Below are 54,507 nucleotides of genomic sequence, written 5' to 3'. Positions count from 1 at the left end.
GCGGCGCATGGCGGCGGCGACCTCGGGTGCGTACTCGACCCGTGTCGGCTGCGCCGAGAAGATCTCGATACCGACCGGGGCGCACTCCGCCACCAGGGCCTTCGTGAGCGTGTCGCCGACGGCTTCGGTGTTGCGCAGCGTGGGCGCGCCGCCGTCCCGTGCGGCGCTCTGGGCCCCGATGACCGGCGCGATGTCGGCGGGGAGCCGGGAGAACACCCGGGCCATCGCCGACTCGACCTGCTCCCTGAGATAGCTCTCGTGGTCCGCCAGGGACAGTGTCGCGCGCGCCGTGTCCTCGACCCGCCACACCACCAGGACCACGGCCTGGAGCGGGATGCCGCCCGCGTCCACCACATGCATCGGCTCACTGCGCCAGTGCCGCAGCCGCACATCCACCCGGCGGCGCAGCAGCAGCGGGCTCACCCACATCAGCCCGCAACGGCGCACGCTCCCGCGGTACTCGCCGAACAGCGTGAGGACCCAGGCATGACCCGCACGGCCGCGACCGAGGCCGCCGAGCGTGAACGCGGCGACGAGCAGGCAGATGCCGAGCACCATCCACTCGCCCATGCCGATACCCCGGTACGGGTGCGCGCTCAGCCCGAGAAGGGCGGCCAGCCGGTCGGGACAGGCACCCGCCCGGTAGAGCACGTTCGCCGCCACGGCGAGCACACCGCAGCCGATGAACAGGCTGATCCAGCCCGGCAGCACGGGCCCCGGACGCTCGCGCAGCCTCGGGTCCAGGGGCGGCGCGGGCCGGGGACGCGACTGAGACTGCACGGACACCACCCCGCCCGCCTCGGCCTTGCGGCCCGCGGGCAGCACGACGGGCATGGCCACCGTGTCGGGCCCGCCGTCGTCGTCATCGGGACGGACCGGCTTGGCGCTGGTGGTGTCGTCGTCCCGGAAGAGAGGCCGGAGCGGCAGCCGCCCGGTGGTCTCGGTCCCGATCCGGCTCGTCAGCGGGTCACCGGATCCGGTTTCGGTGCCGGCACGGGTCTCGGTCCCGATGCCGCTTTCCGTACCGCCGCCGGCACGGGTCTCGGTCCCGATGCCGTTTTCCATACCGCCGCCGGCATGGGTCTCGGCTTCCGTCGGCATGGGGGTGCCGGGCCCGGAGTGGATCTCGCTGCGGGTTCCGGTGTGGGTTCCGGACTCCTGGAGCGCCGCGACGGACCCGCCGTCGTCCGGGCGCCGGACTCCTTCCGCACGGCTGCCGGGCAGCGTGTCCGGCTGGCCGGCCAGAAGCCCGGCAGCCGCGGCGGGTGCGGCCGCCTCCGCCGCACCACCGGCTCCGGGTGAGCCCTGCGGGAGGTGTCCGCCTCCCGGGTGACGTACATCCACGGCACCGGCGAGGCCATCACCCGAAACCGCGTCAGGCAGCTGCGGCGGCAGTCCCTCCATGGTCCCTGCGGAGCCGGGCACCGCCCGGTGCCGGGCGGTCGGCGGTTCCACGGCCGGGGCGCCCGGGACCTCGGCCCGGGCGGGAACGGAGAGTGCGGACAGACGGGGAAGTCGTGGCGGCAGCGGGGCCGCGGGGTCTTCGGGGTACGGGGTCATGGTGGTCACCGGGGCCGCTCCTCGGGCTTGGCGTGGTCTGGGGCGGCGGCTCAGGAGAAGAGCCGCAGCCAGGTCTCGGGGCCGGGGTAGCCGTCCGCCGCGCCGTCGCGCCAGCCCTGTGCGCGCTGGAACGCCCGGACGTTGCGACGGTCCGCCTCGGTCCACTGCCGACCGGGCCCCGCCGATGTGTCCTGTTCGCCGAAGCCCCGCTGCGCCAGCCGACGGCGGAGCTCCTCGACGTGTGGGTTGGTCTGGCCGGGCCGGAAGCTCGCCGGCCCCGGATACCCCGGCGCCCGCGCGGCCCGCACGGCGCGTTTCCGAGGGGCCGCTTGGCCGGTGCGGGTCTGCGGGGCGGCCGGGGTATCCGGGACAGCCCGACCGGCACCGCCCTGCGGCCTCCCGGTCCCGGGGTCACTTCCGGCAGCGCCGCCCGGCGCGGCCACCTGACCGCCGCCGCCCGGCAAGGACACCTGGCCGTCACCGCCCTGCGGCGCAGCCCGGCTCGCCGCACCGCCCGGCAGGGCGGCCCGAGCGGCACCGCCCTCGGCGACGCCGCCCTGCGGGGGCCCTTGGCCGTCACCGCCCTGCGGCGCGCCCTGGCTCGCCGCACCGCCCGGCAAGGCGGCACGAGCGGCACCGACCGGCACCGGCGCGCTCGCTGCGCTGCCCTCACTGACGCCGCTCTGCGAAGCACCCCCGACCCCCGTACCCTGCGGCGCACCCGCTGCCTGCCCGCTGGTGCCTGCCGCTGCGTCGCCACCCGTCCCCGCAACGGCACCGCCGCGCGTGGCCTCGCCGGCACCGTGCTGCGGGATGTCCTTACCCCTGCCGCTCGCCAGGAGGCTCCAGGTCCCCGGCCCCGGCACCCCGTCCGCCTGGGTCCCGGCCCAGCCCTGGGCCTTCTGGAAGGCCAGCGTCGCCTGCCGATACGCCTCGCTCCAGTGCGCCCCGGGGGCCTGGCCGAGAAGCGCCTCTGCGCCGCGCTCTCTCAGCAACTTGCCGAGTTCGGCGATGTGGTCGCCTCCGGCGCCCGGCCGGAAGAGCGCGGCACCGGGGTAGGGGGCGACGACGCCCGGGGGTTTGCGCGGCCGGGAAGAGGCGCTCGCGCCGATGACGCCCTTGTAGCGGTACGCCACATAGGAGGCGGAGTTGCTCCAGTAGGCCATGGGGGTGGCCTGCTTGCGGGTGTGCGGCTTGGCTTGTTCGTAGGCGATGTAGTGGGTGTGCGTGTAGTCGGTCCAGCCGCCGAAGATCGTGACGTGCGAGCCCTTGTTCGGGTCGGCCGCGTCGTGGAACAGCAGGATGTCGCCCGGTTGCAGCGCTTCGCGGTCCAGCCGGGTCCCGAACTGCGCCAGGCTCCCGGTCCACTCGTTGCCCGGCAGGTTCCAGGCCATGGAGACATAGCCCGAGCAGTCCTGGCGATAGCCGTCCGACCAGAAGTCGGTCATCGAGTACGGCACCTTCGCGTCCACCCAGCGCTTGGCCCGGTTGATGATGTCCGCCCGGGTCGTCAGGCGCAGCACCGGCGCCTGGGCTCCCACGGAGCCGGGCGCCGGGCCCCCGTGCAGCGGCCCCTGGCCGCCCTGCGGGGTCTCCGGTTCGGGGTCCCTGAGCTGCGCAGGCCGCTTCGCCTGCGGCCAGGCGGTCGCGGCCAGGGCTCCCGCTCCCCCGCCCCCGTACAGCACCACCCCCGCCGCCGCGGCAAGGAGCAGCGCGCACCGGACTCCGTGCGCCGTACGCGCACCTCCCGCGCGTGCCCGTGGGGGGTGTGCGCGGGCCGGTGCGCGCCGCCGCTGCGCGCACCCGGCGCAGCCGCAGTCAGCCACGGGCTCGTACTCCTCGAAGGCCGGAACGGTCATTACGGTGCCCCTCGCACTGTCGTAATTTTCCTGATACGTCCCTGATGCGTTCGCATTCTGACGGACCAAAGGGAAAAAACGACCATCCGACAGGCCGAAAACGTCCGAGAACATCCGCGAACATCCGCGAACCTCAGGCACCCGGGGCAGTCGGGTAAATGGTCGGAGCGCACCCGGACGTCAGGTAGAGTTCTCCGGGTCAGCAGGCGCCGCTAGCTCAGTTGGTTAGAGCAGCTGACTCTTAATCAGCGGGTCCGGGGTTCGAGTCCCTGGCGGCGCACGCGATACCGGAGCCCCTCGCCATCGGCGAGGGGCTCCGGTGTTTTCGCGTACACAAGTACGAGTACAACCGGCTACACATACCGCTTACAGACCGCTCACCGAGGCCGCCTTGCGATCAAGGCGTTGGTCGTACAACCTGTGTGGAACCAGTGACTCCAATAGGACCACTGGGTCGAGTAGTTGGGGGCGGTTTGCGGAGGGATGCCCGGGTTGCACCGCAACCGTGGGTAAGGGGACCCCGTTCGCGAAGCGGTGCCCGTGCCGGGCATCATGCAACCGGAGGGCCGTCTTCTCATGTCTACGAGGCGTACGAGGCCACGGCCTGACCATTGACGCGTCCGGATCATCCGGTTTAGGGGAACCGAGGTCCGGGCGCCGCACCAGCGAACGATCACGCAGCCAGCAGGCGTGCGGGGGGGATGACTCATGACGTCGACGCCGAACGGCGCCCGGCAGCAGGACAACGACCCTTCCCGGACCACGCAGCTTCGGGTTCCCCCGCAGCTCCGAACGGCCGGAGCCCGGCAGCACCCCAAGAAGGCGCTGCCGCGGTACGACTACGAGCACTACAGCCGGCTCGCCGGTCCCCTCACCCAGCCGGACCCATCGCGGCCGTACCGGGTGCAGTACCGCTCACTGATCTCACAGGAGCCCCACCGGATACGCGCCGCGCTGCTCCTCGGAGCCGCGCCGCTCGTCTCGCTCGGTCTGTTCATCTGGCTGATGCAGCCCCAGCACTGGACCGAGCGGGATCCCAACCTCAAGAACGACCTGCTGCTGTGGCTCGATGTCGTGATGCTGGTCTCGATCGGCCTGATCGAGCTCTTCCGCACCATGAACGTGCTGTCGAACGCACATGCGACCCTGGTCGCACGCGACCCGATCCCCGTCGTGCCGGAGTCCGGCACCCGGGTCGCGTTCCTCACCTCCTTCGTTCCGGGCAAGGAACCCCTGGAGATGGTGACGAAGACCCTCGAGGCGGCAGTCAGGATCCGCCACCGTGGCCTGATGCACGTCTGGCTGCTCGACGAGGGCAACGACCCCGACGTCAAGAAGGTCTGTGAGCGCCTCGGCGTGCACCACTTCTCCCGCAAGGGCATAGCCAAGTGGAACCAGCCCACCGGCGCCCACCGGGCCAAGACCAAGCACGGCAACTACAACGCCTGGCTGGAAGCCCACGGCGGCAACTACGACTTCTTCGCCTCGGTGGACACCGACCATGTCCCGCTGCCGAACTACCTGGAGCGGATGCTCGGCTACTTCCGCGACCCTGACGTCGGCTTCGTGATCGGGCCCCAGGTCTACGGCAACTACGACACCTTCGTCACCAAGGCGGCCGAGTCCCAGCAGTTCCTGTTCCACGCCCTGATCCAGCGCGCGGGCAACCGCTACGGCGCCCCCATGTTCGTCGGCACATCCAACGCCGTACGAATCAAGGCGCTCAAGCAGATCGGCGGACTGTACGACTCGATCACCGAGGACATGGCGACGGGCTTCGAGATGCACCGCGCCAGCAACCCCGAGAGCGGCAACAAGTGGCGCTCGGTCTACACCCCGGACGTACTGGCCGTCGGTGAGGGCCCGTCCGCCTGGACCGACTTCTTCACCCAGCAGCTGCGCTGGTCCCGCGGCACCTACGAGACGATCCTCAAGCAGTACTGGAGGGGCTTCGGATCACTGCCGGCCGGCAAGCTCTTCAACTACACGATGATGATCATCTTCTATCCGATGTCGGCCCTCAACTGGATCCTGGCCGCGCTCAGCTGCGCCCTGTTCCTGGGCATGGGCGCCTCGGGCGTGCAGATCGACCCGGTGATCTGGATGATGCTGTACGGCAACGCCTCGGCGCTCCAGATCGGCCTCTACATCTGGAACCGCCGCCACAACGTCTCACCGCACGAGCCCGAGGGCTCAGGCGGTCTCGCCGGCATGGTGATGTCCGCACTGTCCGCGCCGATCTACGCACGCTCCCTGATGGACGCCGTGCTGCGCCGCAAGAGCAAGTTCGTCGTGACCCCCAAGGGCGACTCGTCCAGCCCGGACACCCTCTTCGGCACCTTCCGGATCCATCTGTTCTTCATCCTGGTCTTCGGCGGTTCGCTGGCCTCGTCGTTCTTCCTCGGCCATGACCACCCCGCGATGATCACCTGGGCCTCGCTGGCCCTGCTGATCACGGCTTCGCCCATCTTCGCCTGGCGGCACCAGATGCGTCAGGAGAAGAAGAACCGCAGGAGGCGGAAGAACCGCCGCGGCGGTGCCGCACCGGGCACGGCGCCCGAGCCCGGCGGTGAGTCGCCGGAGTCGCAGGAGCGGCCCGACCGGGCCCCCGACCAGACCATGCAGATCGCCCTTGGGGGACGTAAGAAATGAGCACCCTTCCCGTCCGGCCGAACTACCGCAAGAACCGGGCCCGGCGGATATTCATCGGTGTGGCGGTGGTGGCCGTGGTCGCCGGGTTCAACGGTCCGGCGCTCTACCGGTACGGCTCGGCGGAGTACCACGAGTACAAGATCAACAAGCCTGAGTACAAGGCCGCCAACGGCCACTGGGACTACCTGGACGTCCCCTCCGAGTACCGGATCAACTCGATCCACGCCGCCCTGCTCCACACCGGCAAGGTCCTGCTGATCGCCGGGTCCGGCAACAACCAGAAGAACTTCGACGCGAAGAAGTTCGAGTCGGTGCTGTGGGACCCGGCGACGAACACCTTCAAGAAGATCCCGACCCCCAAGGACATGTTCTGCTCCGGGCACACCCAGCTGCCCGACGGAAAGCTCCTGGTCGCGGGGGGCACCAAGCGGTACGAGAAGCTCAAGGGCGATGTCACCAAGGCCGGCGGCCTGATGATCGTCCACAACGAGGACCCGGACAAGCCGATCACGCTGCCGGCCGGGACCAAGTTCACCGGCAAGTCCAACGGCAAGACCTTCGTGTCCAGGGACCCGGTGCTGGTCCAGCGGGCGAAGAAGGTCTTCGACCCGGTGACGGGCGAGTTCCAGCGCACCGAGGCGGGGCTCGGCCGTATCTACGTGGAGGCCGAGGAGTCCGGCAAGTCGCACGAGACGGGCACCGAGGACAACTTCCGGGTGCACGGGCTCACCGGCTCCGACACCCGCAACGTCTACGGCATCGCGCAGAAGCTCGCCCTCGACAAGAAGGACTTCCAGGGCATCAGGGAGGCCTACGAGTTCGATCCGGTCGCCGAGAAGTACATCAAGGTCGACCCGATGAACGAGGCCCGCTGGTACCCGACGCTGACCACGCTCAAGGACGGCAAGGTGCTGTCCCTCTCGGGCCTCGACGAGATCGGGCAGATCGTGCCCGGCAAGGACGAGATCTACGACCCGAAGACCAAGAAGTGGGAGTACACCGGTTTCGAGCGGCGCTTCCCGACGTACCCGGCGATCTTCCTGATGGACAACGGGAAGCTCTTCTACTCCGGTTCCAACGCCGGTTACGGACCGGCCGACGTGGGCCGCGAGCCGGGTGTCTGGGACCTGGACGACAATTCGTTCGAGAAGATCCCGGGCATGAGCGACCCCGACAAGCTGGAGACCTCCGCGACGGTCATGCTGCCGCCCGCCCAGGACCAGAAGTTCATGGTCATCGGGGGCGGAGGGGTCGGCGAGTCCGAGAAGTCGAGCAAGAACTCCCGGCTCGTCGACCTCAAGAAGGACCAGCCCCGCTTCACGGACGGCGCCACCCTCGACAAGGGCACCCGCTACCCGAGCGCCTCGCTGCTGCCGGACGACACCGTGCTGGTCACCGGCGGCTCCGAGGACTACCGCGGTCGGGGCGGCTCCAACGTCCTCGAGGCGCGTACGTACAACCCTAAGAGCGGCGCGTACACGCGTGTGGCGGACCCGCAGGTGGGACGCAACTACCACTCCGGCTCGGTGCTGCTGCCCGACGGCAGGGTGATGATCTTCGGCTCCGACTCCCTCTTCGCCGACGCCGCGAACACCAAGCCCGGCGTCTTCGAGCAGCGGATCGAGATCTACACCCCGCCGTACCTCTACCGGGACTCCCGCCCGGCGATCGGCGGCGGCCCCAAGAGCATCAAGCGCGGGGCGTCCGGCACCTTCAAGAGCCCGCAGGCGGCGAAGATCAGGACGGCGAAGCTGATGCGGCCGAGCGCGGTCACGCATGTGACCGACGTCGACCAGCGTTCCATCGCGCTGAAGATGGAGAAGACGGCGGCCGGGTTCAAGGTCAGCGTGCCGAAGAACCGATCCCTCGTGCCGTCCGGCTGGTACATGCTCTTCGTGACCGACGACAAGGGCACGCCGTCCGAAGGCGTCTGGGTCGAGGTCCCGTAAGACCTCCCCGCAGGACCTCCCGCCGGGAAGAACACGAGACAACGGGGTGCCCCCGCAGCGATCGCTGCGGGGGCACCCCGTTTTTGTCTCCGTGGTTCTGTTCCACGCGGCTCTTCGCTACTTGGTGTTGCGGGCCAGTTCGAGGGCGTACTCCGGGTACCAGTCCCCGGCCTTCGGGCCGCCCTTGCAGTCGCCGTCCGACTCCCCCGGCCGCTTGACCCAGAGATAGGCGGCGACGAGTGGATCGTCCGTCTTCGTCGTCGGCGGCTCACCGAGCGCACGGCCCGGCGGGTTGCACCAGTTCTCCTTGGGATCGCCCTGGGTGTAGGGGCCGTTGCCGTTGCGGCTGGTGTCGATCACGAAGGGCTTGTTGCCGACCTTCACGGACAGCTTCTTGCCGAAGTCCTTGCTGGCGGCGGTGGTCTGGAAGTTGGAGACATTCACCGCAAAGCCGTCGGCCTGGGCGATCCCCGCCCACTGGAGCGGCTCGAAGAGCGAGTCCGGATGCGACCAGCCGGCATTGCCCGCGTCCAGGTAGACCTTGGTGGCGGGCTGCTTCTTGAGCCGGGCGATGGCGCCCTTCAGCAGGTCGTAGCGCTCTTCGTGATACGTGTCCGGGGTGCAGCCGTCCACGAGGTGCAGCACCGCGTCCGGCTCGAGCACCACCGTGGCCGGCCGGTCGCCGATGCCCTTGGCGACCTTGTCGACCCACTCGCGATAGGCGTTCCCGTCAGCGGCGCCGCCCTTGGAGAACTGGTCGCAGTCGCGGTGCGGGATGTTGTAGAGCACCAGCAGGGCCTCACGGTCGACCTTCTGCGCGGCTTCGGTGAACCCCTTGGCCTCGGCCTCCGGATTGTCCGGCCCGATCCACTCGCCGACCGGCTGTCCTGCGATCTTCCCGATCAGGGCGGCTTCCTTCTTGTCGCCGCCCTCGCTGTACTCGGCGACCTGCCGGGCCGCTTTGCCGTCCGGATTGACCCAGTACGGGTCCATGGCCTTGGGCTGCTGTGCGATGGGCGGCCGGTCGTCCCCGCCGTCATCGGACGAACATCCCGACAGAAGCAGCGCGAGGCCGACCGCTCCCACGGCCCCCGCGGTTCGGATGGTGACCGCTGCCGCTCGCGTCCCCGCTCCCCGGCGGGCCCGCCCGGCGAAACTGCCGTACATCCACTCCCCCTTGGTGCATCGTGCATGGCGGCCGGGCCACATCCGGCATTCCGCCCGGACAAAGACCGACCGGAACGCATCCTGTCAGATCCCGCGGGCGTCCGTCAGATAGGCCGAGACCACCACGTTCGCCGTGTAGGACTGTGTGGCGCGGTCGAACGTTCCCCCGCAGGTGATCAGCCTCAGTTCGGCCCTGCCCGGTTGCCTGGCCCCGTACACCTTGCGGGCGTCGAACCGGTCCCTGCTGACGACCTGGACGTCATCGATGGTGAATTCGGCGACCGAGCCATCGGTCCGGGTGACACGGATCTTCTGCCCGGCGCGGGCCGCACTGAGGTCGTAGAAGACCGCCCGCTCGGAATCGGTGTCCACATGCCCCACGAACAGCGCGGCACCCTCAGCGCCGGGCTGAGTGCCGGATCCGAACCAGCCCACGGACCCCGCCTCGGCGTACGGCGGCGGGTCGATCCCGCCCGCCGCGTCCAGTCCGCGCATCACGACCGGGGCCTTCACTCCGATCGAGGGGATCTCCACCCTGCTGGGCCCCACGGGTTTCAGCGGATCGCGCGCGGGCGGCAGCGGCACACCGGGCGGCCTGCCCACCGCGGCCACATCACCGGTCCTGGGAGCCGCACCGGCCGCCCCGTCTACGGCGCCGCGCCCCCACAGCCAGAGGCCGAGCAGCAGGACCACCCAGGCCACACCCGTCAGCAGCCGGCCGCTGCCCCCTCGCGCGGGGGCAGCGGCGTCGCCGGACGACGATGCCACGGCCGTCAGTCCTTGTCCGTCGCGTCCGCGCGCCGGCGCCGTGCACCGCGGAACGCGATGGTCACGGCCGCCACAGCGGCCAGGACCAGCCCGACCACGGTGTGGGTGGTGCCGGGTCCCCGCTGGTCGCCGGTCCGGGAGCCGTCGGCGGCGAAGGACGTGGCGGTACCGCCGCCACCGGCTCGTACCGGGGCGTAGGGGGTCTCGTCCGAGCCGGGCTCGCTCCCGGAGTCATCGTCCCCGTCGTCCCCCTCGCCGCCGCCGTCGTCCCGCTTGTCCCGCCCCTCGTCCTTCTTCTTCTCGTCCTTCGTGTCACGCGGCTTCTCGTGCTGCTTCTTGTCCTTGTCCGCGTCCTTCTTCTCGTCCCCCCCGCCCTTCTTCTCGTCCGGCTCCCAGGTCTTGTTCTGGTTCCAGCTCTGCTCCGGCTTGGGGTTCCCCTCCCCGTCACCCTGCTGTGGAGCGGCCTGGACCGCACCCAGCGAGCCGTACTGCTGCCGGCCGCCGCAGTCGACACCGATGAGCGGGCCTCTCGAACCCCCGACCCCGGACATCTCGGCGTCCAGGACGTACGCGCCGGGCGCGGCGAATCCCGCCCGGCTGTCGCAGTCGGCAGCGGTTCGACCGCCGCCCTGCGCCGCGTACACGGGCCCGGCCGTGGATGCCAGCATCAGAAGACCGCCTGCCGCCCCTATGACACGGAGAGCAATGAACACAGAACGCATTGTGAACCTCCTGGTATCAGTAGATTCACGCGGTTTGCCCGTTTCCGCATCTCCGGGGAACCCGGATGGGCTAACTCAGACTCTGTCGACGAGGTCCGCGATCGAGTCGACGACCTTGGACGGGCGGAAGGGATAGCGGTCCACATCGGCCGGCGTCGTCACGCCTGTGAGCACCAGGAACGTCTCCATGCCGGCCTCGAGACCGGCCAGCACATCGGTGTCCATCCGGTCCCCGATCATCGCGCTGGTCTCGGAGTGCGCACCGATCGCGTTGAGCCCGGTGCGCATCATCAGCGGATTGGGCTTGCCCGCGAAGTACGGTTCCTTGCCGGTGGCCTTGGTGATCAGCGCGGCGACGGAACCGGTCGCGGGCAGCGGGCCCTCGAGACTCGGACCAGTCGCGTCCGGATTGGTTCCGATGAAGCGGGCGCCTTCGTTGATCAGCCGGATCGCCTTCGTCAGCGCCGTGAAGCTGTAGGTGCGGGTCTCTCCGAGGACGACGTAGTCCGGTTCCTGGTCGGTGAGGATGTAGCCGATGTCGTGCAGGGCCGTGGTCATCCCCGCCTCGCCGATGACATAGGCGGAGCCGCCCGGGCGCTGGTCGTCCAGGAACTGAGCGGTGGCCAGGGCCGAGGTCCAGATGTTCTCGACGGGCACGTACAGGCCCATCCGGGTCAGCCTGGCGTGCAGGTCGCGCGGTGTGTAGATGGAGTTGTTGGTGAGCACCAGGAAGGGCTTGCCGGTTTCCCGGAGCTTCTTGAGGAAGGCGTCGGCCCCCGGGATGGGCACGCCCTCGTGGATGAGAACGCCGTCCATGTCGGTGAGCCAGGACTCGATCGGCTTGCGCTCTGCCATGAAGCGGACTCCTGCCGTACGCGCGGTGCGATGTGCTGCTGTGTGCGATGTGCTCCGGGTCTTGCGCTCCGGGCCTTTCGCCATGGGTCTTGTGGGAGCGGGTGCTGTGGAAACGAATGCCGGGGGAGCGACGCTGGGGGCGCCGTCACGGCGATGTACCGGCGCCCCCAGCCTAAAGGCTGTCCCGCACGGGAGGCCGTGGATCAGACGGCCGTGACCCTGACCCCGTCGATCACCCAGTACCAGTTGTTGCGGCCGGTGTACCGGAACCGGAAACTCACGCTGGAGGCACCGGCCGGGACGGGCACGGTGACCGACTGCGGCTGTGAGACCACGTCCGAGGTGTAGCTCTTGACGACGCTGGGCGTACCACCGTTGAAGGAGGCCAGGATCTGGGCGGTCTGGCTGCCCTCGTGGCGGTACAGGGTCGTGAAGTCGAGCCGCACCGTGCCGGCACCGCTCACGGTGTACGCCGGGCTGACCAGCGTGGAGTCGTAGCCGCCCGAGTTCGACTTGTCGTCCCACTCGTCGGAGTCGGCGACCGCGAAGACGCCCCGGGCCCGGATGTTGAGTTCACGCCACTGGTCGCGGTGGGTACGGGACCAGAACTCGTCGGTGGCGAAGGACCAGCCGCGCCACTCGGTCACTCCGCCTGTGCCCATCGCGTTGTTGATGACCGACCAGCCGCTGGGGGTGGTGTGGGTGAAGCCGAGTACGGAGGTCGGGATTCCGGTCTCGTCCACCCGGGTGGTGAGCGAGGACTGGAGCACGTCGAAGGGGTCGGCGGAACGCTCCTGGACGGGCTTGCCGTCCAGGCCCCATGCCGGGTCGGGGGTGATCTCCAGCTGCCTGAAGACAGTGGCGGCGACATCGACGAGCCGGGTGTCGATGGGGCGGGCACCGGCGGCGATCCCGGGGCCCTGGGCGAGGACGAAGGTCCGTCGCTCCTCGATGGAGCTCCCGCCGTGGCCGCCCGCGTCCTTGTGGCCGTGGTCGGTGGCGACGATCACGGTCCAGCGCTCGGTGGCGTAGGACGGACGGGCTTTGACGGCGGCGAGCAGGCGGCCCACGTACGCGTCCTGGGCTGCGATGGCGTCCAGGTACGTCTGGCCGGTGCCCTGGCTGTGGGCGACCTCGTCGGTCCGCCCGAAGTACACGAACAGAACGTCGGGATTCTGGTGACGCAGAATCGACTCGGTATCGGCCGCGATGGTGGCGTCATGGCCCTCGTAACCGTCCGCGTCCCCGTTCAGCACGAGTTTGGCGTCGGCGCCGGGGGTGACCGTGCCCTGGGAGTCCAGCGCCTTCCAGTCGACGGCGGCGTACGTCGACAGCTCCGGGCGCACTTGGGCGAGACGGGCGAGGAAGCCGGGGTACCTGCCGTAGTTCTTGCCGATGAAGGTGTTGTCCCGCACACCGTGTTTGTCGGGCCAGACACCGGTGGAGATGGTCGACCAGCCGGGTCCGGACGAGGTCGCGGCCATCGGGTAGGAGTAGAGCAGGGACGTGCCGTAGGTGCCGTTCGCCATCATCGACTTGAGGTGCGGGGCGTTGGCCGCGTCGATCCGGTCGTGGCGCAGTCCGTCCATGCCGATCACGAGCACCTTGTCCTTGCTGGTGCCGTTCGGGAGGGTCGGGGCCGCGGCACGGGCTGCCGGTGCGGTGACCAGGGACGTGGCGGTCGTGGCGGCGACCGCTGCGGTCGCGGTGCCTGCGGCGAGCACGGTACGGCGGGGAATGCCGGGGGTCGGCATCGGGAGTTCCTCCGTCGGAGTGTGGTGACCTGTGGATGAGGTGCGGTATGTCGTGCCCAGCCCAACGCCCCTGCCGAAGCAGGGGCGTTGGTCGGCACCGTTATATATCCACGGCAGCTCGGGGGTCACCAGGGACGGCGGATGAACCTTCGGCTTCCAGTCAGTGCCCACGGCCGCTGTTTCCGCTCGGTGCGGCCGGCCGGTGCACCCAGCCGGTGCCTCCTGCAGGCGCCGTGGTCAGTGGCGCCCGGTGCGCACCTGGTGGGCGCCCGTGAGGAGCATGCCTGCGGCGGTGAGCAGGGCGGCGATGGCGGCCATGACCCCGATGTCGGCGCGGTTGCCGGTCTGGGCGAGTTCGTTGGGGTCGATGCCGGTGCCGGCGCTGGGGGTGGCTTCGAACGGTGTCCGCAGCGGGGTCTGGAACAGCGACTCGTCGGATGCCAGCAGGCTGAAACGGTAGTCCGCCGACTCCCCCACCCAGTCGCCGTCGGCACCCCGACGCTGGACGACGGCGGCATTGGCCACGACCGCGTCGGCAGGCGTGTCACCGGCGGGGAAGGCGAGGCGCACGGACACGGTGACGCTGCCGCGAGCGGGGATGACGAAGCCCTCGAACTCCCCTGCGGCCAGGACCTTCCCGGTGCCCTTCGCACCTCCGAACGCCCCTACGGCCTCTCCCTCGTCGGTGGCCACGAAGGTGACGGGCCGCCATGTCCCACGCCCCTCGTCCAGGAACTCCATCCGGATCCGGGCGGGGGTGAGCGGATGGTCCCGCCCGGTGAGCACGACGACGGGGTAGATGTGCACACAGGGCTGGGCGGTGGTGTTCGTCAGCACGACGGAGAACGCCCCTGAGGCGGAGCCGGCCCGGTAGGAGGCCGGACCGCCCTCGATCCTGGTGCCGATGGGCAGGCCCTGGGCGCGTGCGTTGCCGCAGAACGGCTCGGGTGACGTCGAAGGCGTCGAGGCCGACGGCAGGGGCGGAGCCGGTGCGGCAGCGGCCGATGCCTGCCCGGGGAGTGCGGCGGGGAGCGCCGCGAGGACGGCGGCGGGGGTGATCACGGCGGCTGCCAGTCCGGTGGCGAGGGCGCGGCGCATTCGCATGGGAGACCCTTCGCTCGGGGACAGCCTGCGGGCACGACGCGCACGACCCTGCCATGCATGAGCCCGCTGCCCGCGGAACACCGCGCATAGCCGGTCGGACAGTCACACCATTACGCCCGATCGGCCCAAGATCCGGACCTGATCCTCAGCCGGGTCCGTTGTCTTCGGGCCCGACCCTCAGGCCGGACATGCCGCGTTCGGGCCCGGGGCGCTCAGCCCGGGTACGACACGAACGCCACCTCGGCCCGCCCGAACACCGGCGCGAGCACCAGCTGGGCAGCCCCCTCGGCCACCCTGTACGCCCCGCCGCCCGCCGGTGCCACCAGCATCCGGCTGCGCGAGGAGAGCGAGGAGCGTACGCCCCGTACGAAATCGCCCTCGGCCGCGGCGACGACCCGGCCGCCGAGCAGCACCTGCTCGATGTCGAGCAGCGCCGCCAGGTTGTCCACACCGACTCCCAGCACCCGCGCGGCTTCGGCGATATCACCGCGCTCGGCGGCTGCCAGGCACATCACCTCGATGCAGCCTCGCTTGCCGCAGGCGCACGGGGGCCCGTCGAGGTGCACGACCTGGTGGCCGAACTCACCGGCCCCGGTCTGCGCTCCCCGGTACAGCGCCCCGTCGAGCACAAGGCCCGCTCCGATACCGGTGCCCAGATGCAGATAGGCGAAGTCCCCGACCTCGCCGCGCAGCAGCAGTCCGAGTGCGGCGGCGTTGGTGTCCTTGTCCAGGACGACCGGGAGGCCCAGCCTCCGGGCCAGCTCGTCCCGCAGCCGGTAGCCGTCCCACTCCGGATAGCCGGTGACGCGCAGCGGCACTCCTGTGCGGTGGTCGAGGGGCCCGGGCATGGCGACTCCCACGCCGAGCACCCGCGCGAAACGCTCTCCGCTCTGCTCCGCTGCGGTGGCGGCGTCCGCCGGTCCGGGCTCCTCGTCCTCCGGCGTGACGGCCAGGGAGTCGGTAAGCAGCGCGCGTACCTGGTCCCCGATCCGTCCGGTGACGACCTCCGGACCGGCGCCGAGATCGGCCGTGACGGCCCGGCTGGCCACCTGGGCACCGGACAGGTCCAGCAGCACGGCGGTGAGCTCGTCCCGGTCCATCTGCACCCCGACCGCGTACGCCGCCGAGGGGACCAGCCGCAGTACGGTGCGCGGCTTGCCCCCGGTGGAGGCGCGCCGGCCCGCCTCGGTGACGAGCTGCTCGTCCCGGAGCCTGGCCGTGATCTTGCTGACGGCTTGCGGGGTCAGTCCTGTGCGCTCGGCGATCTCGAGTCGGCTGATGCCGTCCTCTCCCGCCGCACGGAGCAGATCGAGCACCAGTGCCGCGTTGTGATTGCGGAGCAGGGGCAGGTTGACGCCGGGGCCGACGCCCCAGCCGCCCGCCGCTGCCGTACCGGCCGCAGCAGCGGCACCGGCGGCCTCTCCTGCCGCCCCGATCGCTCTGGCCCAGTTCACCCTCACCCTCCCATTGTGCCCGCCGCTTGCAGTTTGGCAACAGCGTTGCTTAAGTGGAGGGGTGACACGTCGTGCTTCCTCCCCCCTGCGCGTCGGCCTCGTCGGCTACGGCCTGGCCGGGTCGGTCTTCCATGCCCCGCTGATCGCGTCGACCGCGGGCCTGGTCCTCGACAGCGTCGTGACGTCGAGCGAGGAGCGCCGTGAGCAGGCGCGGGCCGCGTATCCGGGGGTGCGTTTCGCCGCCGCTCCCGAGGAGCTGTGGTCCCGCGCGGACGAACTCGACCTGATCGTGATCGCCTCCCCCAACAAGACGCACGTGCCGGTGGCGACCGCGGCTCTTGAGGCCGGTCTCCCGGTGGTCGTGGACAAGCCGATCGCGGGTACGGCGGCCGAGGCGCGCGCCCTCGGCGCCCTGGCCCGGGAGCGCGGCCTGCTGTTGTCGGTGTTCCAGAACCGGCGCTGGGACAACGACTTCCGCACCCTGCGCAGGCTCATCGACGGTGGTGAGCTCGGCGACGTCCTGCGTTTCGAGTCCCGCTTCGAGCGCTGGCGCCCCCAGCTCAAGGGCGGCTGGCGCGAGTCGGGTGCTCCCGAGGAGTTCGGCGGACTGCTCTACGACCTCGGCAGCCATGTCGTCGACCAGGCACTCGTCCTCTTCGGTCCTGCCGTCCGGGTCTACGCGGAGTCCGATGTGCGCCGCCCCGGTGCCCAGACGGACGACGACACCTTTATCGCCGTCACCCATGCGAACGGGGTGCGCTCTCATCTGTACGTGAGCGCCACCGCGGCCCAGCTCGGCCCGCGCTTCCGGGTACTCGGCTCGTCCGCGGGCTACGTCAAGTACGGCCTCGACCCGCAGGAGACCGCCCTGCGGGAGGGCGTGCGCCCGGGCCCCGGGGACACCTGCTGGGGCGTGGAGCCCGAGCAGCTCTGGGGCAGGCTCGGTTCCGGTGAGTCCCCGCTCACCGGTGGCGGGCACCCGGTCGAGACTCTGCCGGGCGACTATCCGGCGTACTACGCCGCGATCGCCGATGCACTGCGCGACGGCACCCCGCCCCCGGTCACCGCCGAGGAGGCCGCCGCCGCCCTGGACGTCCTGGAGGCGGCCCGCCGCTCCGCCCGCGAGGGCATCGCCGTGGAGCTCGGCTCATGAGCGGCCTCCCGAACGCGCCGGGCATCGATGTGCTGGAGGCCCAGGAACGGCAGCTCGTCCTCCACCGCTTCACCCATGACGACGCCTGGCAGCTCGGCACGGTGCTGGTCGAGCTCGCCCGGGAGCGTCGGGCGCCTGTCACGATCGACATCCGCCGTGGCACACAGCAGCTCTTCCACTGCGCGCTGCCGGGCACATCGGCCGACAACGACGCCTGGATCGGCCGCAAGCGGCGGGTCGTGGAGCGTTACGGCGAGAGCTCCCTCCTGGTGGGCAGCAGGTTCCGGGCCAAGGGCACCACGTTCGAGGCGTCGTCGCGTCTCGACCCGGACCAGTACGCGGCCCACGGTGGTTCGTTCCCGATCCACGTCGATGGCGCGGGCGTCATCGGCACGGTCACGGTCTCCGGCCTCCCCCAGGCCGAGGACCATGCGATGGTGGTCGAGGCGCTGACCCGCCTCATCACCACCTGACGCCGCGGAGGGGGTGAATCCCCCGCACCTCCTCCGCGGCTCACCTCTTCTGCGCCTCCCCCTCGCCTCTCCTTACGCGTCCTTCAATTCCTGCCGCTGGCGTCCGAGTCCGTCGATCTCCAGCTCGACGACATCACCGGCCCTCAGATACGGCCTGGGCTCCGGCTGCCCCAGTGCCACACCTGCGGGCGTACCGGTGTTGATCACATCCCCGGGGTACAGGGTCATGAACTGGCTGACATAGCGCACCACTTCGGCCACCGGGAAGATCTGGTCGGCAGTGGAGCCGCGCTGTTTCAGGTCGCCGTTGACCCAGAGACTGAGCGTCAGCGCCTGGGGGTCGGGCACTTCGTCCCGCGTCACCAGCCAGGGCCCGAGCGGGTTGAACGTCTCGCAGTTCTTGCCCTTGTCCCAGGTGCCGCCGTGCTCCAGCTGGAAGGCGCGCTCCGATATGTCGTGCGCCACCGCGTAGCCCGCGACGCACGCGAGTGCCTCGTCGCGCGACTCCACATAGCGGGCGGTCCTCCCGATGACGACCGCCAACTCCACCTCCCAGTCCGTCTTCTCCGCGCCCCGCGGCACCAGCACGATGTCGTCCGGGCCCACCACCGTGTCGGCCGCCTTCAGGAAGACGACGGGCTCCGTGGGCGCCGTGGCACCGGTCTCGGCCGCATGGTCGTGGTAGTTCAGCCCGATGCACACCACCTTGCCGACGCGTGCCAGCGGCGGGCCCGTGCGCAGCCCGGCCGCGTCGAGCACAGGCAGCCGGCCCGCTTCGTCCGCAGCCCTGATCCGGTCCAGCCCGCCATCGTCGGCGAGCAGCCGCCCGTCGATGTCGCCCACCAGCGCGGACAGATCCCTCAGAGTCACCCCGTCCCGGTCGAGCAACGCGGGACGCTCCGCCCCCACCGGTCCGACACGCAGCAGTTTCATGGCCTTCTCCCTGTGGTCGAGGTCATCCCGACAGGTACGGCCGATGGGTGCGGCCACCGGAGGTTCAGCCGATCCTCCAAGCCGCCCGCACGCCTCGCAAGCCCCCTTTCACGGACTGGACCCTTACTCGGCGGTAGCCAGGGCTCCCGCAGCGGGCATGTCCCGGTACAGGACCACCCGCTCCACCGCGCTCCAGACCGTGCTCGTGACGACATACAGCGCAGCCGCCAGAGGCACCACGGCCACCGTGATGAGGGTGACGAAGGAGAGCAGGGGCACCACCTTCGCGACAACCCCCATGCCCTGCAGACCCGGCCGGCCCGCCGGCCCCGGCTGCGCTGACGCCGCGAGCTGCCGCCTGGTGCGCACAAAAGTGAACGTGGCCACCGCCCCGACGACCGCGAACAACCCCAGATACACCAGCCCGGCGGCCCCGAACACCCCGCCACCGCCGAGCGCCTCCAGCCAGCGCCCGCCCAGCGGGGCCCCGAACAGCTCCCCGCCCAGACCGCCCCCGGTGAACACCTGGTACAGCAGGAAGAACGCAGGCGCCTGCATCAGGCTGGGAAGCAGCCCCGACAGCGGTGACACCTTCTCCTTGGCATGGAGCTCCAGAACCGCCTGCTGGAGCCGCTCCGGGTGCCGGCCGTGCCGCGCACGCAGCGCCGCGAGCTGCGGCGCGAGCCGCGCCCGGGCCTTCTGCCCCCGCGCCGCGGCCCGTGAGAGCGGAAGGACGGCAAGCCGCACGAGCACCGTGAACAGGATGATGGCGACGGCGGTCGCGCTGTCCTGGAACACAGGCTGGACAAGGTCGGCGAGCTGCCCGACCAGCGAGGCGAAAGCGGACGTCAAGGAAGAGAAAGAAGCGAAAGCGGACATGGAAGCCCTCCGGGTCCCGTCGTGCCGGAAACAGATACGTCGGCATGACGGCACACGAAGAGGCACCGGGACCGGGCCTCAGGACCCACGGGTGGATGAAGCGGTCAGCTGCCCCTACGCGGCCGTCGTGAACGGACGGCCCGGGGCCCGGGGCCTGGGGCGCCCCGAGGCGTCGGGGTCGCGCTGCGGCAGGAAGGCGGTGCGCTGCTCACGGTCCCGAATCGCGGTCCGTATTCGGGTCCGCGGCACCCGAGGACCCGACCTCGAGAGCACCAGCGCACAGGACACGAGGGCGGCACCGACGGCGGCTGTGGCGGCGAGCGCGACGGCGACGGACAGGCCGATGCCCTCGGACAGGAACACCTCGACGAGGATGAACAGGAGCAGCACGAGCGGCTGCGCCATACGCCATGGTCGCGTGGTCATGGCCGCTGCCTCCTCTCGGAACTCGCCATCTCCGCATCTTTGATACGGACCTTCACTCGTTATACACGAGCAAAATCGATCGCGGGTTCCCCTGTGGACAACTCAGGACTCCCGCAACCCGCCGCCCCCGCAGACCCGTCCGGCACCCCAGACCCGTCCCACACCCCCCACGCACGTCACACGATGCGCGCCGCCACGACGGACCGCTGCGCGACGGTGTACGTCTTCGCAGTCCCCGCGTTGACGCTCGTCCGGTACCGCGAGAACTCGCCGGTCGCGTTGGAGGCGTAGAACATCATGTGCCCGATACCGACCCCTTCGAGGTCGCCGCCGTCCGCCACGCCCACCATCCTCGTGTCCGGGAACCGCGCATAGTCGGTGGCCCCGTAGACACCGTGCGGACTGGCGCTGCAGTCGATGACCTCCACCGCGTACTGGGTATCGCCGGAGACGTTCCCGGACCCCGTGTAGACGCCCTTGACGTCACGGACCATCACGATGTGGCCCGTGCTCCCCTCCACGCTGCCCTTGTAGTCGATGGCGATGAGATCGCCGGGCTGGAGGTCGGCGACCTTGCGGATCTTCTTGAAACGCGGGCCCGCCCCGGCATTGAAGGCGTCGTGGTAGTCCTCGGCCTCGGGGCCCCGGTCGTGGAAGTGCGTGGTGAAGTAGCCGTCCGTGGCCCAGGGGTAGGTGTATGCGAGGACGCGGGTCATGAACGAGGAGCAGCGGGCCTTGGCCACCCAGCTGGCGGGCTGCGACGGCTGCCCCCAGACCACCGACGGCGTCTCGCCGACCAGGTAGACGTTGTTGCTGCGGCCCCTGAGGCCGCTCACCAGGGCGACCTCATCACCTGTCAACGCCCTCGCGTAGGCCCGCACATCGGCGACGGAGCCCTTGAAGCGGTTCACCGGCGCGCCGTCCAGGCAGGCTCGTCCGATGTTGAAGCCCCGGGTCGCGGCCCATGAGATCGCCGCGTCGGCGCTGCCCTGCAGCACGCCGTCGACATACAAGTGGATCTTCGCGCCGTCCCACACCCCGGCGAGGTGCGTCCACAGGCCCGGCTTGGCGGGCAGCGAAGCGACCACCGTCGGCTTGGCCGTCTGGTCCTCGTCGCGGACCCGGAACGCCCAGGTCCCGGCGTCCGGGGAGTAATGGAGCAGGAAGCGGCTGCACTTGGCCCCGTCCTGGCTCACCGCCGTGTACCAGTTCTTCATGTCCGCCCCGTTCGCCGGATTGCCGGGGTCAGCCCCGCGCTCCAGGCCGTCGGAGAGCCGGACCCATGCCGAGACCGTGAAAGGGGACGCGGTGTCGAGCACGGACGCCGTGGCCGCGTACGCGTGGGGGGTGCCGTCGAAGGTCAGTTCCCCCGCCACCCGCAGGGCGCTCCAGCTCGCCCCCGCGCCCAGCGTGACGGCCCGCTCGTTCCCGGACCGATCCGCTCCGCCGCCGTCAAGCGGCCAGTGGCCGGCCAGCCCGTCGGGAAGATGCCCGGCGGCCAGCAGACGCTGGTACTGCACCATCCGGTCCGCCTCGATCAGATGCGGTACGGCAACGGGACCGAGCGGCGCGGGCGCCGCCCCCGACTCCGCCGCCGCGGCCGACCGCGCTCCTGCCGCCACACCGGACAGCGCTCCCGCGCCGATGACGGCCGCCCCGCCCAGCAGGCCTCGTCTGCTCACCATGATGCCGCCCCCATGCGTATATCAGCGAAATATCACCTGACAGGAAAATCCACTGATTGTAAGTGGCTGTCTCAGCGGGGTCGCACCGAGGCGAGCTTCCCCCACACCACGAGCCGGTACTTCGACGTGTACTCGGGCGTGCACGTGGTCATGGTCAGGTAGTAGCCGGGCCCGCCGTACCCGTACTCCGGCTTCACGCCGCTCCGCGGGACGGCCGCGATCACCCCGCCGTCCCGCGCGGAGGTCTGGGGCAACCGCTTGTCGACCTGGTAGGTGAACACGGCGTCACGTGTCTCGACCTCGACGGCGTCGCCCGCCCGCAGCCGGTTGATGTAACGGAACGGCTCGCCGTGGGTGTTGCGGTGCCCGGCGACCGCGAAGTTCCCGGGCTGCCCCGGCTGGGCGGTCCCTCGGTAGTGCCCGACGTACCCCTTGTCCAGTACACCGCGATTCGCCGTGCCCTCGGCGACCGGGGCGACCAGTCCCAGCCGGGGGACGCGCAGGATGGCATAGGCCCGCTCCCAGCGGGGCGCCTCGCGACGAGCCGGTGCCCTCGCCTCCGCCCCGCCGACCGTCCCTTCCGCTTCGGGGGTTGCGGCACCGTCCCCGGGATCACGCATGTGCTCCGCCGGCGCGGGCACGCCCCACTCCCGCTCCAGGGCCCGCACCTGGCGCTGTGCCCCGTCTCTCGCCTGCCGGTTGGTCCACCAGATCTGATGGCCGACGAGGAGCAGCACGACCACACCGAAGGTCACGGCAGCCTCGGCCAGGGCCCACAGCCCCCGGGCGAGCACGACCCGGCCATTGCGGCGCGTCCGCCACCGGTGGACGATCACGGGTATCCGCACGGCCGCACGATAAGGGCAGCGCCGACAACTCACCAGAGCCGTGAAGGGGCCTACGGCAGTACGGCCATACGGCAGTACGGTGTGCATCATGCGCCCCGACACGCCTGCCGACCACACCGCCGAAGCCGAGCGTCTGCTGCGCACCGCGGAGCAGTACCCCGAGGACAGTGAACCGCTGCTGCTCCAAGCCGCGGCCCACCTGGAACTGTCGGGCGACCGCACCCGCGCGACCAGCCTCTACGACGGCCTGCTCGCGGACGCCCCGGACAACCCGTACCTGATCAAGGCCCTGCAAGCGGCGAACCTGTGGGAGTACGGCCACGAGGCCGAGGCCCGGGCGCTCATCGAGGGCATCCGCGTGGCCGCCCCCGAGGAAGCGGCCCCGTGGGAGATCATCGCCGAGACCCTGGAAGCCCACGACGAGCTCGACGCGGCCCACGACACCTTCACCACCGCCGTCACGCGACTCATCGCCCCGGACGACGAGATCTCCTACGCCACCCAGTCCCTCCTCACCGGCCGCCACCGCGTCCGCCGCCTGCTCGCCCTCCCCCACGACGAATGGGACAACCTGGCCGACCACCTCCACACGGCCGCCGTCCCGCTCGACGAACTCCACGACCCCAACCGCCTCTGGGCCCTCGGCTCGTCCGACCCCACCGAGCTCCGCGCCGAAATCGCCCGCCTGCGCACCGAACTCGGCACCTACCGCGCAGCCCTCTCCCGCCCCTTCCCGGTCGCCGTGCTCCACTGGACGACCGGGGAACTCAGCGAACTCCTCACCGCCTACCCGGCACTGACGGCGGAGTACCCCGCCCACGAGACGCACCTGACCTCCATCGAATCCGCGCTGCGCGACCTCTCCACCGCCGGCACGGGCAACCTGGGCATCGTCACCGGCACGGTTCCCTCCTACGAGGCCTTCGCCGCCTCCGAAGCCACCTCCCCCGAAGACCCCCACCTGCTCCCCCAGTACGCCACCACTCTCGCCGCCCGCGGCCGCGCGATGCCGTGGCCGCCGGCGAAGGGGGCGGACTGCTGGTGCGGGACGGGAACGGCGTACAGGGAGTGCCACGGCGCCGACCGGAACTGAGTGACCCTCCTTCCCTGGGAGCCTCCGGCAACATGACCTGCACGCTGCCCTTGGACATCTCAGCAGCGCGCGATGCACCGTGAACAGAAGGGCAGGACTCGGCGGCTCACCGCGAGCGGGTGCCACCCGCGGGAGGCGGGTGGCTCGTACGATCCGGAGCATGGTGCGGAAGCGCGTGATCGTGTCAGGGCTGGTCCAGGGCGTGTTCTACCGGGACACCTGCCGGCGGGTGGCTCTGGAGTACGGGGTGTCCGGGTGGGTGCGGAATCTGGCGAACGGGAACGTGGAGGCGGTTTTCGAAGGGGAGTCGGATGCCGTGGAGACCGTGGTGCGGTGGACACGGGAGGGGCCTCCGGCGGCGGAGGTGAGGCGGGTGGAGGTGGCCGATGAGGCGCCTCAGGGTGTGGAGGGGTTCGAGGTGCGGGTGACGGCGCCCAAGCCGGAGGGCTGAGGGCCGTACGCGGGGAGGGACCGGAGCAGCAGCCGGCCGGCCCTTCCCCACGTGCTCGCTCACATCGCGATGTCGGCCGGGCGGTGGGTGTGGTTCTCCACGTCCGCCGCCGCGCGGTCCACCAGTTCGTGGGCCAGCTTCGAGCAGGCGCGGGCTGCTGCCAGTTCCTCGCCGATCTTCGTGTCCGGGGTGTCGCCCGGACTGCGCCTGGCTATGCCCAGGCCCTGGACGCCGGGGGCGTCGGGGCCGCTGAGAGAGGCCATGCAGGCGGTCCGGGTCCCGTCTTCCTCGAACGAGAGGTCGATGTTCCAGTGCTGCGTCATGAGGATCACCTTCGCCGTACGGGCGTTACTTGGCGGGGTACGCGAGCTCCACCAGGTCCTTGAACTGGTGGAGGTCCTGCCGGACGGTCCGTTCGAAGGCGGACGACTGGGCGAACCCCTTGGGGCCCCCGAAGGCGTCGTGCGCCTCGCCGGGGTCGTACTCCATACGCACCTGGACCCTCGTGTGGGTCGCGTCGAGCGGGAGGAGCGAGACGGAGCCGCTGAGGTGCGGGGCTTCCACGGTCCTCCAGGTCATCGTTTCCTCGGGCCTGAGGTCCTCGGTGGCGGCGTCGATCGCGTGTGCGCTGCCCCGTACGCCCTCCAGATCCATGTGGATGCCCGATGCGCCCTCGCGCCGGGCTTCGCGGACTCCTCCGACGAAGCGCGGGTAGTCCTCGACCTGGTGCAGGTGGTCCCAGACCACGTCACCGGGTGCTGTGATGTCGATCTGTTCCTCGAGAGTGGGCATGGTGGTCTCCCCTGTCTCTGTTACCAGGGTGCGATCCAGGGCGCTTCACCGCAACGGCGGACACCGCGGCGGTGCGCACGTGTCCCGAGCCCGGTGATCCGCGTTGAGTCGCGCATGAGGCGTCTTCCTGTAGTGGTGTCCGCGGCAATGGTGGCCGGTGTCGTCGGTGCTGTCGGTGGTCTCGACGGAGCCGCTGCCGCCCGTGCCAGGCCCGCCGCCGCCGTTCCCGTGGCAGGCAGCCTCGTGAACGGCATCCCCGTGAGCTACGCCGCCACGCTGACCGGTGCCCGCGAGGGCACGGCGGTCGCCGTGATCACGGTCATGGCCGACCGGGTCTTCTTCGCACTGCGGTGGAAGGGCTTCGTACCGGAGTCCGGTCATCTCCACGAGGGTGACGGGGAGGGCAACCGCCGCACGGACGGCCCCACGGGCAAAAGGGCCCCCGCCAAGGTGGCGCTGATCAGCAAGGCGATGCCCGACACCGTGCGGGCCGCCGCCGGACAGGTCGAGCTGACCGACCCTGGGCTCGCCGGGCGCATCGTGGTCAACCCCACCGGCTTCACCGTCGATCTTCGCAGCGCGCAGCTTCCGGGCGGCTCCGTACAGGGCCGCCTCACCCGGCTGGGACAGAGCCTCAGCCCGCTGGCGATCACCAGGCAGGCGGTCGGCGGGGCGCCCCGCGCCGGGGCGCTGCGGGCGCTCGCCAGCGGTGGTCAGGAGGTCCCGAAGGGCGACAGGTCGAAGGTCGGGGACCCCGACGGGCGGGCCATGGCCGAGCTGCGTACGGACGGGACGGCGATCGACTACGCGTATGCCTGGTTCAACATCCAGAGCCCGTCCAAGGGGCATCTCCACAAGGGCGCCCCGGGCAGGAACGGCGATGTCGTCCTCGACTTCTTCAACCGGCCGGTGCCGGACGGGATCTTCGCCGTGTCCGGGCGCCTGGAAGGAGTGAAGCGCGCCGTGGTGAAGCGGGTCCAGGACGACCCGCAGGACTACTACGCCAACATCCACACCGCGGAGTTCCCCGACGGGGCCGTGCGCGGACAGCTCGCCTAAGCTCGGGGCCCAGTCGAACGAACACCCGAAGAAGGGCGGCGCACCATGTCCAGGATCCCGTCAGCGGCCGTCGCGGCGAGCGGACTCATCGGCGGGTACGGAATCGCCCGCTGGACCGGGAAGCGGCCGCTCGGAGGGGTCGCGCTGGCCGCGGCGGGGGCCGCCGCCGCGCGGCAGTGGCAGCGGGAGGCCGGGGGCAAGGCCGCGGCCGGACTGGGCGCGGCCTATGTCGCGGCCTTCGCCGGCTCGCATCCGCTGGCGAAGAAGCTGGGCGCGTGGCCCGCCGTGTTCACCGCGGCCGGCGGGATGGCTCTCGCCTCCTGGGCCGTCACCCGCTCCCATTCGCTCTGAGATCGCCCTGAACTCGCTTTGAACACAGGGGTGTTCCCCCGCGTATTCCTAGGCAACTCCCCCTTGGAGCTGGGCGCGTGACCCCGACCGGCAAGGTCGGGTCACGCGCCCAGCGCATGTGCGACCGTGTAGATGGCCAGGCCTGCCAGCGCACCGACCACCGTGCCGTTGATCCGGATGAACTGGAGGTCGCGGCCGATATGGGCCTCGATCTTGCGTGAGGTGTGCTCGGCGTCCCAGCTCGCGACCGTGTCGCTGATCAGGGACGTGATCTCGGTGCGGTACGTGGTGACGACGTACACCACGGCTTCCTCGACCCACCCCTCCAGCTTTCGCTGCAAACGTCCGTCCGTGGCCAGCCGGGCGCCGAAGGCCATGAGGGAGGTACGGGCACGCAGCCGCAGCTCGCTGCGTTCGTCGTCCGCGGCAGAGATGATCATCGTACGCACGGAGGCCCAGGCGGAGGCGATGACGTCCTGCACCTCGGAGCGCGCCAGGAAGTCCGACTTCATGCGCTCCACCCGCACACGGGTGTCCGTGTCGGCCTGGAGATCCGCGGCGAAGTCGGCGAGGAAACGGTCGATCGCACCGCGCGCGGGATGGCCGGGAGAGTCACGCATCTCGGTGACGAAGCGCAGCAGCTCCTTGTAGACCCGCTCGCCGACCTTCCGGTCGACGAATCGCGGGGTCCAGCCGGGTGCTCCGCCCTGGACCGCGTCCATCACCGAGTCGGCGTGGAACACCAGCCAGTCGTGGGCGCGGGCGCAGATGAGGTCGACGCCGCGATGGTGGGCGCCGTCGGCGACGATCTTGTCCAGCGTCTTGCCGATGCCCGGGGCGATCTCGGCCGCCTCCGCGCGACGCGTGATCGCCTCACCGACGACCGCCTGGACATCGGAGTCGCGGAGCACCGTGAGTGCGCCGCGCAGTGCCGTGGAAAGCTCCGATGTGACCCGGTCCGCGTGCGCGGGCTCGGCAAGCCACGCACCGACCCTGCCACCTAGTTGGAGGGACTGCAGCCGGGCCCGTACGACATCGGCCGACAGGAAGTTCTCGCCGACGAACGAGCCGAGCGAGGCACCGAGCTGGTCTTTCTTGTTGGGGATGATCGCGGTGTGCGGGATGGGAATGCCGAGAGGGTGCCTGAACAGGGCGGTGACCGCGAACCAGTCGGCCAGCGCACCGACCATGCCCGCCTCGGCGGCCGCCGCCACATAGCCGGGCCAGCCCTCGATCCCGGAGTTCTTCGCCCAGGTAGCGAGCACGAAGACCACCGCGACGAAGAGGAGCAGCCCGGTCGCGGTCAGCTTCATCCGGCGCACACCGCGGCGCTTCTCCTCGTCGGCGGCGGTGTACGCGAACGAGGCGAGCGGCGCGACCCTGGCCCCCGCAGCGGTGCGGGTGCCCGCCGGTGTGTCCGGCTGGGCGCCTTCAGTACGTTTCATCCGCTCCACCCGTCCGCGTACGTATCGTCCCTTCCCTATCTGACCTACTCCCGGGGTGCATGTCGAGTTCCCGCGGCGGGCCCTGGGTAACCCTGAATGGTCACCTAGGGGCTATTCGAGGCTGCCCCGCGACCGGCGCCGCTCACGCCTCTCGAGGCGGGCGCGGCGGCGGGCCTCCTTCAGCCGGAGCTTGTCGGCCTTGCGGAGCTTGCGCTCGACGCCGACACCGCCCAGCAGGGCGAAGCCGGTGATCGTCACCCGTGGGGAGTCCGGAGCGATCTCGGGGGCGGCGGAGCGGTGGTTCTCGGCGAATCCGCCCATGAAGCCGAAGCCATGGACGTCCACGTGCAGGTCCGGGGGCACGATGACCTCGACACCTCCCATGATCGCTATGCAGCGGATCACGGTCTCCCGGTCCTCGAAGCTCGCTTCGCGCAGGTCGATCTCCCCGCCCGCCTGCACGACGACGGCGGTGAAGAGACGGCCGATGGTCCAGGTCCCCTTGCGCCCGAAACCGCCCCAGAAGGCGAACGCGCCACGGGAGCTCGCCGGCCTGCCGATTCGCTGCGGCCACGGAGCATCGCCGCCCACCGGCCCCACCGCCGGTGCGGAGGGCCCGCTCGGCGCCGGTGCCGGGAGGTCCCGTACCAGTGGCTCCAGTTCCCCGTGGGTGCGCGCCTTGTACGCGGCGTCCAGGCGCTCCCCGAACTCCTCCATGTCGAGCCGACCCTCGGCGACCGCCTCGCGCAGAAGCTCGGCGACACGCTCCCGCTCGGCGTCGGAGGCGCGCATCTCACCCGTCGCGCGCACCTCACCCATCGGGGCTGTGTCGCGCATCTCGCGTCTCTCCGGAAGATCGCTTGTCATACGAGAAGCGTAATCAAGGGGCGGGGGCTCGAACACGCTGTTGCGCCGCCCCGTCGGCCCCTGCCTGGTACACCATCTTCGCGATCACGGTCTCGATGTCCGGTTCCCGTACGGACAGGTCCTTCAGCGGATAGTCCGACGCGATCGCGGCCACGATCGGAGCCGCCGACTCCGACGCGGGGAACGCCAGCCACTGCCGGGGGCCCTCCACCCGTGCAGTACGGGCCCCGGGCACCTCGATCGCCGGCAGCTCCCGCTCCAGGTCCACCACCAGCGTGCGCTCGCTCGCACCCACCTCGTGCAGTCCGGCCAGATCACCGTCGTACACCAGCCGGCCGTGGTCGATGACCATCACCCGCCTGCACAACTGCTCGATATCGGTCAGATCATGCGTGGTGAGCAGCACCGTCGTGCCCCGCTCGGCATTCAGCTCCCGCAGGAACTCCCGCACCTTCGCCTTCGACATGACGTCGAGGCCGATGGTCGGCTCGTCGAGGTACAGCACCTCGGGGTCGTGCAGCAGCGCCGCCGCGATGTCGCCGCGCATCCGCTGCCCGAGCGAGAGCTGCCGTACGGGCACGTCCAGCAGCTCGCCGAGGTCCAGCAGTTCCACGCAGCGGTCGAGGTTCTCGCGGTAGCGGGAGTCGGGGATCCGGTACAGCCGGTGGACGAGGCGGTACGAGTCGATCAGCGGCAGGTCCCACCAGAGGGTGGTGCGCTGCCCGAACACCACCCCGATCCGCCGGGCGAGCCGGGCCCGTTCCCGCGCGGGGTCGATCCCGGCGACCCGCAGCCGGCCGCCGCTGGGCGTCAGAATGCCCGTCAGCATCTTGATGGTGGTGGACTTCCCGGCGCCGTTGGGGCCGATGTAGCCGACCATCTCGCCGCGCGGCACCCGGAAGGAGATACCGTCGACGGCCCGCACCTGTGTCTTCTCCCGGCGCAGCCGGCCGGCCTTGCGGCGGACGTCGAAGACCTTTTCGACGTCCTCCAGCTCGATGAGGGTCTCCATGGACTTCACGGGTTCCACAGCGCATCAGCTCCCGGTACTGCGGTAGGAACGAAGACCCGCCCGCCAGGCCACCCCGGCGAGCGCACAGCACCCCACCGCGACGAGCGGCGGGGTGAACGCCAGCCAGCCCGGCAGGTCCAGCGGATAGGGCCGCCCCAGGACGTGGAGTCCCGGCAGCCAGTTGACGAAGGCCAGGGGCACGACGAAGGTCACGCCCCGCACGAGGTCCTTCGCGAACAGCGTCGGCGGGTACTGGAGCAGGGTGTTGCCGCCGTACGTGAACGAGTTCTGCACCTCGGCGGCGTCCTGAGCGACGAACTGGAAGGCCGCGCCCGCGACGAAGACCGACGAGAAGATCGCCGTACCGCTCAGCACCATCAGCGGCACCATGGCGGCCTTCAGCGGGGTCCAGGCGATGTCCAGGGTGAGGAGGGCGTAGCCCAGGACCAGCAGCCCTTGGAGGATCCGGCCGAGGCGGCGCAGCGCGAAACGGTCGGCGGCCACCTGGGCGAGCACCGGAGCGGGCCGCACCAGGAAGGTGTCCAGCGTGCCGTCGCGCACCCGGCGGCCGAGCCGGTCCAGGGCCCCCATGAGCAGATCGGTGAGGCCGAAGGCCGTCCCCGCGGCCCCGTACAGGAACGCGATCTCGGGCAGCGTGTACCCGCCGAGCTCGTCCACATGCGCGAACATCAGAAGGATCACGGCGAAGTCGAAGCCGGTCGCCGCGAAGTTCCCGAACGCCGTCATGACGAATGACGCCCGGTACGTCATGGTCGAGCGGATCCACATCACGGCGATCAGCACATAGGCCCGCAGCGCGTCAGCCACCCTGGACCACCACCTTGCGGGTCGCGGCCGACTGCACCAGCCGCCCGGCCGCGAGCAGCGCCACCGCCCAGCCGGCCTGGAAGGCGTACGCCCCGGCCAGCCCCCAGCCGGTGTGCTTGCCGAGGAAGATGTCGGCCGGCACCTGGAGCAGCGCGGACCAGGGCAGGACCTGCGCGACCTCTCCCAGCGCGCCGGGGAAGAGGGTGAGGGGCAGCAGCATCCCGGAGAAGAACATCCCGGCGAGCCAGACGATGTTCAGCACGCCCGTGCCGTCCATCAGCCAGAAGGCGCACAGTGCCACCAGATAGCGGACCGCGAAGCTCACGACGACGCCGAGCACGACGGAGAGCAGGAACGCGGGCCAGACCAGCAGCGAGCCGGGCAGCGCCAGATCGAAGGCGAGCCCGCCCACCACCATCGGGATGACACCCCGGCCCAGCAGATGGAACGTCGCGCGCCCCAGGTCCCCGGCCAGCCACCACAGTTGGAGGTCGACGGGGCGGTAGAGGTCGATGGCGATGTCACCCGTGCGGATGCGCTCCATGAGTTCGTCCTCGAAGCCGCCGCCGAGCATCGCGCAGGTCATCAGGAGGGCCTGACCCAGCCACACATAGGTGAGGGCTTCAGGAAGGTCGTATCCGCCGAGGTGCGGGCGTTCACTCCACAGGGCGACATAGGTGTACGCCACGATGAAGCCGAAGACCGTGTTGGTGAACACTCCTGCGGCGGTGGCCACTCGGTAGGTCGCATAGCGCCGGAACCCGCCTGCGGCCACGACTCCGTAGAGCCGCACACCAGCCTCCTCAGGTCATGGGAGCCAAAGCGCCCGACCCTAGCCCAAAGGGATCTGCCACGCGACCGTATTCGGACCGGCGGTACGGGGGTTATCGGCGCGAGAAGGACAAGCGGGGCAGTATGGGCACACCGGGCTATTCGTCCGAAATAACCCTGTAGAGAAGCGTCCGCGACCAACGGGCCGAGGAGTCCCCACCGACATGAGCGACGAGCAGGCGAGGCAGCGGGTCCCGGACCACGCGGAGGGCACGGGGGACACGGCGGGTACGGGAAGCAGAAGCGGCAGACCCCGCCCGCCCCGCACCGGACTGCGCCGTCTCGTTCCCACCTGGCGGATGCTGTGCGGCGCGCTCCTGGTCGGCGGGCTGCTCCTCTTCGGCGGCTTCATCGCCGGATACCTGCTGGTCCACATCCCACCGGCCAACGCCCTGGCCGTCGCCCAGTCCAACGTCTACTTCTACGCGGACGGCACCACCCAGATCGTCCGTGACGGCGAGATCAACCGGGAGAACGTCGAGCTGGCGCAGGTGCCGCGAACGGTCCAGCACGCCGTGCTCGCCGCCGAGGACCGGGACTTCCACACCGAACGGGCCGTCGACCCCCAGGCGATGATCCGCGCCGGCTGGAACACCCTCACCGGCAAGGGCAGACAGTCCGGCTCCACCATCACCCAGCAGTACGTCAAGAACTACTACCTTGGCCAGGAACAGACCATCACCCGGAAGGTGAAGGAGTTCTTCATCGCGATCAAGCTGGACCGCGAGGAGAGCAAGAGCCACATCCTGAAGGGCTACCTCAACACCAGCTACTTCGGGCGGAACGCGTACGGCATCCAGGCCGCGGCCATGGCGTACTACGGCAAGGACGTGTCCGAGCTGGACACCGCGGAGGGCGCCTACCTCGCCTCCCTGCTCAACGCTCCCAGCGCGTTCGACGTGACGACCCGCCCCGAGAACAAGCCCGCCGCGCTCGCCCGCTGGAACTACGTACTCGACGGCATGACGAAGGAGCACTGGCTCGACCCGGCCGAACGCGCGGCCATGACCTTCCCCGCGCCAGGACCCGCACGCCCCGCGACCGGACTGTCGGGACAGCGCGGCTACGTCGTCCAGGCGGTCGAGGACTACCTCGTCGGCCACGGGATCATCGACGACAACACCCTCGCACGCGGCGGCTACCGGATCGTCACCACCCTGCAGAAGCCCAAGCAGGACGCTCTCGTCAGAGCCGTCGACGACCATGTGATGACCCACCGGAAGGCCGGACGGGCCGCCGACCGCAACGTCCGCGTCGGCGGCGCCTCGATCGATCCGGCCACCGGAAAGGTGGTCGCGATGTACGGAGGTGTCGACTACACCCGACAGTTCGTCAACAACGCCACACGCCGGGACTACCAGGTCGGCTCCACCTTCAAGCCGTTTGTCTTCACAGCCGCCGTCGAGCACGGCTCCCGCACCGAGGACGGCCGCCGGATCACCCCCGAAACGGTGTACGACGGCACCGACCAGCGCGAGGTGCAGGGCCCCGACGGGCCCATCGGCTACGCCCCGGAGAACGAGGACAACCGCTCGTACGGCCCCATGACGGTCAGCGCCGCGACGGACTCATCGGTGAACTCGGTGTACGCCCAGCTCGCGCAGGACGTCGGCCCCGCCCGGGTCAGACGGACGGCCATCGCCCTCGGCGTCCCGCCCGGCACCCCCGACCTGACGGCATATCCGTCCATCGCGCTCGGCGTGGCGACCCCGAGCGTCCTCGAGCTGACGGAGGCGTACGCGACCCTCGCCAACCACGGCAGGCACGGCACGTACTCGCTGGTCGAGAGCATCTCCAGGAGCGGCGAGGAAATCGAGCTGCCCGAAAGAGAGACCGAACAGGCCATCAGCCGGGAGGCCGCCGACACCACCACGCTGATGCTGCGGAGCGTGGTGGAGGAGGGCACGGGCGCCGCGGCGCAGCAGGCGGGGCGGCCCTCCGCCGGGAAGACGGGCACGGCGGAGGACGACAAGGCGGCGTGGTTCGCGGGCTACACACCCGAGCTGGCGACGGTCGTCGCCGTGATGGGCCAGGACCCGGACACCGGGGTGCACAAGCCGCTGTACGGGGCTCTGGGGTACGCCAGGATCAGCGGCGGCGGCCCCCCGGCCCGGATCTGGGCGCAGTACACGGCGGACGCACTGAAGGGCAGGCGGGTCACGGACTTCGACCTGCTGCTCGACGAGGATGCGGAGGAGGAACTGGGACCGGAGGGGCCCTGGCTCGACGACGAGCCTTCCGGACGCGGGCGGTCCGACGAGGGAGACCGGCCCGAAGGCGAGGGCCGGGACGAGGACGACACCGAAGACGACATCGTCCCGATGGCACCACCGGCCCCGGGACGCGCCACGAACCGCCCATCGGCGGAAACGGACCGCGGACCGCGCAGGCCCGCCCCGGGGCATACGGCTCCGAGCCGAGGCCTCCCGGCGCAGGGGCGCACCGACGGCCCCTGGACAGGCCTCCCCGCGCTTCCCCCCACCCGGTGACGGGGCTCAGACCGTGGCTCACGGACAGCGCCGCAGCCCCCGAACCAGGCCGGATTCCTCCACCACGGCCCGACACCACGGCCTGACACCACTGCCTAGTGCCCCGAGGTCGCCTTCAGACCCACCACGGCCACCAGAAGCAGCACGACGAAGAAGATCCGGGCGGCGGTCGCCGGCTCCCCCAGCACGACCATGCCGAACACCGCCGCACCGGCCGCACCGATGCCGACCCAGACCCCGTACGCCGTACCGATCGGCAGCGTTCTCGCGGCACAGGACAGAAGGAGCATGCTCGCAACGATCCCGGCAGTGGTGAGGACACTGGGCCACAGCCGGGTGAATCCGTCGGTGTACTTCACACCGACCGACCAGCCGACCTCGAGCAGACCGGCGAGCAGCAACAGGACCCAGGCCATGACGGGCACCTCCGAGACGAAGCGGATACGGGGTGCGTCGTCCTTGCCAGCCCGGTACGGCGCGTCTCGTCGGGTACGGACCACCGTAGCAACGCCGAGGAGGGCCCGGCGACCATGGTCACCAGGCCCTCCCGGGCACGCCGTCGCCGCAGATGCCGGCGCTACAGATACAGACCCGTCGAATCCACGCCGCCCTCGAACCGGTCGGCCGCCACCGCGTGCAGATCACGCTCACGCATGAGGATGTACGCGACCCCGCGCACCTCCACCTCGGCCCGGTCCTCCGGGTCGTACAGCACCCGGTCACCCGGCTCCACCGTGCGGACGTTCTGCCCGACCGCGACCACCTCGGCCCAGGACAGCCGACGACCGACGGCGGCGGTGGCCGGAATCAGAATGCCGCCCCCGGAACGCCGCTCCCCCTCCGGGGCATCGGACCGGACCAGCACCCGGTCGTGCAGCATCTTGATCGGCAGCTTGTCGTGCGTGTTCTCGCTCACAAGCACGAACCTACCTGCCCCGGCCCGCCGCGCACCTCGCCGGGGGCACTGCCGGTCACACCTTCCGCTTCCTGGTGGACAGCGCCAGCAGACCGACGACCCCCACGACGGCGAGGGCCACCGGCACCACCCGCTCGAGCCGGGGCGCGCCGTCGTGATGCACGAAGCGCGCCTTCACATCCGTGAGCAGCCGGTTCGCGGCGACGAACGCCCGCCCGGCCGTGTGGTCGACGGTCGCGGCGACCTTGGCCTTCGCATCCCCGATGATCGTCTTCGGGTGCACCCGCACACCGATCTCATCAAGCGTCTCGGCCAGCAGGTCGCGGCGGCGGACGATATCCGCCTCGATCTGCGCAGGGGTCCTGGAATCCGACACTGCGCCGCCTCCGTGGTCGTATCCGTATGTCTTCGTCAACTGCTACGTCATCGACAGTCTGTCAGCTCGACGCACGCCACACCCCATGGCACCCCTATTACGCTCGGTGCCGTACGCCCGTCCCCTCTGAGGAGAACCGAGAATGAGCGAGCGACTCCAGCCCGGCGACACCGCCCCGGACTTCACCCTGCCCGACGCGGACGGCAACGAGGTCTCGCTCGCCGCCCACAAGGGACGCAAGGTCATCGTCTACTTCTACCCCGCCGCCCTGACCCCCGGCTGCACCAAGCAGGCCTGCGACTTCACCGACAACCTGGACCTCCTCGCGGGCGCCGGCTACGACGTCATCGGCGTCTCCCCGGACAAGCCGGAGAAGCTCGCCAAGTTCCGTGAGAAGGAGAGCCTGAAGGTCACGCTGGTCGGGGACCCGTCGAAGTCCGTCCTGGAGGCCTACGGCGCCTTCGGCGAGAAGAAGCTCTACGGCAAGACGGTGACCGGGGTGATCCGCTCGACGATCGTCGTGGGCGAGGACGGCAAGGTGGAACGGGCGCTGTACAACGTCAAGGCCACCGGCCACGTCGCCAAGATCATCAAGGATCTGGGTATCTGAGTCCCTGGACCCTGCGGTGGATGGTCACGCTCACGCGGGGGCGTGACCATCCGATATCCGGTTCGTTACTCCGTGCGAGGCCACGAACACACGGCCGGAACGGAGGGGGACGATGCCGGTCAGTCCGTACACGCGTGAGCGCCTGGCGGAGGCAGCACGGTCGTCGAGGACGCTGTCCGAGGCGCTGACGAAGTTGGGGGTCGACCCGAAGGGCGCGTCGCGACGCTACATCCATGACCGGATGAAGCGGCTGGACGTGGACACCACCCACTTCGAGCGCGAGGGGACGCGGTGGACGAGGGACGTGCTCGAACCTGTGGTTGCCGCCTCGACAAGCGTCACTGAGGTACTCCGACGCCTAGGCGTCGACGTCGTCGGCGGTCACCACACGAACATCAGTCGACGCATCGCGAGGTATGGCATTTCCACGTCGCACTTCGCCCCACCGCCCCGAGCTGGGCAGCGGCTCCGCCGGAGCCCGCAGGAACTGCTGGTCAAGCAGGAACCCTCACGTGCACGCCGGATCCCGGGCGATCGCCTCAAGCGGGCACTGATGGCCATGGGTACTGCGGAGCGCTGCTCGCTGTGCGGTACGGCACCGGTCTGGCGAGGCCGTCCACTGCCCCTGGAGGTGGACCACATCAATGGGGACTGGCGCGACAACCGCGCCGAGAACCTCCGGCTCCTCTGCCCCAACTGCCATTCCACTACGGACACCTACCGCGGGCGCGGCAAGGCAGGCAGGCGAGCAGCCGGAACCGATGAGCGAACGGTCCCAAGCCAGGGCCGCGCTCGATGAGCCCATCCAATCGCTACCCATGTGAACTGCTGGCCGAGGCGGCTCGGTCCTGCCACGACATGGACGAGGTCATCGCATTCTTGGGCACCCGCCCATACGGGAACTTGAAGCGGTACTTGATGGAGCGTTTGACCCACTACGGCATCGACGTCTCACACTTCCCCCGTAACCGTCGCTACCGTCGAGGCAGTCCCCGGCCTTCCACTGGAGAACTCCGTGAGGCGGTGGCGGCTGCCGTCTCTCTCACCGACACGCTTCGTCGCCTCGGCCGGCCGGACAACACGAGCCAGCGGACTCTGCTGAAGGCGTGGATCGCCGACGGCGGTCTGGACACCACGCATTTCCTGGGACAAGGGCACCGGAGGGGCAAGCCGGGCACCACGGCCCGGCAAGCCCAGGACGTGCTGGTCAAGCACGACAGGGAACGCCGCACACGGACGGTGCACCTGCGTCGCGCGCTTCAGGAGGTGGGGGTGGCCGATGAATGTGCCGAGTGCGGGACCGGCCCCGAGTGGTTCGGGCGCCCAATGACCTTGGAGATCGACCACATCAATGGGGACTGGCGCGACGACCGCCGGGAGAACCTGCGGCTGCTGTGCCCCAATTGTCACGCGACGACCCGTACCTGGTGCCGCGGCACCACGCGACGCTGACGGTGCCGACCACTCGCTGCCGGGATTGACTTCGCCCAGTAGAGTAGGCGCGTTGCCTGCGTCCGTACGCCAAGGGCTGAGCGGCGATCTTTAGGTGGTCGTGTTTGTCGGTTCGAATCCGACCGGGCGCACCAAGTCCGAAGGCCCGGCGCGCCTACCGCGTGCCGGGCCTTCGTCGTGTGTCCGCCTCAGCCCAGCAGTTCCCTGACCACCGGCACCAGCGCCCTGAACGCCTTCCCCCGGTGGCTGATCGCGTTCTTCTCCTCCGGGGTCAGCTGCGCACAGGTGATCTCGTAGCCCTCAGGCTGGAGGATCGGGTCGTAGCCGAAGCCGTTGGTGCCGACCGGGTCATGGCGCAGCGCGCCCATGAGGCGCCCCTCGACCACGCGTTCGGTGCCGTCGGGGAGGGCGAGTGCCGCGGCGCAGGCGAAGTGGGCGCCGCGGTGGGCATCGGGGATGTCGGAGAGCTGGGCCAGCAGCAGGTTGAGGTTGGCGGTGTCGTCGCCGTGGGTGCCGGCCCAGCGGGCGGAGAGGATGCCGGGGGCGCCGCCGAGGACGTCGACGCAGAGGCCGGAGTCGTCGGCGACGGCCGGGAGGCCGGTGGCGCGGGCGAGGGTGTGGGCCTTGAGGAGGGCGTTCTCGGCGAAGGTGACGCCGGTTTCCTTGACGTCGGGGATCTCGGGGTAGGCGTCCGCGCCGACGAGGTCGTGGGTGAGACCTGCGTCGGCGAGGATCGCGTGGAGTTCGTTGATCTTCCCGGCGTTGCGGGTCGCGAGGATCAGGCGGGTCATGTGCCCAGTATCTCCAAGGCAGCCGCGGGGATTGCCGGGGTTCAGGGGGTGCAGACCTTGCCGATCTCGGCAGCGGAGTCCGTGATGGGCTGGATGTCGGGGGTGTTGTCGCCGTTCTGGACGGCGGTGCGGACGTTGTCGACGCCCTTGCTGAGGTTGTCGACGGCCGTGGCCAGGTCCGCGTTGTCGGTGGTGTCCTTGAGGTTGCCCAGTTCCTGGTCGATGTTGTCGAGGGCCTCGTTCAGCTGGGTGGGGTCGTTGCTCGCGCTGGACACCGCCTGCGAGAGGTTGTCGACGCTGGTGGCTATCGCGTCGGCGGTCTTCACACAGTCGAGCGCTTTGTCGACCGCACTGCATCCGACGGCTCCGGTGAGCGCGACGGCGGTGACGACGGCGAGTGCGATTCTGCGGCTGCGCATGGAACGTGGTCCTCCCCTGGATACGGACGGGCGTACGGTTCGGCCCGTACGCCCGTGTCCTTGACGACGCCGCCGGGGGCGTCTTTGGTTGCGCTTTACCGTTCGAGGGTGCGCGCCAGTGCCTCGGTCTGGAGGGCGGCGAGGTCGGCGCAGCCGCCGGTGGCCAGGTCCAGGAGGGCGTTGAGCTCCTTGCGGTCGAACGGTTCGGCCTCGGCGGTGCCCTGGACCTCGACGAAGCGGCCGTCGCCGGTGCAGACCACGTTCATGTCGGTCTCGGCGCGCACGTCTTCCTCGTAGCAGAGGTCGAGCAGAGGGGTGCCGTCCACGATGCCGACGGAGACGGCGGCGACGGTGCCGGTGAGGGGCTGCCTGCCGGGGCGTACGAGCTTCTTGCCCTGGGCCCAGGTGACGGCGTCGGCGAGGGCGACGTAGGCGCCGGTGATGGCGGCGGTGCGGGTGCCGCCGTCGGCCTGGAGTACGTCGCAGTCGAGGACGACGGTGTTCTCGCCGAGGGCCTTGTAGTCGATGACGGCGCGCAGGGAGCGGCCGATGAGGCGGGAGATCTCATGGGTCCGGCCGCCGATCTTGCCGCGTACGGACTCCCGGTCGCCACGGGTGTTGGTGGAGCGCGGCAGCATGGAGTACTCGGCGGTGACCCAGCCCTCGCCGCTGCCCTTGCGCCAGCGCGGCACGCCTTCGGTCACTGAGGCGGTGCAGAAGACCCGGGTGTCACCGAAGGAGATGAGCACCGAGCCTTCGGCGTGCTTGCTCCATCCGCGTTCGATGGTGACGGGTCGGAGCTGGTCGGGGGTGCGGCCGTCGATACGAGACATGCTGCTGAGCCTAGTGCTTACATCATGTCTTCGATTTCGGCGGCGATGGGATCGGCCTCGGTACCGATGACGACCTGGACGGCGGTGCCCATCTTGACGACGCCGTGGGCTCCGGCGGCCTTCAGCATGGCCTCGTCCACCAGGCTCGGGTCGCTGACCTCGGTTCGGAGGCGGGTGACGCAGCCCTCCACCTCTTCGATGTTGTCGAGTCCGCCGAGTCCGGCGACGATCTTCTCGGCCTTGGTGGCCATGCGCTTCTCCTTGCCAGTCGGTGTCCGTGCGTGCCTCGGTCGCGTGGTCCGCGTCAGTCGGCGGCGGGTACGCACAGCACCGGGATCTTCGAGAGGTGCAGGAGTTTGTGCGGGACCGCGCCGAGCAGGGCGCCGCGCAGGGGGCTTTCGCCGTAGCTGCCGACGACGATGACCCGTGCTTCGTGGCGTTCGGCCGCGTCCAGCAGTGCCTGGGCCGGGCTCTCGTCGAGTATTTCGACGGCGGTCGTGACACCTGCGGCCGCTGCCGCGTCGACGGCGTGTGCGAGGGCGACCCGGCCGACCTGGCGCAGGGCTTCCGCGTGGGCTCGGTATTCCTCGCCCATGGCTCCGGGGGCCGCGGCGCCGTAGACCAGTACGAGGGGCTCGCGGAACGCCGCGGAGACCTCGATCGCGACGCTCAGGGCGCGTACGGCACCGGGGGACTCGTCGTATCCCAGGACGACCGGCATCTCAGGACTCCCCGTGTGTGCCGTCGCGGTGATGGCGGTACTGGTGTTCCGTCGCGCGCACCGCGGCGGGGTCGGCCACGCTGCGGCGCTCGTGCCAGAACCGCGGGGCCCGCAGCCAGCAGACGACCATGATGACCAGTCCGACGGCCGCGATGCCGATGCCGATGACGAGGGGCGGTCCGAGTCCGAACCACGAGGCACCGCTGTAGGAGTTCGCTGGGTTCGCCATGTCGATGACGGACTCCACGAGCAGCCAGCCGAGCAGTACGGCGCCGATCACCGGGCCCACTCCGATGAGGAGGAGGTTGCGGATGCTCTCGGTGAGGTGGTGCCGGTAGTAGACGGCGCAGGCGATGCCGGTGAGCGCGTAGTAGAAGGCGATCAGCAGGGAGAGCGCGGTGAGGGAGTCGAAGAGGGCGTTCTCGCTGATGTGGCTGAGGACGAGGTACCAGGCGATGGCGACGACGGCGACGGCCCAGGTGCTCACGTGGGGGGTGCGGAAGCGGGGGTGGATGCGGGCGAAGACCGACGGCAGGGCTCCCCGCCTGGCCATGGAGAGGCCGGTGCGTGAGGAGGGGATGATCGTCGTCTGGGTGGAGGCCAGTGCGGAGGTGCAGACCGCGAGCAGCACGATCCAGTCCCAGCCGCCGAGTACCTTGCCGGCCAGCAGGGCGAAGATGAACTCCTCCTCGGAGGCGTTCTTCGCCAGATAGGCGGGCCCGGCGAAGGCGACGACCGCGATGGTGACGGACAGGTAGGTCACCAGCAGGATGACCGTGGACCAGATCCCGGCGCGGCCGGGGGCGCTGGCGGAGTCCTTGACCTCTTCGGTGAGGTTGACCGCCGACTCCCAGCCCCAGTACATGAACACGCCCAGCAGCAGTCCCGCGGTCAGCGACCCGCCGCCCGCGCCGAAGGGGTTGAGCCATCCGATCACGGGTTCGACGGGGGCGAGGGGGCTGGAGCCGGAGTAGACCCGGTAGATGGCGACGACGGCGAAGGCGAGCAGCGAGACGACCTGCGCGAGGATCAGCACGTTCTGCACGTGGGCGGATGCCTCGGTGCCGATCACGCAGATGGCCGTCATCACCAGGATCACCAGCACGGTGAGGACCTGGCGGATGACTTCGTTCTGCGCCCAGCTGTCGAGGCCCACGGTGAGCAGCCCGAAGCCGACGGCCACGTCGGCGAGTGATCCGACGACCAGCACGCCGGTCATCATGATCGCCCAGCCGCCGAACCAGCCGACCCAGGGGCCCATGGCCCGGGTCACCCAGGAGAACGTGGTTCCGCAGTCCTGGTCGACGCGGTTGAGGTAGAAGAAGGCCGACGCGATGAGCAGCATCGGCACGAAGGAGGCCAGCACGACCCCGGGCGCGTAGATGCCGACGATGGCGACGACCGCGCCGATGACGGCGGCCAGGGAGTACGCGGGGGATGTGGAGTTGATGCCGATGACCAGCGCGTCGAGGAATCCGATCGCGTTGTGCTTCAGCTCTCCGGGCGCGTCCTTGCTGTGCGAGCTGGGTGGAGGCGGGCGGGTGTCCGCGACGTCATCGGCCATGTCTCCTCGCAGATCAGGACGATGTGGCAGATATGTCCGTCATTTCAGTCCGTGAGGACTGTGGGTGAGTTTATCCGGACGTTCCGCGATACCGCGCGCTCAGGGATGCCGGCTCAGACTTCGTAGACCGCGCCCGGGGCCGCCAGCTCCGCCGGGCCCTCGTACACGGCGCGGGCGTCCGCCAGGTTCTGCTCGGCGTCGGTCCACGGCGGGATGTGGGTCAGCACGAGCCTGCCCACTCCCGCGCGGGCGGCATGGGCCCCGGCCTCACGTCCGTTGAGGTGGAGGTCGGGGATGTCCTCCTTGCCGTGGGTGAAGGCCGCCTCGCAGAGGAAGAGGTCGGTGCTGGCGGCGAGGTCCACGAGGGGGTCACAGACTCCGGTATCACCCGAATAGGTGAGCGACCTGCCGCCGTGCTCCAGCCTGACGCCGAAGGTCTCGACCGGGTGGGCGACCTTCTCCGTGCGCACCGAGAAGGGGCCGATCTCGAAGGTGTCCGGCTTGAGCACGCGGAAGTCGAAGACCTCGCTCATGGACTTGTCCGACGGGGTGTCCGCGTAGGCCGTGGTCAGCCGCTGCTCGGCGCCCTCCGGTGCGTACACCGGAATGGGGTCGCAGCGGCCTCCGTCGTGGCGGTAGTAGCGGGCCACGAAGTATCCGCACATGTCGATGCAGTGGTCCGCGTGCAGATGACTGAGGAAGATCGCGTCGAGGTCGTAGAGGCCGATGTGGCGCTGCAGTTCACCGAGGGCTCCGTTGCCCATGTCGAGGAGCAGCCGGAAGCCGTCGGCCTCGACCAGGTAGCTCGAGCAGGCCGATTCCGCGGACGGGAACGACCCGGAGCAGCCGACGACGGTGAGCTTCATGGAGCTGGAACCTCCGGGGCGGGCATCCGTGGACGAGTGACGGGGGACTTGCGGGCAGCCCGTGGGGACCTGCGGGCAGCGGGGGCGGCGCGGGGACGTCGTGCGGTGCGACGAGCGTAAGGCGCGAAAGAGCCCTGCGCTCCTTCGCGGCTACCCGTTGTGGGGGAACTCACCTGTGCTGTCACCGGATAGGGCGAGGAGCACGGGGCGTGCGCGGGGGGCGGGCGCCACTTGGTGCGCGCCGGTACCGTCTCCCGTATGGATACGTCCTGGTGGCTCGCGCTCGGCGCGGTGGTGGTGATCGCGCTGTTGGCCGGGGTGGCCAGGGTGCGGCCCGGCGGGCGGCTCAGGCCTCCCGGCGGACGGGCCGGACCGACCGGGCCGCGACGGCCGGGCAGACCAGGCAGGCCGGGCAGGGCGGTTGGACCGGGAGGGCGCGGGGCACCGGCCGGGACCGGGGCGCTGCGGACGCCCCAGCCAGGCGAGATCTGGTGGGCGGACGTGCCGTACGAGGACGGCCCCGGGTCCAAGGACCGCCCCTGTCTGGTGCTCCAGGTGCGCGGTGGCGCGGCCCGGGTCGCCAAGATCACCAGCAAGTACCACGACACCCGCCCGGGGGTGATCCCGTTGCCGCCCGGGGCGGTCGGCGACGCCCAGGGGCGCCCGAGCTTCCTCGAGACCGACGAGGTGCGGGACGTACGTGTCCGCGACTTCCGCCGGAAGGTGGGGGTGATGGACCCGCTCCTATGGGACCAGGTCCGCCGGATGTCGACCTGACATCGCTACCACCACCACTCAGCCGGGGTTCGGGCTCGGGGTTTCAGGCCCAGAGCTGTCCTTGCAGTGCCTCGATCGCGGCCTCGGTGCTCGGGGCCGTGTAGACACCGGTCGAGAGGTACTTCCAGCCTCCGTCGGCGACGACGAAGACGATGTCCGCGGACTCCCCGGCCGTCACGGCCTTCCGCCCGACGCCGATCGCGGCGTGCAGCGCCGCGCCCGTGGAGACCCCCGCGAAGATGCCCTCCTGCTGGAGCAGCTCCCGGGTGCGGGTGACGGCGTCGGCCGAACCGACCGAGAAGCGGGTGGTGAGCACGGAGGCGTCGTAGAGCTCGGGTACGAAGCCCTCGTCGAGGTTGCGCAGACCGTAGACCAGGTCGTCGTAGCGCGGTTCGGCGGCGACGATCTTGATGTCCGGCTTGCGCTCGCGCAGAAAGCGGCCCACGCCCATGAGGGTCCCGGTGGTGCCGAGCCCCGCCACGAAGTGGGTGATGGACGGCAGGTCGGCGAGGATCTCCGGGCCCGTGGTGGCGTAGTGCGCGCCTGCGTTGTCGGGGTTTCCGTACTGGTAGAGCATCACCCAGCTCGGGTTCTGCCCGGCCAGCTCCTTGGCGACGCGGACCGCCGTGTTGGAACCGCCCGCGGCCGGGCTGGAGATGATCTCGGCGCCCCACATGGCGAGCAGCTGACGGCGCTCCTCGCTGGTGTTCTCCGGCATGACGCAGACGATGCGGTAGCCCTTGAGCCTGGCCGCCATCGCGAGCGAGATCCCGGTGTTGCCGCTGGTGGGCTCCAGGATCGTGCAGCCGGGGGTGAGCCGGCCGTCCTTCTCCGCCTGCTCGATCATGTGGAGCGCGGGGCGGTCCTTGACCGAGCCGGTCGGATTGCGGTCCTCCAGCTTGGCCCAGATGCGGACGTCACCCGACGGGGACAGCCGTGGCAGCCGTACCAGCGGGGTGTTGCCGACGGCGGCGAGCGGGGAGTCGTAGCGCATCGGGAACCGGACCTATCAGGCCATGCCGCCGGCCACGGCCGGCAGGATGGTCACACTGTCGCCGTCGGCCAGCTTGGTGTCGATGCCGTCGAGGAAGCGCACGTCCTCGTCGTTGAGGTAGACGTTCACGAAGCGGCGCAGCTGGCCGCCCTCCACGACACGCTCCCGGATTCCGCCGTGCCGGGTGTCGAGGTCGGCGAAGAGCTCGGCGAGGGTCGCCCCGCTGCCCTCGACGGACTTGGCGCCGTCGGTGTAGGTGCGGAGGATGGTCGGGATGCGGACCTCGATGGCCATGGAGTGGGCTCCTGTCAGGAGGGACATAGGGCGTTGCGGTTACGTGGCGCGGCTCGGCCCCCGCGCAGGGGCTGGTGCAGGCTGGGCTTGTGCGCTTGGGCCGGGGCTGAAACCGCTGGTCAGGCCGAGCGGCGGTCCGCGCAGCGAGTACAGATCGCGCTGGCGAGACGGCACAGGTCGACGTGCAGCCGCGCCACGAGCAGCGGCGTGCCCGGCGTCTTGTCGCTCACGTCGTTCGAAACCATGCGGTCATCGTAACGATTCCCGATCGGGCCTCTGTCATGTGATCCCGCATGCTGGACGCGATCTGTTCGCCTGACGGACAGACGCTCGCACGAGCGGCCGTACGAACCGTCGTCAGTAGGCCTCGACGACCTCGACGTCCTCCTCGGTGACCTCTCCGTCGACGATACGGAAGGACCGGAACTGGAACGGTCCGGCGCCGTCGGTGTCCGCCGTGGAGACCAGGACGTAGTGGGCACCGGGCTCGTTGGCGTACGAGAGGTCCGTCCGGGACGGGTAGGCCTCGGTCGCCGTGTGGGAGTGGTAGATGATCACCGGCTCCTCGTCGCGGTCGTCCATCTCCCGGTACAGCTTGAGCAGATCCGTCGAGTCGAACTCGTAGAAGGTGGGTGAGCGCGCGGCGTTGAGCATCGGGATGAAGCGCTCGGGCCGCCCCTCGCCGGCGGGTCCGGCGACCACACCACAGGCCTCGTCGGGGTGGTCGGCGCGGGCGTGGGCGACGATCTGGTCGTACAGCGCCTGGGTGATGGTCAGCATGGTGACGAGAATAGGCGCAGCCGCCCTGGATCTGAGATCCGGGGACCAGTGAGTGAGATCATGCGCGGCCGTCAGCGGAATCCGGCCGGTCCGCTGCGGCGAGCAGGGCGTGCACGGTCGCCTCCATCACCCGGCGGGCGGCATCCGGCTCCAGACCGGCGCTGCGCCAGTGGTGCCAGGCGCCCCATGCGGTCACCGCGTCCAGCCCGTTGACCAGGTCTGTCCGGCGCTCCTCGGGGAGGGCGTCGAGCTCGGTGGCGAACACCTCGGTCAGCCGGATGCGGGCGAACTCCGTCATCTGCCGGGTGACCTCGTGCACGCGCTCGGAGAGCTGTTCCATGCGCATCATCGTCAGTCGCGCCGGGGTGATCCACTCCAGGATGCGCGCACGCTGCTCGACCAGGGCCGCCACCCGCTCCGCGCGGGGGCCCTCGGTCGGCAACGGCTTGATCTGCGCCGTCAGCTGATCCAGCCGGCGGCCGATGGCGGTGTCCTGGAGCTGGGCCATGTCGGCGAAGTGGTGGAACACCAGGCGCCGGGACACCCCGGCGCGCTCGGCCACGCGGTCCGCGGGGAACTGCGTGTGCCCCTCGTCGAGCAGGGCGAGCATCGCGTCGGCGATCTTCTCGCGGGTCTGCCGCCCGCGTTCGGTGCGGCCGTCCTGGGCACGTGCACGAGACGCCTGACGCCCCTGGCCGCCGCCCTCACGTCCGCTGTCCGATGTCCTTCGAAGTGCCTGTTCCACCTCGGTCCTCCCATCCCTGCGTTGACATTATTGCACTCGCAATGCAACCGTGCTGATGGCACGACTTGCACGCAGAGTGCAAGGACTTCGCCCGGGGGGTTCGCGGCTGGTCGTTCCGTACGTCCACCGCCGCGCCGGTTCTCCGGGGTACCGGGTCCACCACCGCACGAGAGGGACGACTTTCCTGATGCTCCTGTCCGTAGGGCGCTGGTGCGCCCGCAGACCCAAGCGGACCGTGGCCGCCTGGGTGCTGCTGACCATCGCCGTGGCCGGCGCCCTGGGGGCGTTCGGGCGGGTCACCTCCGAGGCCGTGACCATCCCGGGCAGCGACAGCCAGGCCGCACGCGACGCGTCGGAGGCCTTCGCCGACTCGGCGTCCGGCCGCCAGCCCGTGGTGCTGTACACGGCGCCCGGCTCCCCCGCCCTCAGCGCCACCGCACAGCGCAAGGCCGTCGAGGAGTCCGCCCGGGCCATCGCGGACGTGGACCATGTCGTCGCCGTCACCACGCCGTTCGATCCGAAGGCCCGCGGCGCCCTGAGCGCCGACAAGCACACCGGACAGCTCTTCGTCGAACTCGACGTCACCGGCCGGGACATCACCACCGAGACCACCCGGAGCATCACGGACGCCGCGGCTCCGGCCGCCGACGCCGGGATCGAGGTGACCGCGGGCGGCGATCTCGCCGCCGCGGCGGACCGGGGCGACGCCGGCCACAGCGAGATCATCGGGCTCACGGCGGCCTTCATCATCCTCGCGGTGGGCTTCGGCAGCCTGGTCGCGGCCGGGGTGCCGCTGCTCAGCGGGGCGATCGGGCTGGCCATCTCGCTGTGCGCGATCGGCCTGGTGGGTCATCTGATGGACATGCCGTCCACGGGTACGACCATCGCGGCGATGATCGGTCTCGGCGTGGGCATCGACTACACGCTCTTCTGCCTGACCCGGTTCCGTGAGCTTCGGGCGGCCGGAATCGGTATCGAGGACGCGGCGGCGCGCACCACGGCAGGTTCCGGCAAGGCCGTGGCCTTCGCCGGTAGCGCGGTGATCGCCGCGCTGGCCGGGCTGGCGCTGGGCGGTATGCCGCTGCTGCACGCGCTGGCGCTCGCCCCGGGCATCGCCGTGCTCGTGGCCATGGCGGTGACCCTCACCCTGCTGCCCGCCGTCCTTTCGCTGCTCGGGCGACGGCTCACGCCGAAGGCACCGAAGACACCGCCCCAGGACGCGAAGGCGAGCGCCGGTGGCGCCGAGCCGGGTGCCGCCGGACCGGCCGACGCGGAGCCCCTCCAGGACGCCGAGCGCCCGCGCGGCTGGGGCCGTATCGCCGTGTACGTGGCCGCCCGTCCGTGGCGCTGTCTGCTCGCCGGTCTCGTACTGACCGGTGTGCTGGCCATACCGGCCACGCAGCTGTCGTTCGGTCAGCTCGACGCGGGCGACAAGAAGGCGGGGACGCCCAGCCGGATCGCGTACGACCGGCTGACCGACGCCTTCGGGCCCGGCGCCACCGGTCCCCTCCAGGTGGTGACCACGATGCCCAGCCGTGCCTCCGGCCCGGACGACAGACGGGTCACGGGCCTGACCGCCGCCCTGCGCGCCACCGAAGGTGTCGCGTCCGTCGGCCCGGCGCAGCTCGACAAGGGCGCCACGCATGCCCGCTGGCAGGTCACCCCCACCACCGCGCCCGGTGATCCGGCCACCGCCGACCTGGTGCACCGGCTGCGGGACGAGACCCTGCCCGAGGCCACCGAGGGCACGGGACAGGTCACCCACGTGGGCGGTGCCACGGCCATCCAGGACGACATGAACGAACGCCTGGGCAAGCGGATGCCGCTGGTCGTAGGGTTCGTCCTGGCCGTCGCCGCACTGCTGTTGCTGTTCGCCTTCCGCTCCCCGGTCATCGCGGTGAAGGCCGCGCTGATGAACGTGATCTCGGTCGCCGCTTCCTACGGCGTGCTCACCGCGCTCTTCCAGTGGGGCTGGGCCGCGGACCTGATCGGGCTCGAAGGCGCCGTACCGATTCCCGGATATGTGCCGCTGCTGATGTTCGCCGTGCTGTTCGGTCTGTCCATGGACTACGAGGTGTTCCTGCTCAGCGCGGTGCGCGCGGCGTATGTCCGGCAAGGAGACACCCGGCGGGCCGTGATCACCGGCCTCGCCGGAACCGGGCGGATCATCACATCGGCCGCACTGATCATGGTCAGCGTCTTCCTCAGCTATCTGCTCTCGGACGATCCTGTGGTGAAGATGTTCGGCATCGGTCTGGCCACGGCCGTGGCCCTGGACGCCACCGTCGTACGCGGGGTGCTCGTCCCCTCCACGATGGTGCTGCTGGGCCGCGCCAACTGGTGGCTGCCAGGCTGGCTGGACCGGCTGCTGCCGCACATGGCCATCGAGGACGACGGCCACGAGGAGGACGAGGGCCACGGGGCCACCGGCCAGGTGTCCCACGCGCCAGGCGAGACCTCCGGTGACGGGGCCCTCGCGAGCAGCACGAGCAACGGGAGCTCTTCATGAAGCGGTTGAGCGCGCTGCGCGTCCCCGGCCCGTTCGGACGCCGGAAGCTGCTGTGGACCGGGGCCACGCTGAGCGTGGTGCTTGCCGCGCTGCCCGTGGCCGACCGGGTCGCAGCATCGGTGGCCGAGGAGCGGCTCGCCGACCGGATCGCCGGGCAGCAGAAGTCCGTGGTCGGCACCCCCGAGGTGAGCATCGACGCCTTCCCCTTCCTGCTGAGCAGCGCCGAGGGCACGTTCCCCGAGGTGGCGGTGCGGGCCGACGCCGTCACCGGGGAAGGGCGTCCCGTGCGGGCCTCACTGGAGCTGCACGAGGTCAGCGAGAAGGGCGACGGTTATACGGCCGCGAGCGCGGACGCCCGGTTCACCGTGCCGCTGAGCTCGCTGGGCGACGGTCTCGGCGAGGGCACTTCGCTGTCCGCGGACGACGGGCGGCTGCGTATCGACCGGCAGATCTTCGGGCTGCAGCTGACCATCCACGCCGAGCTGCGGCTGTCCGGACGAACCATCAGCATGGTGCCGGTGGCGGCGTCCTTCGCGGGCAGCCGGATCGACCCGTCGAGCCCCCGGATCACCGAGGCGTTCAAGGACCGCGAGCGCACCGTGCCGGAGCTGCCCGTGGGGCTGGCCCCGACCCGTGTCGCGGTCACCGATGACGGGGTGGTGCTGTACGCCAGCGCCAAGGACGTACGGCTGACCTGACGGCGGTACGGCCGGAGCGGGAACGCACATCGGGTCATGCCGGCGGGGTGAGCCCGGCATGACCCGATGTTCGCTGTGGGGAGCGAGCTACTTGACGGCGTCCGCGTACTCGGGGTGGCTTGGCTCGCCGAGCTGCGGGTTGCGGCCCTTGAGGACCGCCCAGCCGACGGCCAGGCCGGCGCCCCAGACGGCGCCCACGATCAGGGAGATGAGGCCGTCCCTTTCGAGCGCGATCATGACGGTGACGCCGAGCAGGAAGAGCAGGGCGACCCAGCTTCCGACCGAGCCACCCGGGGCGGGGAAGGAGGACGCGGGCAGGATGCCCTTCTTGACCGCATGCCGGTAGCGGATGTGGCTGATGAGGATCATCATCCAGGTCCAGATACCGGCCGCGGTGGCCACCGAGACGACGTAGCCGAACGCCTTCTCCGGGACGAGGTAGTTCAGCACCACGCCGACACCCATGAGGGCCACGGAGATGGTGATGCCGATGGCCGGGGTCTTGCGGGCGTTGAGCTTGCCGAAGGACTTCGGAGCCTCGCCGTTGGACGCCAGGTCACGCAGCATCCGGCCGGTGGAGTACATACCGGAGTTGCAGGACGACAGCGCGGCGGTGAGCACCACGAAGTTGACGATGCCGCCGGCCAGCGGGATGCCGATCTTGTCGAAGGCATGAACGAAGGGGCTCTCACCGGCGTGGAACTCGGTCCACTTCACGACGGACAGGATCACGAGCAGCGCGCCGACATAGAAGATGATGATGCGCCAGGGCAGCGTGTTGATCGCCTTGGGCAGGGTCTTCTCCGGGTTCTCGGACTCACCCGCGGTGACGCCGACGAGTTCGACGGCGAGGTAGGCGAACATCACGCCCTGAAGGGTCATCAGGCTGGAGCCGATGCCGTTCGGGAAGATGCCGTCGTGGGACCAGAGGTTGGAGACGGCGGCGGTGTCGCCGGCGTCGGAGAAGCCCAGGGTGAGCACGCCGAGGCCGATCACTATCATGCCGATGATCGCGGTGACCTTGACCATCGAGAACCAGAACTCGACCTCGCCGAAGATCTTCACCGAGATCAGGTTGACGCCGAAGAGCACCACGAGGAAGGCCAGGGCACTGACCCATTGAGGGATGCTCGGGAACCAGTAGTGCACATAGATGGCGGCTGCGGTGAGCTCGGCCATGCCGGTGACGACCCACATCAGCCAGTAGGTCCAGCCGGTGACGTACCCGAAGAACGGGCCGAGGAACTCGCGGGCGTACTCCGCGAAGGAACCGGACACCGGCCGGTAGAGGAGCAGCTCGCCGAGCGCCCGCATGATGAAGAAGATGATGGCGCCGGCGAGGGCGTACATCAGGATGATGCTGGGGCCGGCCTTCTCGATGTTGGCTCCGGCTCCCATGAAGAGGCCCACGCCGATGGCACCGCCGATGGCGATCATCTGGACCTGTCGGCTGCCGAGCCCGCGCTCGTAGCCCTCCTGCGGAGCGTCCCCGGCCGTGCCGGCGTGCTTGTCGACCTGCAACGAGGTCATGGTGGTGCGCCTTTCTCCATTCTGATCCGCGACACCGCTCGGTGTGACTGCGGATCAGGCCCTGATCCCCCCGGATGTGACTGGAGTGCCGCCGGCGGTCTGCCGGTCGAAGCGCCCCCGGGTACATGGGTGGCGTGCCCGGGCGGTCGTGAAGATCTATCACGCAGGGCGGGGTGATCACTCCGGGGCACTGTGGCGCAGACCACAGGAAGAACCGGACACGGGTGACGCAAAACCCCAAACAGGGGCGACCGAGTGACGCGATCGTTATCCGGATTTGAGCGTCCGCTGAGCGAACGAACGGTAACGCTATGGAGTCGCCCAGGTCACGGCGTGATCACCGGACGGGGCGGGGGTGCGTGACCGCGACGGCATGGACATGTGACGGCGCCGGCGCCCGGGCGTCACGGCATCAGGGTCTCGACGAGCGTCTCCTGGAGCGCCCCGAGCCAGAGGTACGCCATCACCATCGGCTTGCGGGGATCGGCGTCCGGCAGCCGGTACAGCTCGCCGCTCTCGTCCTCGTCGGCGACCTCGAGCCGGGTACCGATGGTCAGCCGCAGATCGTTGAGCGCGCCGAGCCAGTGCAGGGAGTCCTGGGCGGTGAGCTTGAGCACCGCGCCGCCCTCGCCCGCGGAGGTGAGGGCGTCGAGGCTGCGCACCACGGCCAGGGCGTCATCACGCTTGCGGGCGCGCAGGTCGTTCTCCGTGTAGCGCCTGAACTCGGCGCAGTGTTCGCGTAGTTCCTCGTCCGGATCCTGACTGCCGGGCTCGCCGTAGGCGTCCGGGAAGAGCCGGGCCAGCGCCGGATCCGCGGGCGGCTCGCTCGGGCCTTCGGTGAACAGCGCGGCCAGCGGGTCCTCACCCTTGGCCGACTCTTCGCCCGGTCCGATCAGCTCGAGCAGCTGGACGGCCAGCGAGCGCAGGATGGAGATCTCGACCTCGTCGAGTGCGACGGCCGCGCCGCCGCCGGGCAGCGCCTCGAAGTGGCCGGCCATCAGCCGCGGTCCTGGGAGAGCGTTGCCCACAGTCCGTATCCGTGCATCGCCTGCACATCGCGCTCCATCTCTTCGCGGCTGCCGCTGGAGACGATGGCGCGGCCCTTGTGGTGGACGTCCAGCATCAGCTTGTGGGCCTTGTCCTTGGAGTAGCCGAAGTACGCCTGGAACACATAAGTGACGTAGCTCATCAGATTCACCGGGTCGTTATGGACGATCGTCACCCAGGGAACGTCAGGTTCGGGTACGGCGAAGGTCTCCTCGGCCGACTGGGGACGCTCGATCTCGGTGGGCACAGTCACTCCACCCATGCTGCCACCCGAGGATGCCCGTCGCACAAACGACCCCCGCCAATCCGGCTGACTGCATCAGAACGGACCGCCGGACAGAGCGTGGCGAGACCACCGGACAGAGATTTCGTCAGTTTGACGAGATGTGCGCTAGCATCGTGCCATGGACACCGCGGATACGAGGCCGCGTGTCGACGTACCGTCGACCGCGCTCTTCACCGACCAGTACGAGTTCACGATGCTCCAGGCGGCGCTCAAGGCCGGCACGGCCGAGCGGCGCTCGGTCTTCGAGGTCTTCACCCGACGTCTGCCCACCGGGCGCCGCTACGGCGTGGTCGCGGGAACCGGGCGCGTCCTGGACGCCGTGGAGAACTTCCGGTTCGACCCCGATGTGCTCGGCTTCCTCCGCGACCACGGCATCGTCGACGAGCCCACCCTGCACTGGCTCGCCGACTACCGCTTCAGCGGCGACATCTGGGGCTATCCGGAAGGCGAGGTGTACTTCCCCGGCTCGCCGATCCTGCGGGTCGAAGGCTCCTTCGCCGAATGCGTGCTGCTGGAGACGGTGATCCTCTCGATCCTCAACCACGACTCCGCGATCGCCGCCGCGGCCTCCCGGATGTCCGCCGCCGCCGGCGGGCGCCGTCTGATCGAGATGGGCGCCCGGCGCACCCACGAGCTCGCCGCCGTCGCCGCCTCACGCGCCGCGTACATCGGCGGCTTCGACTCCACCTCCGATCTCGCCGCGGGCTTCCGCTACGGGATCCCGACGGTCGGCACCAGCGCCCACGCCTTCACCCTGCTGCACGACACCGAACGGGACGCTTTCCGCGCCCAGGTGGAGTCGTTCGGCGGCGGGACGACGCTGCTCGTGGACACCTATGACGTCAGCGAGGCCGTCCGTACCGCCGTGGAGATCACCGGCACCGGGCCCGGGGCCGTGCGTGTCGACTCCGGAGACCTGCTGCTGGTCGCCCACCGGGTGCGGCAGCAACTCGACGAGCTGGGCGCACGGGACACCCGGATCGTCGTGACCTCGGACCTGGACGAGTACGCGATCGCCTCACTGGCCGCCGCGCCCGTGGACGCGTACGGCGTGGGCACCCAACTGGTCACCGGCAGCGGGCATCCGACCTGTTCCATGGTCTACAAGCTGGTCGCCCGCGCCACCTCCGCCGACGCCGGGGCGCCGCTGGTGCCGGTCGCGAAGAAGTCGACCGCGGGAAAGCAGTCCGTCGGGGGCCGCAAGTGGGCGGCCCGCCGGCGCGACCCGCAGGGGGTGGCCGAGGCCGAGGTACTGGGCACCGGACCGCTGCCGCAGGAGCTCGAGGGCAGGGAGCTGCTGGTCGAGCTGGTCAAGGGCGGGCAGGTCATCGGCCGGGAGCCGCTGGACGCGGCGCGCGAGCGGCACGGCGCGGCCCGGGCGGCACTGCCCGTCTCGGCGGTCCAGCTGTCCCGTGGTGAGCCGGTGATCCCCACCGAGTACGCCGGATGACGTACTGCGGATGATCGGACGACCGCCGTCTCCCGTACCGCGTCCGAAGTCTCTACCCTCGAACCGTCGAACCGCTCGCACAGTAGCCGCACACCGCCGCCGGCCCCCACAGCGAAGGAAACCGCCATGCACCGCGCATTGGTCGTCGTGGACGTACAGAACGACTTCTGCGAGGGAGGGAGCCTCGCGGTCACGGGCGGCGCCGATGTCGCCGCCGCCATCACCGATCTGATCGGCGAGTCCACGGCCGGCTACCGCCATGTGGTGGCCACCCGTGATCACCACATCGCACCCGGTGCGCACTTCGCCGAGCAGCCGGACTACGTCGACTCCTGGCCGGCGCACTGCGTCGCGGGGACGGAGGGCGCGGGCTTCCACCCGAACTTCGCCCCCGCCGTCGCCAGCGGCTCCATCGAGGCGGTGTTCGACAAGGGCGCCTACGAGGCCGCGTACAGCGGCTTCGAGGGGTCCGACGAGAACGGCGTGACGCTTGCCGAATGGCTGCGGGCACGCGAGGTCAGCGAGATAGACGTGGTCGGCATCGCGACGGACCACTGCGTGCGGGCGACGGCTCTGGACGCGCTGCGCGGGGGCTTCCGCGCGCATGTCCTGCTGGATCTGACCGCGGGGGTCGCGGAGGAGACCGTGGCCCGGGCGCTCCGGCAGATGCGCGAGGCGGGCGTGGAGCTGTCGGGGAAGCCGGTGGTCTGAGGCCGGCTCCGTGCCCCCGGCGGGATCCGCCCCGGGGGCCGCCGTTTCCCGGTCCCGTCCACCGGTCCCGCGCTATCCCCGGGGTGCTGCGGCGCCGCCGGCCCGGAGGCACCCCGCCGAGTGGATCCTAGGCACTGCCCGCCGGCCGCAGCAGTGCCCGTATCGGGTGCCACAGCTCCTGCTGTCCGGCGATGCCCTCGTGGGTGCGCCAGAGCAGCCCGTCCGGATGGTGCAGCACGGCCGTGATCTCGTCCGGGGTCGGCGGCTCCGTGTTCCCCCGCAGATAGACCGCCCGCAGTCCCAGATTCCGCAGCCGGGTCAGGGCGCGGGCGCGGTTCGCCGCGTGTACCAGGACCCGTACCGTGCGGTCGCTGCCGGCCGGATCGGGCAGGCCGATGGCCACCACGACGCTGCCGCCTGGCAGCTTGCTGAATCCTCCGCCGGGCATGCCTATCACTCCCCCGTGAGTTCGCTGTCAATAAGAAGTGGTCAGAGGCACCTAAACACGATCGGCCGCCGCCCGCTAGGGGGCGACGGCCGATCATGTTTTGACCTGCGGTTTTGCTATTTACTTCTTCGAGGGACCGACCTTCACGGAGATCGTCTCGCCGCTCTTCGGCTCCTTGACGATCGAGATCCGAGTGTTGGTGTCAGTAACGTTCACACCAGCGGTCGGGTT

General features: G+C 70.2%; 57 protein-coding genes, 2 tRNA genes and 1 riboswitch (1 of these 60 only partly in view). Of the genes, 19 read left to right on the top strand and 40 right to left on the bottom strand.

The features are described 5' to 3' along the window. Both ABZ532_RS22725 and ABZ532_RS22720 read right to left on the bottom strand, forming a co-directional pair. Positions 1-1,560, bottom strand: partial view of an SPFH domain-containing protein gene (locus tag ABZ532_RS22725; RefSeq protein WP_361286780.1) — the 5' portion only. It extends 195 nt beyond the left edge of the window; 1,560 of the gene's 1,755 nt are visible here — the first part of the coding sequence; its start codon is at positions 1,558-1,560; the stop codon falls past the left edge of the window. A gap of 50 nt (positions 1,561-1,610) precedes the next feature. Continuing rightward, positions 1,611-3,419: a peptidoglycan-binding protein gene (locus tag ABZ532_RS22720; protein ID WP_361286552.1), complete on the bottom strand. Its 1,809-nt coding sequence runs from the start codon at positions 3,417-3,419 to the stop codon at positions 1,611-1,613. Between the two features lie 206 nt (positions 3,420-3,625). On the opposite strand from ABZ532_RS22720, the gene ABZ532_RS22715 reads away from it, so the two are divergent. From ABZ532_RS22715 to ABZ532_RS22705, 3 genes are all read left to right on the top strand, one after another. Then, a tRNA-Lys gene (locus ABZ532_RS22715) sits at positions 3,626-3,699 on the top strand. 428 nt (positions 3,700-4,127) lie between these two features. Continuing rightward, positions 4,128-6,071 carry a cellulose synthase catalytic subunit gene (locus ABZ532_RS22710; protein WP_361286549.1) on the top strand — a complete coding sequence of 648 codons (1,944 nt, stop codon included), beginning with the start codon at positions 4,128-4,130 and terminating at the stop codon, positions 6,069-6,071. Beyond that, a complete protein-coding gene (locus ABZ532_RS22705; RefSeq protein ID WP_361286546.1) occupies positions 6,068-8,020 on the top strand; it encodes a galactose oxidase-like domain-containing protein in 1,953 nt (650 codons plus the stop codon). Before ABZ532_RS22710 ends, ABZ532_RS22705 begins: the two co-directional genes overlap by 4 nt. 117 nt (positions 8,021-8,137) lie before the next feature. On the opposite strand, the gene ABZ532_RS22700 is transcribed toward ABZ532_RS22705, so the two are convergent. The 7 genes from ABZ532_RS22700 to ABZ532_RS22670 form a co-directional block, all read right to left on the bottom strand. Further along, positions 8,138-9,187 carry a glycoside hydrolase family 6 protein gene (locus tag ABZ532_RS22700; protein WP_361286543.1) on the bottom strand — a complete coding sequence of 350 codons (1,050 nt, stop codon included), beginning with the start codon at positions 9,185-9,187 and terminating at the stop codon, positions 8,138-8,140. A gap of 84 nt (positions 9,188-9,271) precedes the next feature. Further along, positions 9,272-9,955 (bottom strand): class F sortase, encoded by a 684-nt coding sequence (locus tag ABZ532_RS22695; RefSeq protein ID WP_361286540.1) that lies wholly within the window; start codon positions 9,953-9,955, stop codon positions 9,272-9,274. A gap of 5 nt (positions 9,956-9,960) precedes the next feature. Next, positions 9,961-10,668 carry a hypothetical protein gene (locus ABZ532_RS22690; protein ID WP_361286537.1) on the bottom strand — a complete coding sequence of 236 codons (708 nt, stop codon included), beginning with the start codon at positions 10,666-10,668 and terminating at the stop codon, positions 9,961-9,963. Positions 10,669-10,752: 84 nt separating this feature from the next. Further along, positions 10,753-11,532, bottom strand: coding sequence for an HAD-IIA family hydrolase (locus ABZ532_RS22685; protein ID WP_361286534.1), 780 nt, complete (start codon positions 11,530-11,532; stop codon positions 10,753-10,755). Positions 11,533-11,735: 203 nt separating this feature from the next. Further along, the gene (locus ABZ532_RS22680) at positions 11,736-13,286 is read right to left on the bottom strand and encodes an alkaline phosphatase family protein (RefSeq protein WP_361286531.1); all 1,551 of its coding nucleotides are present in this window, start codon (positions 13,284-13,286) and stop codon (positions 11,736-11,738) included. A 237-nt stretch (positions 13,287-13,523) separates the two neighbouring features. Beyond that, the gene (locus ABZ532_RS22675) at positions 13,524-14,390 is read right to left on the bottom strand and encodes a hypothetical protein (RefSeq protein WP_361286528.1); all 867 of its coding nucleotides are present in this window, start codon (positions 14,388-14,390) and stop codon (positions 13,524-13,526) included. Positions 14,391-14,602: 212 nt separating this feature from the next. Beyond that, positions 14,603-15,844, bottom strand: a complete 1,242-nt coding sequence (locus ABZ532_RS22670; protein WP_361286525.1) for an ROK family transcriptional regulator — start codon at positions 15,842-15,844, stop codon at positions 14,603-14,605. A gap of 61 nt (positions 15,845-15,905) precedes the next feature. Between ABZ532_RS22670 and ABZ532_RS22665 the strand changes: the two genes are divergently transcribed. Further along, a complete protein-coding gene (locus ABZ532_RS22665) occupies positions 15,906-16,997 on the top strand; it encodes a Gfo/Idh/MocA family oxidoreductase (protein ID WP_361286522.1) in 1,092 nt (363 codons plus the stop codon). Continuing rightward, positions 16,994-17,470 carry a heme-degrading domain-containing protein gene (locus tag ABZ532_RS22660; protein WP_361286519.1) on the top strand — a complete coding sequence of 159 codons (477 nt, stop codon included), beginning with the start codon at positions 16,994-16,996 and terminating at the stop codon, positions 17,468-17,470. Before ABZ532_RS22665 ends, ABZ532_RS22660 begins: the two co-directional genes overlap by 4 nt. Positions 17,471-17,542: 72 nt before the next feature. On the opposite strand, the gene ABZ532_RS22655 is transcribed toward ABZ532_RS22660, so the two are convergent. The 5 genes from ABZ532_RS22655 to ABZ532_RS22635 all read right to left on the bottom strand — a co-directional run bounded on the left by ABZ532_RS22655 (position 17,543) and on the right by ABZ532_RS22635 (position 22,235). Beyond that, on the bottom strand, positions 17,543-18,403 hold the full coding sequence (locus ABZ532_RS22655; RefSeq protein WP_361286516.1) for a fumarylacetoacetate hydrolase family protein: 861 nt from the start codon (positions 18,401-18,403) through the stop codon (positions 17,543-17,545). Positions 18,404-18,526: 123 nt separating this feature from the next. Then, positions 18,527-19,282: a membrane protein insertase YidC gene (gene yidC / locus ABZ532_RS22650; RefSeq protein WP_361286513.1), complete on the bottom strand. Its 756-nt coding sequence runs from the start codon at positions 19,280-19,282 to the stop codon at positions 18,527-18,529. 114 nt (positions 19,283-19,396) lie between these two features. After that, complete coding sequence (locus ABZ532_RS22645; RefSeq protein ID WP_361286510.1) at positions 19,397-19,708, bottom strand: DUF6412 domain-containing protein; 312 nt, start codon at positions 19,706-19,708, stop codon at positions 19,397-19,399. Positions 19,709-19,884: 176 nt separating this feature from the next. Then, on the bottom strand, positions 19,885-21,393 hold the full coding sequence (locus ABZ532_RS22640) for a LamG domain-containing protein (protein ID WP_361286507.1): 1,509 nt from the start codon (positions 21,391-21,393) through the stop codon (positions 19,885-19,887). 71 nt (positions 21,394-21,464) lie between these two features. Then, positions 21,465-22,235 (bottom strand): class E sortase, encoded by a 771-nt coding sequence (locus tag ABZ532_RS22635; RefSeq protein ID WP_361286777.1) that lies wholly within the window; start codon positions 22,233-22,235, stop codon positions 21,465-21,467. A 94-nt stretch (positions 22,236-22,329) separates the two neighbouring features. On the opposite strand from ABZ532_RS22635, the gene ABZ532_RS22630 reads away from it, so the two are divergent. Together ABZ532_RS22630 and ABZ532_RS22625 are read left to right on the top strand one after the other, a co-directional pair. Further along, a complete protein-coding gene (locus tag ABZ532_RS22630) occupies positions 22,330-23,334 on the top strand; it encodes a hypothetical protein (protein WP_361286504.1) in 1,005 nt (334 codons plus the stop codon). Between the two features lie 160 nt (positions 23,335-23,494). Beyond that, positions 23,495-23,785 carry an acylphosphatase gene (locus ABZ532_RS22625; protein ID WP_361286501.1) on the top strand — a complete coding sequence of 97 codons (291 nt, stop codon included), beginning with the start codon at positions 23,495-23,497 and terminating at the stop codon, positions 23,783-23,785. Positions 23,786-23,844: 59 nt separating this feature from the next. On the opposite strand, the gene ABZ532_RS22620 is transcribed toward ABZ532_RS22625, so the two are convergent. Together ABZ532_RS22620 and ABZ532_RS22615 are read right to left on the bottom strand one after the other, a co-directional pair. Then, positions 23,845-24,108, bottom strand: a complete 264-nt coding sequence (locus ABZ532_RS22620) for a DUF1876 domain-containing protein (protein WP_361286498.1) — start codon at positions 24,106-24,108, stop codon at positions 23,845-23,847. Between the two features lie 25 nt (positions 24,109-24,133). Beyond that, the gene (locus ABZ532_RS22615; protein ID WP_361286495.1) at positions 24,134-24,577 is read right to left on the bottom strand and encodes an SRPBCC family protein; all 444 of its coding nucleotides are present in this window, start codon (positions 24,575-24,577) and stop codon (positions 24,134-24,136) included. A 114-nt stretch (positions 24,578-24,691) separates the two neighbouring features. Here ABZ532_RS22615 and ABZ532_RS22610 point away from each other — a divergent pair, with 114 nt between their 5' ends. Both ABZ532_RS22610 and ABZ532_RS22605 read left to right on the top strand, forming a co-directional pair. Further along, on the top strand, positions 24,692-25,636 hold the full coding sequence (locus tag ABZ532_RS22610) for a CHRD domain-containing protein (protein ID WP_361286492.1): 945 nt from the start codon (positions 24,692-24,694) through the stop codon (positions 25,634-25,636). 45 nt (positions 25,637-25,681) lie between these two features. After that, a complete protein-coding gene (locus tag ABZ532_RS22605) occupies positions 25,682-25,987 on the top strand; it encodes a hypothetical protein (protein WP_361286489.1) in 306 nt (101 codons plus the stop codon). 101 nt (positions 25,988-26,088) lie between these two features. Here the strand turns inward: ABZ532_RS22605 and ABZ532_RS22600 are convergent, their stop codons facing one another. The 5 genes from ABZ532_RS22600 to ABZ532_RS22580 all read right to left on the bottom strand — a co-directional run bounded on the left by ABZ532_RS22600 (position 26,089) and on the right by ABZ532_RS22580 (position 30,932). Beyond that, positions 26,089-27,432, bottom strand: coding sequence for a DUF445 domain-containing protein (locus tag ABZ532_RS22600; RefSeq protein ID WP_361286486.1), 1,344 nt, complete (start codon positions 27,430-27,432; stop codon positions 26,089-26,091). A 111-nt stretch (positions 27,433-27,543) separates the two neighbouring features. Further along, a complete protein-coding gene (locus ABZ532_RS22595; RefSeq protein ID WP_361286775.1) occupies positions 27,544-28,224 on the bottom strand; it encodes a DUF1707 domain-containing protein in 681 nt (226 codons plus the stop codon). 88 nt (positions 28,225-28,312) lie between these two features. Further along, positions 28,313-29,311, bottom strand: a complete 999-nt coding sequence (locus tag ABZ532_RS22590; RefSeq protein WP_361286772.1) for an ATP-binding cassette domain-containing protein — start codon at positions 29,309-29,311, stop codon at positions 28,313-28,315. A 24-nt stretch (positions 29,312-29,335) separates the two neighbouring features. Continuing rightward, positions 29,336-30,139 carry an ABC transporter permease gene (locus tag ABZ532_RS22585; protein ID WP_361286483.1) on the bottom strand — a complete coding sequence of 268 codons (804 nt, stop codon included), beginning with the start codon at positions 30,137-30,139 and terminating at the stop codon, positions 29,336-29,338. Continuing rightward, positions 30,132-30,932 carry an ABC-2 family transporter protein gene (locus ABZ532_RS22580; RefSeq protein WP_361286480.1) on the bottom strand — a complete coding sequence of 267 codons (801 nt, stop codon included), beginning with the start codon at positions 30,930-30,932 and terminating at the stop codon, positions 30,132-30,134. The genes ABZ532_RS22585 and ABZ532_RS22580 overlap by 8 nt, the downstream gene beginning before the upstream one ends. A gap of 337 nt (positions 30,933-31,269) precedes the next feature. On the opposite strand from ABZ532_RS22580, the gene ABZ532_RS22575 reads away from it, so the two are divergent. Beyond that, on the top strand, positions 31,270-33,459 hold the full coding sequence (locus ABZ532_RS22575; protein WP_361286769.1) for a transglycosylase domain-containing protein: 2,190 nt from the start codon (positions 31,270-31,272) through the stop codon (positions 33,457-33,459). A 95-nt stretch (positions 33,460-33,554) separates the two neighbouring features. Here ABZ532_RS22575 and ABZ532_RS22570 read toward each other — a convergent pair whose 3' ends face one another. The 3 genes from ABZ532_RS22570 to ABZ532_RS22560 form a co-directional block, all read right to left on the bottom strand. Next, positions 33,555-33,875: an SMR family transporter gene (locus ABZ532_RS22570; protein WP_361286477.1), complete on the bottom strand. Its 321-nt coding sequence runs from the start codon at positions 33,873-33,875 to the stop codon at positions 33,555-33,557. A 31-nt stretch (positions 33,876-33,906) separates the two neighbouring features. Further along, a riboswitch (guanidine-III (ykkC-III) riboswitch) is annotated at positions 33,907-33,968 on the bottom strand. A gap of 68 nt (positions 33,969-34,036) precedes the next feature. Beyond that, positions 34,037-34,375, bottom strand: coding sequence for a co-chaperone GroES (locus tag ABZ532_RS22565; RefSeq protein WP_338676976.1), 339 nt, complete (start codon positions 34,373-34,375; stop codon positions 34,037-34,039). Between the two features lie 55 nt (positions 34,376-34,430). Next, positions 34,431-34,751 carry a DUF3618 domain-containing protein gene (locus ABZ532_RS22560; protein ID WP_361286473.1) on the bottom strand — a complete coding sequence of 107 codons (321 nt, stop codon included), beginning with the start codon at positions 34,749-34,751 and terminating at the stop codon, positions 34,431-34,433. 142 nt (positions 34,752-34,893) lie between these two features. Between ABZ532_RS22560 and bcp the strand changes: the two genes are divergently transcribed. From bcp to ABZ532_RS22540, 4 genes are all read left to right on the top strand, one after another. After that, positions 34,894-35,361 (top strand): thioredoxin-dependent thiol peroxidase, encoded by a 468-nt coding sequence (bcp, locus tag ABZ532_RS22555; protein ID WP_361286470.1) that lies wholly within the window; start codon positions 34,894-34,896, stop codon positions 35,359-35,361. A gap of 112 nt (positions 35,362-35,473) precedes the next feature. Beyond that, positions 35,474-36,160, top strand: a complete 687-nt coding sequence (locus tag ABZ532_RS22550) for an HNH endonuclease signature motif containing protein (protein ID WP_361286467.1) — start codon at positions 35,474-35,476, stop codon at positions 36,158-36,160. Further along, positions 36,157-36,813 carry an HNH endonuclease signature motif containing protein gene (locus tag ABZ532_RS22545; protein ID WP_361286464.1) on the top strand — a complete coding sequence of 219 codons (657 nt, stop codon included), beginning with the start codon at positions 36,157-36,159 and terminating at the stop codon, positions 36,811-36,813. The genes ABZ532_RS22550 and ABZ532_RS22545 overlap by 4 nt, the downstream gene beginning before the upstream one ends. 58 nt (positions 36,814-36,871) lie before the next feature. Further along, positions 36,872-36,947: transfer RNA gene (locus ABZ532_RS22540), tRNA-Leu, on the top strand. A 54-nt stretch (positions 36,948-37,001) separates the two neighbouring features. Here ABZ532_RS22540 and rdgB read toward each other — a convergent pair. The 7 genes from rdgB to ABZ532_RS22505 all read right to left on the bottom strand — a co-directional run bounded on the left by rdgB (position 37,002) and on the right by ABZ532_RS22505 (position 42,007). After that, positions 37,002-37,604 (bottom strand): RdgB/HAM1 family non-canonical purine NTP pyrophosphatase, encoded by a 603-nt coding sequence (gene rdgB / locus ABZ532_RS22535; protein ID WP_361286461.1) that lies wholly within the window; start codon positions 37,602-37,604, stop codon positions 37,002-37,004. A 41-nt stretch (positions 37,605-37,645) separates the two neighbouring features. Beyond that, positions 37,646-38,023 carry a hypothetical protein gene (locus ABZ532_RS22530; protein ID WP_361286458.1) on the bottom strand — a complete coding sequence of 126 codons (378 nt, stop codon included), beginning with the start codon at positions 38,021-38,023 and terminating at the stop codon, positions 37,646-37,648. A gap of 95 nt (positions 38,024-38,118) precedes the next feature. Continuing rightward, positions 38,119-38,856 carry a ribonuclease PH gene (rph, locus tag ABZ532_RS22525; protein WP_361286455.1) on the bottom strand — a complete coding sequence of 246 codons (738 nt, stop codon included), beginning with the start codon at positions 38,854-38,856 and terminating at the stop codon, positions 38,119-38,121. Between the two features lie 17 nt (positions 38,857-38,873). Then, entirely contained in the window at positions 38,874-39,164 is a 291-nt protein-coding gene (locus ABZ532_RS22520) for a PTS glucose/sucrose transporter subunit IIB (protein ID WP_361286766.1), read from the bottom strand. Continuing rightward, positions 39,161-39,577: a universal stress protein gene (locus ABZ532_RS22515; protein WP_361286452.1), complete on the bottom strand. Its 417-nt coding sequence runs from the start codon at positions 39,575-39,577 to the stop codon at positions 39,161-39,163. The genes ABZ532_RS22520 and ABZ532_RS22515 overlap by 4 nt, the downstream gene beginning before the upstream one ends. A gap of 1 nt (position 39,578) precedes the next feature. Next, positions 39,579-41,141: an APC family permease gene (locus ABZ532_RS22510; protein ID WP_361286449.1), complete on the bottom strand. Its 1,563-nt coding sequence runs from the start codon at positions 41,139-41,141 to the stop codon at positions 39,579-39,581. A 113-nt stretch (positions 41,142-41,254) separates the two neighbouring features. Beyond that, positions 41,255-42,007: an MBL fold metallo-hydrolase gene (locus ABZ532_RS22505; RefSeq protein WP_361286446.1), complete on the bottom strand. Its 753-nt coding sequence runs from the start codon at positions 42,005-42,007 to the stop codon at positions 41,255-41,257. 258 nt (positions 42,008-42,265) lie between these two features. On the opposite strand from ABZ532_RS22505, the gene ABZ532_RS22500 reads away from it, so the two are divergent. Beyond that, a complete protein-coding gene (locus ABZ532_RS22500) occupies positions 42,266-42,784 on the top strand; it encodes a type II toxin-antitoxin system PemK/MazF family toxin (RefSeq protein ID WP_361286443.1) in 519 nt (172 codons plus the stop codon). Positions 42,785-42,827: 43 nt separating this feature from the next. Here ABZ532_RS22500 and ABZ532_RS22495 read toward each other — a convergent pair whose 3' ends face one another. The 5 genes from ABZ532_RS22495 to ABZ532_RS22475 all read right to left on the bottom strand — a co-directional run bounded on the left by ABZ532_RS22495 (position 42,828) and on the right by ABZ532_RS22475 (position 45,597). After that, the gene (locus ABZ532_RS22495; protein ID WP_361286440.1) at positions 42,828-43,778 is read right to left on the bottom strand and encodes a cysteine synthase; all 951 of its coding nucleotides are present in this window, start codon (positions 43,776-43,778) and stop codon (positions 42,828-42,830) included. Positions 43,779-43,793: 15 nt separating this feature from the next. Then, positions 43,794-44,072, bottom strand: coding sequence for a MoaD/ThiS family protein (locus ABZ532_RS22490; protein ID WP_361286437.1), 279 nt, complete (start codon positions 44,070-44,072; stop codon positions 43,794-43,796). A 119-nt stretch (positions 44,073-44,191) separates the two neighbouring features. Then, on the bottom strand, positions 44,192-44,317 hold the full coding sequence (locus ABZ532_RS22485) for a putative leader peptide (protein WP_361286434.1): 126 nt from the start codon (positions 44,315-44,317) through the stop codon (positions 44,192-44,194). Between the two features lie 112 nt (positions 44,318-44,429). Further along, positions 44,430-44,852, bottom strand: coding sequence for a M67 family metallopeptidase (locus ABZ532_RS22480; RefSeq protein WP_361286431.1), 423 nt, complete (start codon positions 44,850-44,852; stop codon positions 44,430-44,432). Positions 44,853-44,910: 58 nt separating this feature from the next. Beyond that, positions 44,911-45,597, bottom strand: a complete 687-nt coding sequence (locus ABZ532_RS22475) for a TetR/AcrR family transcriptional regulator (RefSeq protein WP_361286429.1) — start codon at positions 45,595-45,597, stop codon at positions 44,911-44,913. Positions 45,598-45,784: 187 nt separating this feature from the next. On the opposite strand from ABZ532_RS22475, the gene ABZ532_RS22470 reads away from it, so the two are divergent. Further along, positions 45,785-48,106 (top strand): MMPL family transporter, encoded by a 2,322-nt coding sequence (locus ABZ532_RS22470; RefSeq protein WP_361286426.1) that lies wholly within the window; start codon positions 45,785-45,787, stop codon positions 48,104-48,106. Next, positions 48,103-48,804 carry a DUF2993 domain-containing protein gene (locus ABZ532_RS22465; RefSeq protein WP_361286423.1) on the top strand — a complete coding sequence of 234 codons (702 nt, stop codon included), beginning with the start codon at positions 48,103-48,105 and terminating at the stop codon, positions 48,802-48,804. Before ABZ532_RS22470 ends, ABZ532_RS22465 begins: the two co-directional genes overlap by 4 nt. A gap of 87 nt (positions 48,805-48,891) precedes the next feature. Here ABZ532_RS22465 and ABZ532_RS22460 read toward each other — a convergent pair whose 3' ends face one another. From ABZ532_RS22460 to clpS, 3 genes are all read right to left on the bottom strand, one after another. Beyond that, positions 48,892-50,334 (bottom strand): amino acid permease, encoded by a 1,443-nt coding sequence (locus ABZ532_RS22460; protein WP_361286420.1) that lies wholly within the window; start codon positions 50,332-50,334, stop codon positions 48,892-48,894. Between the two features lie 404 nt (positions 50,335-50,738). Next, positions 50,739-51,332, bottom strand: a complete 594-nt coding sequence (locus ABZ532_RS22455; protein ID WP_361286417.1) for a DUF2017 domain-containing protein — start codon at positions 51,330-51,332, stop codon at positions 50,739-50,741. Further along, positions 51,332-51,643, bottom strand: a complete 312-nt coding sequence (clpS, locus tag ABZ532_RS22450) for an ATP-dependent Clp protease adapter ClpS (protein WP_361286414.1) — start codon at positions 51,641-51,643, stop codon at positions 51,332-51,334. The genes ABZ532_RS22455 and clpS overlap by 1 nt, the downstream gene beginning before the upstream one ends. Before the next feature lie 142 nt (positions 51,644-51,785). On the opposite strand from clpS, the gene ABZ532_RS22445 reads away from it, so the two are divergent. Beyond that, positions 51,786-53,117: a nicotinate phosphoribosyltransferase gene (locus ABZ532_RS22445; RefSeq protein ID WP_361286411.1), complete on the top strand. Its 1,332-nt coding sequence runs from the start codon at positions 51,786-51,788 to the stop codon at positions 53,115-53,117. A 126-nt stretch (positions 53,118-53,243) separates the two neighbouring features. Beyond that, a complete protein-coding gene (locus ABZ532_RS22440) occupies positions 53,244-53,828 on the top strand; it encodes a nicotinamidase (RefSeq protein ID WP_361286408.1) in 585 nt (194 codons plus the stop codon). Positions 53,829-53,955: 127 nt separating this feature from the next. Here ABZ532_RS22440 and ABZ532_RS22435 read toward each other — a convergent pair whose 3' ends face one another. Further along, positions 53,956-54,276 carry a hypothetical protein gene (locus ABZ532_RS22435; protein ID WP_361286405.1) on the bottom strand — a complete coding sequence of 107 codons (321 nt, stop codon included), beginning with the start codon at positions 54,274-54,276 and terminating at the stop codon, positions 53,956-53,958. Between the last annotated feature and the right edge of the window lie 231 nt (positions 54,277-54,507).

The organism is Streptomyces sp. NPDC019396 (assembly GCF_040632375.1).
Lineage (GTDB): Bacteria > Actinomycetota > Actinomycetes > Streptomycetales > Streptomycetaceae > Streptomyces.
This window is presented reverse-complemented; position numbering and strand designations above follow the sequence as displayed.

What these genes read in the sequence shown, in the direction of transcription:
- ABZ532_RS22710 (WP_361286549.1), top strand. Translation starts at nt 4,128, where the DNA reads ATGACGTCGACGCCGAACGGCGCCCGGCAGCAGGACAACGACCCTTCC.
- ABZ532_RS22660 (WP_361286519.1), top strand. Translation starts at nt 16,994, where the DNA reads ATGAGCGGCCTCCCGAACGCGCCGGGCATCGATGTGCTGGAGGCCCAG.
- ABZ532_RS22605 (WP_361286489.1), top strand. Translation starts at nt 25,682, where the DNA reads ATGTCCAGGATCCCGTCAGCGGCCGTCGCGGCGAGCGGACTCATCGGC.
- ABZ532_RS22600 (WP_361286486.1), bottom strand. Translation starts at nt 27,432, where the DNA reads ATGAAACGTACTGAAGGCGCCCAGCCGGACACACCGGCGGGCACCCGC.
- ABZ532_RS22655 (WP_361286516.1), bottom strand. Translation starts at nt 18,403, where the DNA reads ATGAAACTGCTGCGTGTCGGACCGGTGGGGGCGGAGCGTCCCGCGTTG.
- ABZ532_RS22610 (WP_361286492.1), top strand. Translation starts at nt 24,692, where the DNA reads ATGAGGCGTCTTCCTGTAGTGGTGTCCGCGGCAATGGTGGCCGGTGTC.
- ABZ532_RS22435 (WP_361286405.1), bottom strand. Translation starts at nt 54,276, where the DNA reads ATGCCCGGCGGAGGATTCAGCAAGCTGCCAGGCGGCAGCGTCGTGGTG.
- ABZ532_RS22720 (WP_361286552.1), bottom strand. Translation starts at nt 3,419, where the DNA reads ATGACCGTTCCGGCCTTCGAGGAGTACGAGCCCGTGGCTGACTGCGGC.
- ABZ532_RS22640 (WP_361286507.1), bottom strand. Translation starts at nt 21,393, where the DNA reads ATGGTGAGCAGACGAGGCCTGCTGGGCGGGGCGGCCGTCATCGGCGCG.
- ABZ532_RS22625 (WP_361286501.1), top strand. Translation starts at nt 23,495, where the DNA reads ATGGTGCGGAAGCGCGTGATCGTGTCAGGGCTGGTCCAGGGCGTGTTC.
- ABZ532_RS22705 (WP_361286546.1), top strand. Translation starts at nt 6,068, where the DNA reads ATGAGCACCCTTCCCGTCCGGCCGAACTACCGCAAGAACCGGGCCCGG.
- ABZ532_RS22485 (WP_361286434.1), bottom strand. Translation starts at nt 44,317, where the DNA reads ATGGTTTCGAACGACGTGAGCGACAAGACGCCGGGCACGCCGCTGCTC.
- ABZ532_RS22620 (WP_361286498.1), bottom strand. Translation starts at nt 24,108, where the DNA reads ATGACGCAGCACTGGAACATCGACCTCTCGTTCGAGGAAGACGGGACC.
- ABZ532_RS22595 (WP_361286775.1), bottom strand. Translation starts at nt 28,224, where the DNA reads ATGCGCGCCTCCGACGCCGAGCGGGAGCGTGTCGCCGAGCTTCTGCGC.
- ABZ532_RS22680 (WP_361286531.1), bottom strand. Translation starts at nt 13,286, where the DNA reads ATGCCGACCCCCGGCATTCCCCGCCGTACCGTGCTCGCCGCAGGCACC.
- clpS (WP_361286414.1), bottom strand. Translation starts at nt 51,643, where the DNA reads ATGGGTGGAGTGACTGTGCCCACCGAGATCGAGCGTCCCCAGTCGGCC.
- ABZ532_RS22530 (WP_361286458.1), bottom strand. Translation starts at nt 38,023, where the DNA reads ATGCGCAGCCGCAGAATCGCACTCGCCGTCGTCACCGCCGTCGCGCTC.
- yidC (WP_361286513.1), bottom strand. Translation starts at nt 19,282, where the DNA reads ATGTCCGCTTTCGCTTCTTTCTCTTCCTTGACGTCCGCTTTCGCCTCG.
- ABZ532_RS22550 (WP_361286467.1), top strand. Translation starts at nt 35,474, where the DNA reads ATGCCGGTCAGTCCGTACACGCGTGAGCGCCTGGCGGAGGCAGCACGG.
- ABZ532_RS22455 (WP_361286417.1), bottom strand. Translation starts at nt 51,332, where the DNA reads ATGGCCGGCCACTTCGAGGCGCTGCCCGGCGGCGGCGCGGCCGTCGCA.
- ABZ532_RS22545 (WP_361286464.1), top strand. Translation starts at nt 36,157, where the DNA reads ATGAGCCCATCCAATCGCTACCCATGTGAACTGCTGGCCGAGGCGGCT.
- ABZ532_RS22630 (WP_361286504.1), top strand. Translation starts at nt 22,330, where the DNA reads ATGCGCCCCGACACGCCTGCCGACCACACCGCCGAAGCCGAGCGTCTG.
- bcp (WP_361286470.1), top strand. Translation starts at nt 34,894, where the DNA reads ATGAGCGAGCGACTCCAGCCCGGCGACACCGCCCCGGACTTCACCCTG.
- ABZ532_RS22500 (WP_361286443.1), top strand. Translation starts at nt 42,266, where the DNA reads ATGGATACGTCCTGGTGGCTCGCGCTCGGCGCGGTGGTGGTGATCGCG.
- ABZ532_RS22495 (WP_361286440.1), bottom strand. Translation starts at nt 43,778, where the DNA reads ATGCGCTACGACTCCCCGCTCGCCGCCGTCGGCAACACCCCGCTGGTA.
- ABZ532_RS22590 (WP_361286772.1), bottom strand. Translation starts at nt 29,311, where the DNA reads ATGGAGACCCTCATCGAGCTGGAGGACGTCGAAAAGGTCTTCGACGTC.
- ABZ532_RS22440 (WP_361286408.1), top strand. Translation starts at nt 53,244, where the DNA reads ATGCACCGCGCATTGGTCGTCGTGGACGTACAGAACGACTTCTGCGAG.
- ABZ532_RS22445 (WP_361286411.1), top strand. Translation starts at nt 51,786, where the DNA reads ATGGACACCGCGGATACGAGGCCGCGTGTCGACGTACCGTCGACCGCG.
- ABZ532_RS22675 (WP_361286528.1), bottom strand. Translation starts at nt 14,390, where the DNA reads ATGCGAATGCGCCGCGCCCTCGCCACCGGACTGGCAGCCGCCGTGATC.
- ABZ532_RS22575 (WP_361286769.1), top strand. Translation starts at nt 31,270, where the DNA reads ATGCTGTGCGGCGCGCTCCTGGTCGGCGGGCTGCTCCTCTTCGGCGGC.
- ABZ532_RS22615 (WP_361286495.1), bottom strand. Translation starts at nt 24,577, where the DNA reads ATGCCCACTCTCGAGGAACAGATCGACATCACAGCACCCGGTGACGTG.
- ABZ532_RS22465 (WP_361286423.1), top strand. Translation starts at nt 48,103, where the DNA reads ATGAAGCGGTTGAGCGCGCTGCGCGTCCCCGGCCCGTTCGGACGCCGG.
- rph (WP_361286455.1), bottom strand. Translation starts at nt 38,856, where the DNA reads ATGTCTCGTATCGACGGCCGCACCCCCGACCAGCTCCGACCCGTCACC.
- ABZ532_RS22645 (WP_361286510.1), bottom strand. Translation starts at nt 19,708, where the DNA reads ATGACCACGCGACCATGGCGTATGGCGCAGCCGCTCGTGCTGCTCCTG.
- rdgB (WP_361286461.1), bottom strand. Translation starts at nt 37,604, where the DNA reads ATGACCCGCCTGATCCTCGCGACCCGCAACGCCGGGAAGATCAACGAA.
- ABZ532_RS22490 (WP_361286437.1), bottom strand. Translation starts at nt 44,072, where the DNA reads ATGGCCATCGAGGTCCGCATCCCGACCATCCTCCGCACCTACACCGAC.
- ABZ532_RS22480 (WP_361286431.1), bottom strand. Translation starts at nt 44,852, where the DNA reads ATGCTGACCATCACCCAGGCGCTGTACGACCAGATCGTCGCCCACGCC.
- ABZ532_RS22505 (WP_361286446.1), bottom strand. Translation starts at nt 42,007, where the DNA reads ATGAAGCTCACCGTCGTCGGCTGCTCCGGGTCGTTCCCGTCCGCGGAA.
- ABZ532_RS22510 (WP_361286449.1), bottom strand. Translation starts at nt 41,141, where the DNA reads ATGGCCGATGACGTCGCGGACACCCGCCCGCCTCCACCCAGCTCGCAC.
- ABZ532_RS22570 (WP_361286477.1), bottom strand. Translation starts at nt 33,875, where the DNA reads ATGGCCTGGGTCCTGTTGCTGCTCGCCGGTCTGCTCGAGGTCGGCTGG.
- ABZ532_RS22460 (WP_361286420.1), bottom strand. Translation starts at nt 50,334, where the DNA reads ATGACCTCGTTGCAGGTCGACAAGCACGCCGGCACGGCCGGGGACGCT.
- ABZ532_RS22515 (WP_361286452.1), bottom strand. Translation starts at nt 39,577, where the DNA reads ATGCCGGTCGTCCTGGGATACGACGAGTCCCCCGGTGCCGTACGCGCC.
- ABZ532_RS22470 (WP_361286426.1), top strand. Translation starts at nt 45,785, where the DNA reads ATGCTCCTGTCCGTAGGGCGCTGGTGCGCCCGCAGACCCAAGCGGACC.
- ABZ532_RS22685 (WP_361286534.1), bottom strand. Translation starts at nt 11,532, where the DNA reads ATGGCAGAGCGCAAGCCGATCGAGTCCTGGCTCACCGACATGGACGGC.
- ABZ532_RS22700 (WP_361286543.1), bottom strand. Translation starts at nt 9,187, where the DNA reads ATGTACGGCAGTTTCGCCGGGCGGGCCCGCCGGGGAGCGGGGACGCGA.